This window comes from Vogesella sp. AC12 (genome assembly GCF_024437575.1).
GTDB lineage: Bacteria > Pseudomonadota > Gammaproteobacteria > Burkholderiales > Chromobacteriaceae > Vogesella > Vogesella indigofera.
On the sequence record NZ_JANFNU010000007.1, the window covers coordinates 55,116 to 112,242 of the forward strand.

General features: G+C 65.6%; 47 protein-coding genes (2 of these 47 only partly in view). 22 read left to right on the forward strand and 25 right to left on the reverse strand.

The window, feature by feature from the left end; all coding sequences use genetic code 11:
* A protein-coding gene (locus tag NOM55_RS11930; RefSeq protein WP_255908737.1) for an HD domain-containing phosphohydrolase crosses the window boundary here: on the forward strand, positions 1-43 show its end. 1,067 nt of this gene lie to the left of the window's left edge; 43 of the gene's 1,110 nt are visible here — the last part of the coding sequence; its start codon lies beyond the left edge, outside the window; its stop codon occupies positions 41-43.
* A gap of 76 nt (positions 44-119) precedes the next feature.
* Here the strand turns inward: NOM55_RS11930 and NOM55_RS11935 are convergent, their stop codons facing one another.
* From NOM55_RS11935 to NOM55_RS12000, 14 genes are all read right to left on the reverse strand, one after another.
* Positions 120-554: an SCP2 domain-containing protein gene (locus tag NOM55_RS11935; protein WP_120809763.1), complete on the reverse strand. Its 435-nt coding sequence runs from the start codon at positions 552-554 to the stop codon at positions 120-122.
* Positions 541-1,464 carry a U32 family peptidase gene (locus NOM55_RS11940; protein WP_255908738.1) on the reverse strand — a complete coding sequence of 308 codons (924 nt, stop codon included), beginning with the start codon at positions 1,462-1,464 and terminating at the stop codon, positions 541-543. The genes NOM55_RS11935 and NOM55_RS11940 overlap by 14 nt, the downstream gene beginning before the upstream one ends.
* Before the next feature lie 18 nt (positions 1,465-1,482).
* Positions 1,483-2,490 carry a peptidase U32 family protein gene (locus NOM55_RS11945; RefSeq protein WP_255908739.1) on the reverse strand — a complete coding sequence of 336 codons (1,008 nt, stop codon included), beginning with the start codon at positions 2,488-2,490 and terminating at the stop codon, positions 1,483-1,485.
* A gap of 177 nt (positions 2,491-2,667) precedes the next feature.
* Positions 2,668-2,979 carry a pyrimidine/purine nucleoside phosphorylase gene (locus NOM55_RS11950; RefSeq protein ID WP_120809766.1) on the reverse strand — a complete coding sequence of 104 codons (312 nt, stop codon included), beginning with the start codon at positions 2,977-2,979 and terminating at the stop codon, positions 2,668-2,670.
* Between the two features lie 181 nt (positions 2,980-3,160).
* The gene (locus NOM55_RS11955; protein WP_255908740.1) at positions 3,161-4,009 is read right to left on the reverse strand and encodes an SPFH domain-containing protein; all 849 of its coding nucleotides are present in this window, start codon (positions 4,007-4,009) and stop codon (positions 3,161-3,163) included.
* A 106-nt stretch (positions 4,010-4,115) separates the two neighbouring features.
* Positions 4,116-5,228 (reverse strand): PrpF domain-containing protein, encoded by a 1,113-nt coding sequence (locus NOM55_RS11960; protein WP_255908741.1) that lies wholly within the window; start codon positions 5,226-5,228, stop codon positions 4,116-4,118.
* Positions 5,225-6,460 (reverse strand): multifunctional CCA addition/repair protein, encoded by a 1,236-nt coding sequence (locus tag NOM55_RS11965; protein WP_255908742.1) that lies wholly within the window; start codon positions 6,458-6,460, stop codon positions 5,225-5,227. Before NOM55_RS11965 ends, NOM55_RS11960 begins: the two co-directional genes overlap by 4 nt.
* Positions 6,457-7,407: a complex I NDUFA9 subunit family protein gene (locus tag NOM55_RS11970; protein ID WP_255908743.1), complete on the reverse strand. Its 951-nt coding sequence runs from the start codon at positions 7,405-7,407 to the stop codon at positions 6,457-6,459. Before NOM55_RS11970 ends, NOM55_RS11965 begins: the two co-directional genes overlap by 4 nt.
* A gap of 24 nt (positions 7,408-7,431) precedes the next feature.
* Positions 7,432-9,270 (reverse strand): lytic transglycosylase domain-containing protein, encoded by a 1,839-nt coding sequence (locus NOM55_RS11975; protein ID WP_255908744.1) that lies wholly within the window; start codon positions 9,268-9,270, stop codon positions 7,432-7,434.
* 2 nt (positions 9,271-9,272) lie between these two features.
* Entirely contained in the window at positions 9,273-10,727 is a 1,455-nt protein-coding gene (locus tag NOM55_RS11980) for a TrkH family potassium uptake protein (RefSeq protein WP_202902670.1), read from the reverse strand.
* Positions 10,721-11,119 carry a VOC family protein gene (locus NOM55_RS11985; RefSeq protein WP_255908745.1) on the reverse strand — a complete coding sequence of 133 codons (399 nt, stop codon included), beginning with the start codon at positions 11,117-11,119 and terminating at the stop codon, positions 10,721-10,723. Before NOM55_RS11985 ends, NOM55_RS11980 begins: the two co-directional genes overlap by 7 nt.
* A 1-nt stretch (position 11,120) precedes the next feature.
* On the reverse strand, positions 11,121-12,491 hold the full coding sequence (trkA, locus tag NOM55_RS11990) for a Trk system potassium transporter TrkA (protein WP_255908746.1): 1,371 nt from the start codon (positions 12,489-12,491) through the stop codon (positions 11,121-11,123).
* Between the two features lie 392 nt (positions 12,492-12,883).
* Positions 12,884-13,063 carry a cbb3-type cytochrome oxidase assembly protein CcoS gene (gene ccoS / locus NOM55_RS11995; RefSeq protein WP_120809774.1) on the reverse strand — a complete coding sequence of 60 codons (180 nt, stop codon included), beginning with the start codon at positions 13,061-13,063 and terminating at the stop codon, positions 12,884-12,886.
* Entirely contained in the window at positions 13,063-15,486 is a 2,424-nt protein-coding gene (locus tag NOM55_RS12000; protein ID WP_255908747.1) for a heavy metal translocating P-type ATPase, read from the reverse strand. The genes ccoS and NOM55_RS12000 overlap by 1 nt, the downstream gene beginning before the upstream one ends.
* 48 nt (positions 15,487-15,534) lie before the next feature.
* On the opposite strand from NOM55_RS12000, the gene NOM55_RS12005 reads away from it, so the two are divergent.
* Entirely contained in the window at positions 15,535-16,527 is a 993-nt protein-coding gene (locus NOM55_RS12005) for an NAD(P)H-quinone oxidoreductase (protein WP_255908749.1), read from the forward strand.
* A 250-nt stretch (positions 16,528-16,777) separates the two neighbouring features.
* Here the strand turns inward: NOM55_RS12005 and NOM55_RS12010 are convergent, their stop codons facing one another.
* The gene (locus tag NOM55_RS12010) at positions 16,778-17,641 is read right to left on the reverse strand and encodes a hypothetical protein (protein ID WP_255908750.1); all 864 of its coding nucleotides are present in this window, start codon (positions 17,639-17,641) and stop codon (positions 16,778-16,780) included.
* A 116-nt stretch (positions 17,642-17,757) separates the two neighbouring features.
* Between NOM55_RS12010 and typA the strand changes: the two genes are divergently transcribed.
* The gene (typA, locus tag NOM55_RS12015; protein WP_047965291.1) at positions 17,758-19,575 is read left to right on the forward strand and encodes a translational GTPase TypA; all 1,818 of its coding nucleotides are present in this window, start codon (positions 17,758-17,760) and stop codon (positions 19,573-19,575) included.
* A gap of 134 nt (positions 19,576-19,709) precedes the next feature.
* Here the strand turns inward: typA and fliW are convergent, their stop codons facing one another.
* Positions 19,710-20,150: a flagellar assembly protein FliW gene (gene fliW / locus NOM55_RS12020; protein WP_255908751.1), complete on the reverse strand. Its 441-nt coding sequence runs from the start codon at positions 20,148-20,150 to the stop codon at positions 19,710-19,712.
* 98 nt (positions 20,151-20,248) lie between these two features.
* Between fliW and NOM55_RS12025 the strand changes: the two genes are divergently transcribed.
* From NOM55_RS12025 to argS, 5 genes are all read left to right on the forward strand, one after another.
* Complete coding sequence (locus NOM55_RS12025) at positions 20,249-21,085, forward strand: ferritin-like domain-containing protein (RefSeq protein WP_255908752.1); 837 nt, start codon at positions 20,249-20,251, stop codon at positions 21,083-21,085.
* Positions 21,086-21,089: 4 nt separating this feature from the next.
* Positions 21,090-21,305, forward strand: coding sequence for a hypothetical protein (locus NOM55_RS12030; protein WP_255908753.1), 216 nt, complete (start codon positions 21,090-21,092; stop codon positions 21,303-21,305).
* Between the two features lie 158 nt (positions 21,306-21,463).
* Complete coding sequence (locus tag NOM55_RS12035; RefSeq protein ID WP_255908754.1) at positions 21,464-21,883, forward strand: hypothetical protein; 420 nt, start codon at positions 21,464-21,466, stop codon at positions 21,881-21,883.
* A 21-nt stretch (positions 21,884-21,904) separates the two neighbouring features.
* On the forward strand, positions 21,905-23,254 hold the full coding sequence (gene yegQ / locus NOM55_RS12040) for a tRNA 5-hydroxyuridine modification protein YegQ (RefSeq protein WP_255908755.1): 1,350 nt from the start codon (positions 21,905-21,907) through the stop codon (positions 23,252-23,254).
* Between the two features lie 133 nt (positions 23,255-23,387).
* Positions 23,388-25,106: an arginine--tRNA ligase gene (argS, locus tag NOM55_RS12045; RefSeq protein WP_255908756.1), complete on the forward strand. Its 1,719-nt coding sequence runs from the start codon at positions 23,388-23,390 to the stop codon at positions 25,104-25,106.
* Between the two features lie 267 nt (positions 25,107-25,373).
* Here the strand turns inward: argS and NOM55_RS12050 are convergent, their stop codons facing one another.
* The 3 genes from NOM55_RS12050 to NOM55_RS12060 form a co-directional block, all read right to left on the reverse strand.
* Complete coding sequence (locus tag NOM55_RS12050) at positions 25,374-27,476, reverse strand: methyl-accepting chemotaxis protein (RefSeq protein ID WP_255908757.1); 2,103 nt, start codon at positions 27,474-27,476, stop codon at positions 25,374-25,376.
* Positions 27,477-27,698: 222 nt separating this feature from the next.
* Positions 27,699-28,364, reverse strand: coding sequence for a methyltransferase (locus NOM55_RS12055; RefSeq protein ID WP_255908758.1), 666 nt, complete (start codon positions 28,362-28,364; stop codon positions 27,699-27,701).
* 122 nt (positions 28,365-28,486) lie between these two features.
* Complete coding sequence (locus NOM55_RS12060; RefSeq protein WP_305118913.1) at positions 28,487-29,068, reverse strand: DNA-3-methyladenine glycosylase I; 582 nt, start codon at positions 29,066-29,068, stop codon at positions 28,487-28,489.
* A gap of 129 nt (positions 29,069-29,197) precedes the next feature.
* Here NOM55_RS12060 and NOM55_RS12065 point away from each other — a divergent pair, with 129 nt between their 5' ends.
* The 12 genes from NOM55_RS12065 (at position 29,198) to NOM55_RS12120 (ending at position 45,394) form a co-directional block, all read left to right on the forward strand.
* Entirely contained in the window at positions 29,198-29,776 is a 579-nt protein-coding gene (locus tag NOM55_RS12065; protein ID WP_047965300.1) for an ANTAR domain-containing response regulator, read from the forward strand.
* A gap of 351 nt (positions 29,777-30,127) precedes the next feature.
* Positions 30,128-31,396 carry a CmpA/NrtA family ABC transporter substrate-binding protein gene (locus tag NOM55_RS12070; protein ID WP_255908759.1) on the forward strand — a complete coding sequence of 423 codons (1,269 nt, stop codon included), beginning with the start codon at positions 30,128-30,130 and terminating at the stop codon, positions 31,394-31,396.
* Between the two features lie 11 nt (positions 31,397-31,407).
* Positions 31,408-32,304 carry a nitrate ABC transporter permease gene (gene ntrB, locus NOM55_RS12075; RefSeq protein WP_255908760.1) on the forward strand — a complete coding sequence of 299 codons (897 nt, stop codon included), beginning with the start codon at positions 31,408-31,410 and terminating at the stop codon, positions 32,302-32,304.
* Position 32,305: 1 nt separating this feature from the next.
* A complete protein-coding gene (locus NOM55_RS12080) occupies positions 32,306-33,097 on the forward strand; it encodes an ABC transporter ATP-binding protein (RefSeq protein ID WP_255908761.1) in 792 nt (263 codons plus the stop codon).
* Between the two features lie 379 nt (positions 33,098-33,476).
* Entirely contained in the window at positions 33,477-34,688 is a 1,212-nt protein-coding gene (locus tag NOM55_RS12085) for a NarK/NasA family nitrate transporter (RefSeq protein WP_255908762.1), read from the forward strand.
* A gap of 110 nt (positions 34,689-34,798) precedes the next feature.
* A complete protein-coding gene (locus NOM55_RS12090; protein ID WP_255908763.1) occupies positions 34,799-36,463 on the forward strand; it encodes a bifunctional protein-serine/threonine kinase/phosphatase in 1,665 nt (554 codons plus the stop codon).
* A gap of 459 nt (positions 36,464-36,922) precedes the next feature.
* Positions 36,923-39,370, forward strand: coding sequence for a nitrite reductase large subunit NirB (gene nirB, locus NOM55_RS12095; RefSeq protein ID WP_255908764.1), 2,448 nt, complete (start codon positions 36,923-36,925; stop codon positions 39,368-39,370).
* Positions 39,371-39,437: 67 nt separating this feature from the next.
* Positions 39,438-39,755, forward strand: a complete 318-nt coding sequence (gene nirD, locus NOM55_RS12100) for a nitrite reductase small subunit NirD (protein WP_047965307.1) — start codon at positions 39,438-39,440, stop codon at positions 39,753-39,755.
* A gap of 39 nt (positions 39,756-39,794) precedes the next feature.
* Positions 39,795-42,479 (forward strand): nitrate reductase, encoded by a 2,685-nt coding sequence (locus NOM55_RS12105; protein ID WP_255908765.1) that lies wholly within the window; start codon positions 39,795-39,797, stop codon positions 42,477-42,479.
* A gap of 252 nt (positions 42,480-42,731) precedes the next feature.
* The gene (cobA, locus tag NOM55_RS12110; protein WP_255908766.1) at positions 42,732-43,484 is read left to right on the forward strand and encodes a uroporphyrinogen-III C-methyltransferase; all 753 of its coding nucleotides are present in this window, start codon (positions 42,732-42,734) and stop codon (positions 43,482-43,484) included.
* Positions 43,485-43,650: 166 nt separating this feature from the next.
* Positions 43,651-44,847, forward strand: a complete 1,197-nt coding sequence (locus NOM55_RS12115; protein ID WP_255908767.1) for an amino acid aminotransferase — start codon at positions 43,651-43,653, stop codon at positions 44,845-44,847.
* Positions 44,848-45,058: 211 nt separating this feature from the next.
* Positions 45,059-45,394: a YegP family protein gene (locus NOM55_RS12120; protein WP_255908768.1), complete on the forward strand. Its 336-nt coding sequence runs from the start codon at positions 45,059-45,061 to the stop codon at positions 45,392-45,394.
* 114 nt (positions 45,395-45,508) lie between these two features.
* Here the strand turns inward: NOM55_RS12120 and NOM55_RS12125 are convergent, their stop codons facing one another.
* The 6 genes from NOM55_RS12125 to NOM55_RS12150 form a co-directional block, all read right to left on the reverse strand.
* Positions 45,509-46,702 (reverse strand): branched-chain amino acid ABC transporter substrate-binding protein, encoded by a 1,194-nt coding sequence (locus NOM55_RS12125; protein WP_255908769.1) that lies wholly within the window; start codon positions 46,700-46,702, stop codon positions 45,509-45,511.
* 280 nt (positions 46,703-46,982) lie between these two features.
* Positions 46,983-48,176 (reverse strand): branched-chain amino acid ABC transporter substrate-binding protein, encoded by a 1,194-nt coding sequence (locus tag NOM55_RS12130; protein ID WP_255908770.1) that lies wholly within the window; start codon positions 48,174-48,176, stop codon positions 46,983-46,985.
* 261 nt (positions 48,177-48,437) lie between these two features.
* Positions 48,438-49,523 (reverse strand): ferrochelatase, encoded by a 1,086-nt coding sequence (gene hemH, locus NOM55_RS12135; protein ID WP_255908772.1) that lies wholly within the window; start codon positions 49,521-49,523, stop codon positions 48,438-48,440.
* Between the two features lie 101 nt (positions 49,524-49,624).
* Positions 49,625-51,922: a DNA translocase FtsK gene (locus tag NOM55_RS12140; RefSeq protein ID WP_255908773.1), complete on the reverse strand. Its 2,298-nt coding sequence runs from the start codon at positions 51,920-51,922 to the stop codon at positions 49,625-49,627.
* Positions 51,923-52,001: 79 nt separating this feature from the next.
* Complete coding sequence (locus tag NOM55_RS12145) at positions 52,002-53,102, reverse strand: anhydro-N-acetylmuramic acid kinase (protein ID WP_255908774.1); 1,101 nt, start codon at positions 53,100-53,102, stop codon at positions 52,002-52,004.
* Between the two features lie 51 nt (positions 53,103-53,153).
* The gene (locus tag NOM55_RS12150; RefSeq protein ID WP_255908776.1) at positions 53,154-54,485 is read right to left on the reverse strand and encodes a M23 family metallopeptidase; all 1,332 of its coding nucleotides are present in this window, start codon (positions 54,483-54,485) and stop codon (positions 53,154-53,156) included.
* A 360-nt stretch (positions 54,486-54,845) separates the two neighbouring features.
* Between NOM55_RS12150 and NOM55_RS12155 the strand changes: the two genes are divergently transcribed.
* Both NOM55_RS12155 and recJ read left to right on the forward strand, forming a co-directional pair.
* Positions 54,846-55,850: a hypothetical protein gene (locus NOM55_RS12155; RefSeq protein ID WP_255908777.1), complete on the forward strand. Its 1,005-nt coding sequence runs from the start codon at positions 54,846-54,848 to the stop codon at positions 55,848-55,850.
* Positions 55,847-57,127, forward strand: partial view of a single-stranded-DNA-specific exonuclease RecJ gene (gene recJ, locus NOM55_RS12160; protein ID WP_255908778.1) — the 5' portion only. It continues 411 nt past the right edge of the window; only the first 1,281 of its 1,692 coding nucleotides appear in the window; its start codon is at positions 55,847-55,849; the stop codon falls past the right edge of the window. Before NOM55_RS12155 ends, recJ begins: the two co-directional genes overlap by 4 nt.

The window sequence follows — 57,127 nt, forward strand, 5'->3', positions numbered from 1 at the left end:
CCAGCGCATTGCCAGTGGCGAAGGGCTGTCGCACATCCGCTAGCAGTGCATGACTGACAAACGGAAAAAAGGTTGGCCGCAACGCTCACGGCGTTGCGGCCAACCTTTTGCCATCGCGGCTAGTGCTGCATGAAGCGGCGTAGCGGCGTGCTGTCCCAGTCGACGCTGTCGAGCAGGTTTTTCACGATCAGCCCCAGCTCGGTGTCGCCCTCGATGCGCAGCCGGCGCGAGAAGAACAGCGTGTCCGGGTCTTCCTCGCGCAGCATCAGCCGCAGGAAGTCGGCCAGGTTGGCGGCCAGCCGCAGGTCGGGTGCGTCGCCGCTACTGCCGGTGTGGAAGCGCTCGTCATCGGCACAGAAGGTCAGCGTCAGGCCGGCGTCGCAAATCTCCACCGCGAAGGTCTTGCCGCTGAGCAGGCTCATGTCGGCGGCCAGCACCTGCCGCTTCTGTAGCTGGTTGAGGCTGTGCACCAGCAGCCACGCCGGCGGCGTCGCCGGCAGGCGTTGCAGCCAGCGGCGGCCGAAGGGCGGCAGGGTAAAGTCAGGAACAGGCATGGTGGTCTCCCTGGTAGGCAATGCCGGCCTCGCCGCGCCAGTAGCCGTCGGCCAGCGGCATCGCGGACAGCGACTGCAGGCGGTTCGCGGCAGCGGCGGCGGTCGCCGGCTGGGTCAGCACGTCACGGAACTGCTGCACGATGGCGGCCATGTTGTCGGCCTGCGGGCTGAGACGCAGGATGTTGACGCCGCTGTGCTGCAGCGCCGGATAGTGCGCCAGCAGCGATTGCCGCGCCGCGGACTGGGTCTGGATGCCGTTGATGGCGAGGAAGGGCTGGCCATCCTGAGTGTGCATGGTCATGCCTTCCGGATGCTCCAGGCACTTGAACTGGCAGTCGTCCTTGTTAAGCCGGTAGTGGCGGGCGGTAAAGCAGCGCGCGGAGTAGGCCAGCGGCAGCCGGCCCCAGGCGAACAGCTCGGTCTGTGGCAGGTCTTCCTCGTCGCCGAGGATGTCGCGCAGCAGGCTGGCGCTGCATTCCAGCGGACAGACCCAGCGATAGGCGCCCAGTTGCTGGAACAGGCGCAGGGTGTCGCGGTTGTAGATGTTGAGGTGCGGGCCGGCGACGAACGGCAGCTGGCGTTCGTGCAGCAGGCGCACCGCGCCCAGATCGTTGGCCTCCAGTCGCACGGCACCGTGTTCGATCAGCTGGCGCAGGCGTTTGAGGTCGCTTTCGCTCTCCAGCAACACCTGGCTGGAGAGAATGATCTCCTTACCGCTGGCCGCGAGATCGTCGGCAAGGGCGATCCAGTCACGGGTGCGCAATTGCTGGCGCCGCGAACAGACCACTTCGCCCAGATAGATGATGTCCAGCGGCCAACTGGCGGCTTCGGCGTAAAAATTCATTACCTGGTCGCGATACCAGAAGTACTGCAGCGGCCCGAGCGAGAGCCTCATGGCGGAATGTGACATGACTGAAGCGTCTCCTTGTTATTTCCACGGCCGGTCGTAGGCGCCGAGGGTGACCTGCTGGCCTTCCGACACCTTGGCCAAGGCCTGTTGCCACGCCGGCTTCACGCTGAAGCGTTGCGCGCTCTGGCCGGCCTGATCCAGTGCCTCGCGCAGCGCGCGGGTGACCTGCGCGACATAGGCCGGGCTGCGCTGGCGGCCTTCGACCTTGATCGCGGCGACGCCGGCGTCCAGCAGCTGCGGCAGCATCGCTAGCACATTGAGACTGGACGGCTGTTCCAGCACGTAATCGGTATGGCCTTCGACCTCGAAGCGGCCCTTGCACAGCGTCGGGTAGCCGGCGGTTTCGCTGGTGCCGTAACGGTCGATCAGGATGTGGTTGAGGCGGGCGTCCATGCCCTGGCCGTTGTCCTCCCAGCGCACGAAGCGCGCCGGCGAACAGACGCCGTGGCTGTTCGGCGATTCGCCGGTGGCGTAGCTGGACAGCAGGCAGCGGCCTTCCACCATCACGCACAGGCTGCCGAAGCCGAACACCTCGATCTCGACACTGGTATTGGCGATCACGTGGCGCACCTGGTCCAGCGTCAGCACCCGCGGCAACACCGCGCGCTGCACGCCGAACAGCGATTGCGCCAGATTGATGGCTTCGTAGTTGGTGGCCGAGCCCTGCACCGACAGGTGCAGGCGCAGCGCCGGGTGGCGTTCGTGCGCGTAGGCGAGCAGGCCCAGGTCGGCGAGGATCACTGCGTCGACGCCCAGCGCAGCGGCCTCGTCGATGGCGGCGCGCCAGCGCAGGCTGTCGCCACCGCGGGCGTAGGTGTTGATCGCCATCAGCACCTTGCGCTTGCGATCGCGGGCGTAGCGGATGCCCTCGCTGGCACTGCGGTGGTCGAAGTTCAGCCCGGCAAAATTGCGGGCGTTGGTGTCGTTCTTGAGGCCGAGATAGACCGCGTCCGCGCCATTGTCGATGGCGGCCTTCAGCGCGGGCAGGCTGCCCGCCGGGCAGATCAGTTCGGGAAGACGTTGCATGCTGTGTTTCCGTCAGTCGGGACCGGCGCACAGTAGCAAGCGGCAAGGCGGGCAGCCTTGTCCTGGGTCAAGGGCGACCATCCGGCGGAAGCGGTCACCACCAATGGCGTAGTCAAGGTTGGCCGCAAAAAAAACAGGGCCACCGAAGTGGCCCTGGCTTCTGTGCCGAGCGACGGCTCAGCCGAAGTGGCAGACGTAGTGCACGGTGTCGCTGACCTCGATCTGGAACGAGCTTTCGCCCGGCACCTTGAACGAGTCGCCGGCCTTGTAGCTGCTGGCGCTGGTTTCGCCGGCGAGGGTGACCTTGCATTCGCCGGCCAGGATTTCCATGATTTCCGGGGCGCCGGTGCTGAACAGCAGCTTGGCCGGCAGGATCACGCCGACGGACTTGCGGCTGCCGTCCGGCATGATGATGCCGTGGCTGACGCACTTGCCGTCAAAATAAACATTGGCTTCTTTTACAACGCTGACGTTGTCGAACTGACTCATGGTTTCTCCGATTCCTTTGTCTGCAGCACGGGTGAATCCCGCTGTTTTGCGCTCTGGCATCATGCCCGCTGCCGCGGTGCAACGTCAATAAGCTTGCCGCATCGTGGCGGCGGCTGAAATGCAAAAAAGCTTGGCCGCAATATGGCGGCCAAGCTTGCTCTGCGCTGCGGACGGGTCCGGCTTAATCCAGCGGAATCTGCAGCCCGGCCTGGCTGGCCGGCGCGCGCAGGTCCATCAGCACCAGCTTGCCCTTCTCGCTGGCGTATTTCACGGTGTCGAGGCGGTTGGTTTCCAGCAGCAGGTACATGATGTCGTTCTCGCTGATGCCGCTGCCCTTGGCCTGGGCGATGGCTTCGGTCAGGCTGGCGGCCAGCACCGTGCGGGCGCGGGCGAGACCCTCGGCGCGCAGCTGCTGCGATTCGGCCTCGGCGCGGGCTTCACCGACGATCAGGATGCGCTTGGCTTCCGCCTCCTGCACCGCCGCCTCGCGCTTGCGCTCGGAGGCGATCACGCTGTTGAACGCGTGCTGCACCTCTTCCGACACCGTCGGCTGGTCGATCAGCACGCTGACGATCTCGTAACCGTAGGTGCCCATGCGCTCGGCAAGGCTGGCCTGCATCTGCTGCGCCAGCTCGTCGCGGTCCTCGTACATGTTCATCAGCGTCATCGCCGCGGTGGACGAGCGCAGGGTGTTGAGCACCCAGGTCTTGACCTGCTCCTGCGGTGACGCCAGCTGGTAGTAGGCATCGGCGGCGCGTTCCGGAATCACCCGCACCATGATCGCCACCGGCAGGGTGACGAACATGTTGTCGCGGGTCTTGACCTCGACCTGCGCCGACAGCTCCTGCACGCGCAGGTCCATGAGGCAGGCGATGCGTTGCACGCCGGGGATGATCCAGTTCAGGCCCGGGGTGAGCACACGCGAGAACTTGCCGAAGGTCTCGACGATGGCCAGCGTCTGCTGGTCGATGACGCGCAGGCCGGCGATGACGATGAGGGTGACGAGGCCGAACAGGATAAGGATAGCCATGGGGGCTCCTGATGCTAGAAGAAAGCCGCAGTATGCCAGCATGTGATGACAAAGGGCTAACGGGGCGCCATTGCGGCCAGCCTTGCGCCAGGGTTGGCCGCAACCGTCAGTACTGGCTCGGCAGGAACAGGCTGCCCTGCAGCAGCGGCCGCGCGGTGCGCGTCATCACCACCTCGTCGATGTGCCAGCCGGCCGGCGTGGACGACAGCCGCGCCTCCAGCTGCTGCTGGCCGCTGGCGTGGGCAAAGCGCAGCGCCTCGCCGCGCACCACGCCGCCGCAGGCTTCCGCCACCAGCGTGCAGTCGATCGCGGCCGCCGCCGCCAGTGCGATGGCACCGGTGCCGGTGTAGGCGTGGTGCAGCCGGCCCATCGACAGGATGCGCGCGGTCAGCGCCACGCCGGGCGCCGTGTTGGGTGACACAAAACTCACCTTCGGCGTCGCCGGCCGCTCGCGGCTGGCGGTGGCGATGTCGGCACAGAGGCCCATCGCCACCGCACCGGCGGCGCGTGCCCATTCCAGGCGCCGGTTGACCGCGGCATCGGCGATGTCGCCGCGCTCGTCACCGACCAGGCCAACATCGGCGGCACGCACGAACACGGTCGGGTTGCCGGCGTCGATCAGCGTGGCGGCCAGGCTGCTGCCGTCCGGCAGGCTCAAGCTGTCGCAGACGCGGCCGGTGGGGAACAGCCGGCCGCTGGCACCGCCGGCGGGATCGAGAAAGCGCAGCGTCAGCGGCGCGCCGGGAAAGGCGACGCCGTCGATGCGGTAGTCGCCTTCCCACACCGGCTGGCCGTCTCGCATGGCCAGCTCGGCGATGATGGTCTTGCCGATATTGGCCTGCCAGATGCGCACGCTGACGGCGCCGTCGCGCGGCGCGTGCGCCACCATGCCTTGCAGCAGCGCAAACAGCGGCACCGCGGCGCTGAGGTTGCCGCAGTTGCCGGACCAGTCGATCAGCGGCTCGGCGATCGACACGTGGCCGAACAGGTAGTCGATGTCGTGGTCGTCACGTAGCGACGGTCGCAGCAGCACTACCTTGCTGGTGGTGGAGATGCCGGTGCCGAGACCGTCGATCTGCTTGCCGTAGGGGTCGGGGCTGCCCAGCACGCGCAGCAGCAGCGCGTCGCGTGCCGCACCGGCCGGCGGCAGGTCGTCGTGGCGGAAAAACAGCCCCTTGCTGGTGCCGCCGCGCAGCAGCGTGACATCGAGCCGGCTCATGGCTGGCTTTCGGTGGGGAATAGCTGGCGCCGGCAGGCGGCGATGGCGGCGACGCGGGCGCGGTCCACCGCCTGCGGGATGTCGCGCTTGTCGGCGCAGTCGCGGGCAACGGCACCGGCATCGACCGACTGCGCCGCGGCCAGCAGCTGGCGCAGCCACTCGGCCTGCGGATAGTCGCAGGTCTCGAAGTGCAGCCGGCCGCGGGCGTCGGCGAGGCACACATCCAGCAGTTGCAGGAAGCGCTCCGGCCGTCGCAGCGCGTCGCAGTCGCGCAGCAGGCGCAGCACGGTGTCGGCGCGCAGCTCGGCGGCGCGGTGGATCTTGGTGTGGTAGAGGGTGGCCAGTCGTGCCAGGTCGCGGCAGTCGCTGGGCACCCGCAACCGCTCGCACAGCGCCAGCAGCGGCACCTCGCCGCGCGCCTCGTGACCGAGGTGGCGCGGCAGGATCTCCGCCGGGGTGCGCGCCTTGCCCAGATCGTGCATCAGCGCGGCAAAGCGCACGCTCAAAGGTTGGCCGCAGGCGGCGGTGTAGTCCAGCACCCGCATCACGTGGTCGCCGCAGTCGATTTCCGGGTGGTAGTCGGCGCGTTGCGGTACGCCGAACAACGCGTCCAGCTCCGGCAGCAGTCGCGCCAGCGCGCCGCAGTCGCGCAGCACCTGCAGCATGCGCGACGGTCTGGCCGTCATCAGCCCCTTGGCCAGCTCCTGCCATACCCGCTCCGCCACCAGCGCGTCGGCCTCGCCGGCGGCCACCATGTCATGCATCAGCTGCATGGTCTCTTCGGCGACGGCAAAGTCGAAGCGCGCGGCGAAGCGCGCCAGGCGCAGGATGCGCACCGGGTCTTCGGCGAAGGCCGGGCTGACGTGGCGCAACAGCCGCGCCTGCAGGTCGGCCTGGCCGCCGTAGGGGTCGGTCAGCGCGCCGTGTTCGTCCTCGGCGATGGCGTTGATGGTGAGGTCGCGGCGGATCAGGTCTTCTTCCAGCGTCACCTCCGGCGAGGTGTGGAACACGAAGCCGTGGTAGCCGCGCCCGCTCTTGCGTTCGGTGCGCGCCAGCGCGTATTCCTCCTGCGTTTGCGGGTGCAGGAACACCGGAAAATCCTTGCCCACCGGGCGGAAGCCGCGCGCCTGCATCATCTCCGGCGTGGCGCCGACCACCACCCAGTCGCGGTCGGCCACCGGCAGCCCCAGCAGGCGGTCGCGCACGGCACCGCCAACGATGTAGCACTTCATCGGCGGGCGGCCTGTTTGCGGTAGCGGTCGAGCTGGCGGTTGAATTCCTGTTCGCCGAGGTAGAGCGGCGCCACCGCCTCCAGCGCCGTCGGGCTGAAGCCGAGCAGCGCCGGGAACGGCTGCTGGCTGACGTTATCGACCCGCAGCGAGCGCACATTGTCGCGGCTCAGCGGCGGCTTGCCGGGCAGCAGCTCCATCAGCGTCGCCTGCAGCATGGCGAGGCCTTCCGGCAGCGCGATCAGCGTGCGCGGATGGCCGGCAAGGTTGGCCGCATAGGCCACCAGCTGGCGCAGGGTGTAGGTCTTGGGGCCGGTCAGCTCCAGCGTCTGGCCGATGCTGGCGTCCTGCTCCAGGCAGACGCGCACCGCGCGGGCGACGTCCTCGACCCATACCGGCGCGAAGCGGGTGTTGGCACCGGCCAGCGGGATGAAGGGCGCGACGGCGGCCAGACTGGCAAACAGGGTCAGGAAGCTGTCGCCGGCGCCGAAGATCACCGACGGGCGCAGGATGGTGACGTCCAGTCCGCTGTCGCGCAGCAGGCGCTCGGCCTTGCCCTTGGTCTGCTGGTAGTCGCTGGGCGCGCTTTCGCCGGCGCCCAGCGCGCTGATGTGGACGATGCGCCGGATGCCCTGGCTCTTGCAGGCGGCGATGATCTTGCCGGTCAGCTGCACGTGCGCCTTCTCGAAGTCGTTACGCGAGCCGTGCAGGATGCCGACCATGCTGATCACCGCGTCGTGGCCGGCGAGGAACTGTTCCAGCTGGCCGGCGTCATGGACGTTGGTTTCGACCAGATCCGCGCTTGGCAGGTGCAGCAGCAGGCCCTTGTGCCGCTCGCGGCGGCGGGTGGCGATGCTCAGTTGCGCACCGTAGCGGGTCAGCTCTTCGGCGATGTAGCTGCCGACGAAGCCGGCGCCGCCGATCACGGCGATTCTGTTGAATTGGTGCATGTTATCTCCCTGTCGGAACGCCGGTCAGCGTGCCGGGATGGTACCCAGTCGCGATTTCAGCGTGTTGCCGGGCTGGCGGAACGCACCGGCGTAATAGACCGCATTGGCCATCACCTTCTGAACATAGTCGCGGGTTTCGGTAAACGGAATGGTTTCCGCGTAAATGGCGCCTTCCAGCGGCATCGCCGCCTGCCAGCCGCGGGCGCGGCCGGGGCCGGCGTTATAGGCGGCGGTGGCCAGTACCGGGTGGCTGGACAGGTTGTCCAGCACGTGGCGCAGGTACCAGGTGCCGAGACGGATATTGGTGTCGACATCGTTGACCTGGTAGCTCGGCAGGCCCATCTTGCCGGCCACCCATTTCGCGGTCGCCGGCATCAGCTGCATCAGGCCGCTGGCGCCGACGCCGGAGCGGGCGACGTTAAGGAAGCGGCTTTCCTGGCGGATCAGGCCGTAAACCCAGGCTTCGTCGATTTCCAGCTGGCTGGCGTAGCGGCGGGTGGTGTCGCGGTACGGGGTCAGGAAGCGCAGGCTGAAGTCATGGGTGCGCACGGTGCGCTCGGCGGCATAGATCGCCATGTCGTAGAGGTTGCGCTCCAGCGCGATCTCGGCGGCGGCCAGCAGCTGCTCGTCGTTGCGGCCGCGCAGCGCCCAGCGCCACACGCGGCGGCCGTCTTCGCGCCATTCCGGCTTGTTGTTGCGCAGAGACAGCTCGAACAGCGCCAGCGCGTGCTGGATGTCGGGGTCGGCCAGCAGCTGGCGCTGCAGTGTCAGCGGGGTCGGGCTGCGGCTGAGCGGGGCTTCCAGCGTGGTGCCCAGTTCTTCCTTGGCCAGCAGGCCGTAGTAGTTGTGCTCGAAGCTGATCTTGATCAGCAGCGGCGTGGCCTCGTTGCCGCGGCCCAGCGCCTGCAGGCTGCGTGCGCGCCAGTACTGCCAGGCACCCTTGCCGGCCAGCGCTTCCGGCAGACGACGGCTCAGCTGTTCCAGCCGGCCCCAGTCCTGCTGGCGCAGCGCGGCGCGCAGCCACCATTCCCATTGCTCGTCGGTCAGCTGCTGCGGGTCGGCGCGCTCGAAGGCATCCAGCGCCTGCGGCATGTTCAGCCGCTGCGCGCTGCGCAGTGCCAGCTGGCCGTAGAGGAAGCCGCTTTGCGCCTTGCTGAACATCGCCTCGCTGGCGGCGGCCCGTTCCAGCGCCGCCACCGGGTTGTTCTTGCCGAGGGTCAGCAGTTGCTGCACCAGCTGTTCGGCACCGCCTGCCGTGAAGAAGCGCTCGCCAAGGTTGGCCGCCGCCGCCAGCCGCCGCGCCACGGTCAGATAGTTGCCGGCCAGCAGCAGGCGCATGCGCGCCTCGGTCTGCGCCGGGGTCAGGATGCCGCGGGCGGCCTGTTCTTCCACCAGTCGTGCGCAGCCGTCGGACAGACGCACGTTCTGCCACAGGTCCGGCGCGCTGGCCACGGTCTGGCGGCGGTTGAGGGTGGCCACGTCGAGCCAGCAGCTGCTGTCGGCGTCGCGCGCCTCGCCGGACAGCGCCGGCGCCACGCGCAGGATGCCGTCCCAGTCGCCACGCTTGCCCAGCGACTGTACCCAGTCGTTGAGCAGCCGCTCGCGCAGGAAGGCGTTGCCGCCGTTGCTGATGAAGGCACGGCTCGGGTTGTCGTCGCCGTTGTCGAGTGCCAGTCGCGCCTGCCAGTAGCCCGGCCACGCGGCGAGCGGGTCGCGGTCGCCGCTGCCATTGCCGAGGCTGGCCAGCTGCGCGCTGTCGTTGTTGCGGAAGGCTTCGCGCGCGGCCAGCAGCGTGCTGTCGCTGATGGCGTGGGCAAAGCAGGGCAGCAGGGCGAAAGCCAGCAGGGATAAGGAATGTCGCATGGTCATTTTCGCCAGAAAGTAGGGGTAAACAAAATCAGGACGCTAAACACCTCGAGGCGGCCCACCAGCATGGCCAGCGTGCACACCCAGGTTTGGAAATCGCTGAGACCGGCGTAGTTCCCGGTCGGGCCGATCTGTCCCAGCCCGGGGCCGATGTTGTTGATGCAGGCCAGGCTGGCGGTAAAGGCGGTGATGAAATCCAGCCCGCTGCCGATCAGCACGAAGGTAAACACCACCACGCTCATGAAGTAGACAAAGATGAAACCGAGCACCGAAAAGGCGACCGCTTCCGGAATCACGCGGTTGCCGATTTTCAGCGGCAGCACCGCTTTCGGGTGCAGCAGGGTGCTCATCTCGCGGTAGCCCTGCCGCGTCAGGATCAGGGTGCGGATCATCTTGATGCCGCCGCCGGTGGAACCGGAGCTGACGGTGAGGCAGGACAGGAACAGCATCCATAGTGGCACGAATATCGGCCACTGTGCGTAGTCGGTGCTGGCGTAGCCGGTATCGGTGGCCACCGAGATCAGGTTGAACGACACGTAGCGCAGCGCGGTGGTGAAGGTGTAGATCTGCTGCCACCACAGGTACAGGCTCATCGCCAGGATGCTGCCCAGCAGCAACAGCACCACGTAGCGCGCCTCGATGTCGTGCCAGTAACTTTTCAGGCTGCGGCGCTGCCAGCTGAGAAAGTGGGTGGCGAAGTTCATCGCCGCCAGGATCATGAACACGCACAGCACCGCCTCGATCTGCCAGGAGTCGAAGTGACTGATGCTGCTGTCCTTGGTGGAGAAGCCGCCCAGCGCCACCGCGGTAAAGGCGTGGCATAGCGCGTCCAGCGGCGCCATGCCGGCCAGCAGCAGGCAGGCGTAGCAGGCGAGGGTCAGCGCCGAGTACACGTACCACAGGTTCTTCGCGGTCTGGCCGATGCGCGGCGCCAGCTTGTTGTCCTTCATCGGGCCGGGGGTTTCCGCCTTGTACAGCTGCATGCCACCGATGCCCAGCAGTGGCAGCACCGCCACCGCCAGCACGATGATGCCCATGCCGCCGAGCCAGGTCAGGAAGTGGCGCCAGAAGTTGATCGACGGCGGCAGCCGGTCCAGCCCCTGCATGGTGGTGGCGCCGGTGGTGGTCAGCGCCGACATCGACTCGAAAAAGGCATTGGTCACCGTCATGCCCGGCAGGTAGAACAGCATCGGCAGGCAGGCGGTGACGGCAAAGGTGATCCACAGCAGCGTCACCAGGATGAAGCCGTCCTTCGGCTTCAGCTCGCGCTCGAAGCGGGCGGTGGCGATCCACAGCAGGAAGCCGGCGATGCCGCTGGCGGCCGCGGCGCGGACAAAGTAGGGCAGCGTGCCGTCGTCGTAATACCAGGACACCAGCGCCGGGAAGGCGAACGTGCCGGAAAACAGCATGATCAGCTTGGCCAGCACGTGGATGACGGGCAGGATTTTCAGCATGGTGACGCCATTTCGTACAGCTCCAGCGGCAGGCCGTCCGGATCGGCGATAAAGGTGAAGCGGCGGCCGGTGTATTCGTCGGTGCGCACCGTTTCGCTGGCCACGTTGGCCGCAGCCAGCGTGGCGATGACGTGGTCGAGATCGGCGACGCGGAAGGCGAGATGGCGCAGGCCGCAGGCCTCCGGATGGCTGGGGCGCGGCGGTGGCGACGGGAAGCTGAACAGCTCCAGCTGGCTGCCGTCGGGCAGTGCCAGGTTGAGCTTCCACGATTCGCGCCCGGCGCGGTAGTGCTCGCTGACGATGGGTAGCCCCAGAGTGTCGTGGTAGAAGGCGCGGCTCTGCGCGTAGTCGCGGCAGATCAGCGCCACGTGGTGGATGCCTTGCAGCAGCATGTCAGAAGAACCCCATCTTGACCTGCACCAGCTTCTCGATCTGGCGCAGCTGGCGGCGGCGCGATACGAAGATGATCAGGTGGTCTTCGCTGCACAGCACCAGGTCGTGGTGCGCCATCAGTACCTGCTGGCCGCGGATCACCGCGCTGAGGGTGCAGCCGGTTGGCATGTTGATGTCTTCCACCTTGCGGCCAACCAGGCGCGAGGTGCGTTCGTCACCGTGAATGATGACTTCGATGGCCTCGGCGGCGCCACGGCGCAGCGGGTGCACCGCCACCACATCGCCACGGCGCAGGTGCGCCAGTACCGAGCCGATGGTGGACAGGTGCGGCGAGATCACCACGTCGATGCGGTTGCCCTCCAGCAGGTCGACATAGCTGGAGCGGTTGACCAGCGCAATGACGCGGTGGGCGCCCATGCGCTTGGCCAGCAGCGTGGACATCACGTTGTCTTCGTCGTCGTTGGTCAGCGCGCAGAACACGTCCATCTCGTCGATGTTTTCGTCTTCCAGCAGCGCCTCGTCGGTGGCCTCGCCATGCAGCACCAGTGCCTTGTCCAGGTTTTCCGACAGCCACGTTGCGCGCTCGCCGCGCGCCTCGATCAGCTTGACCTCGTAGTCGTCCTGCAGCAGCCGCGCCAGGCGGTAGCCGATGTTGCCGCCGCCGGCGATCATCACCCGGCGCACCGGCTTCTCGCTGCTGCGCAGCTCGCCGAGCATGCCCGGCACGTCGGCCTTGGCGGCGATGAAGAACACCTCGTCGCCGGAGGCGATCACGGTGTTGCCATCCGGCACGATCAGCTTGTCATTGCGGTAGATGGCGCAGATGCGCGAGTCGCTGTCCGGCATGTCGTCGCGGATCTGCTTCAGCGGGCGGTCGACCAGCTTGCCGTCGCTGCCGGCGCGGGCCACCACCAGCTGGGCGAGGCCGTGGCCGAAGTCCAGCACCTGCAGCGCACGCGGGTAGGACAGCAGCTGGTACAGGTTGTTGGTGACGATCTGCTCCGGGCAAATGGCGTGATCGACCGAGAACTGCTTCAGCACCGCGTGGCGGCCCTCCACGTAATCGCTGGCGCGGATGCGCGCGATACAGGTGGGGATGTTGAACTGGGTACGGGCCAGCGCACAGGCCAGCAGGTTGGTGTCGTCGTTGCGGGTCAGCGCCAGCAACAGCTCGGCGTCTTCGGCGCCGGCATTGAGCAGCACCGACGGATGGGCGGCGTTGCCGAGCACGGTACGGATGTCGAGGCGGTTCTGCAGCAGCTTGAGCAGGTTGGCGTCCTGATCGACCACGGTGACATCGTTGCCTTCGTTGGTCAGGCTTTCCGCCACGCTGGCGCCAACTTGTCCTCCTCCCAGAATCAGGATTCTCATCCGTGTCGTGTCCTTGCTGGCCGCGCTGGCGGCGTTACTCGTATTGATTGGCTATGACGGGCAACGCCATTGGCATTGCTGCGTAAGGCCGGCCATTTTAGCGGCTGCCTGCCGCCTTGTGCCGCGGCAGAGTGATTGAAAAACATAATCGCCAGTTTGGCGACAATTAATTGGCCGAATGGTGGGGCGCTGCGCACAATGGCGGCAAGCCGATGGTCGCCGTGACGCGGTGGCGATCGGGGGTTGTGACCGTGCCGGCTGCGTGCCCTGCAACGGTGCGGTTTTCGAGGGGGAGCTTGCTCCCCCGTTTTTTTGCCACGCCGCGCGGCGGCAGGACAGAAAAGCACGACGCCACGCCGAAGCCTCGGCGTGGCGTCAGGGTGAGACGGTGCTCAGCGTGCGGCTGGCGGGGTGCCGGCGTCGTCGCTGGTGTCGTCGTCGTCCATCAGGATGCGGTGCGCCGGGCCTTCCAGATCGTCAAACTGGCCGGAGCGGGTCGACCACCAGAACAGCACGCCGATAAAAAACACCAGCACGATGCTCATCGGTATCAGCAAATACAGGCTTTCCATCATTTATCCCGTTTGATCAGGCGCAGGGCGTTGCCCACCACCAGTAAGGAGCTGAGCGCCATGCCGAGGCTGGCCAGCCACGGCGTGATCCAGCCGGCGATGGCCAGCGGCAGCGCCAGCAGATTATACAGCGCCGCCCACCACAGGTTCTGGCGGATGATGTGCATGGTGCGCTGCGCCAGTGCCAGCGTCGCCGGCAGCCGTCCCAGCTCGTCGTGGATCAGGATCAGGTCGCCACTGGCGCGAGCGACATCGGTGCCGCCGCCCATCGCCAGCGACACGTCGGCGCGCGCCAGCACCGGCGCGTCGTTGACGCCGTCACCGATCATCAGCACGCGGCGACCCTGTTGCTGCAGCTGGCTGACGTAGGCCAGCTTGTCTTCCGGCGTGGCCGCGGCGCGGGCGTGATCCAGGCCAAGGTTGGCCGCAAGGTGTTCGACCGCCGGTGCGGCGTCGCCGGACAGCAGGTGCAGGGTCAGGCCGCGGCGCTGCAGCTGCTGCACCACGGCGGCGGCCTCGGCGCGCGGCTGGTCGCCGATGGCGAACAGGGCGACGATCTCGTCGTCGTGGCCCAGCGCGATGCAGGTTGCCGCCGCCGGCCAGTCGGCCGGGATGGTTGGTGAACGACTGCTGATGAATTCCGGCCGCCCCAGACGCCAGGCGGTGTCCTGCAGGCGGGCGCTGATGCCCTGGCCGGGAGTGTTGACCACGTCACCGAGCGCCGGCAGTGGCGCCTCATTGGCGGCCAGCAGTGCCCGCGCGATCGGGTGCTCGGAGCCGGATTCCATCGCCGCCGCCAGTGCCAGCGCCGCGCTGTTGTCGAGCGCGCCGAAGGTCTGCAGTTGCAATAGCTGCATGCGGCCGTGGGTGAGGGTGCCGGTCTTGTCGAACACCACGTCGGTAATCTTGCTCAGCGTCTCCAGCGCATGGCCGCGGGCGGTGAGCACGCCCAGCTGCGCCAGGTGGCCGGTGGCGGCGGTGAGTGCCGCCGGCGTTGCCAGCGATAGCGCGCAGGGGCAGGAGATCACCAGCACCGCGACGGTGATCCACAGCGCGCGTGCCGGCTCGTACCAGTACCAGCAGGCAAAGGTGGCCAGCGCCACCAGCAGCAGCGCGGCGACAAACACGCTGGCGAAGCGGTCGGCCAGTAGCGCCAGCCGCGGTTTTTCCGCCAGTGCCTGGTCCAGCAGCCGCACGATGCCGGCCAGGCGGGTGCCCTGGCCGATGCGGTTGACCTCGATCACCAGCGGGCTGGCGCTGTTGACGCTGCCGGCGACCACTTCCTCGCCGCTGCGGCGCGCGACTGGCAGGCTCTCGCCGCTGAGCAGCGATTCGTCGATGCTGGACTGGCCGTCGCGGATGATGCCGTCGGCGGGGATGGTTTCGCCGGGCTTGACCAGCAGCAGGTCGCCCAGCGCAAGGTTGGCCGCAGCCACCTCGCTGCTGTCGCGCGAGGCCGGCCAGTTGTCGAGGCGGTGGGCGAACGCCGGCAGCAGTTTGACCAGCCGTTCGGTCGCCTCGCCGGTCTTGCGTCGCGCCATGCCTTCCAGGTAGCGCCCGCCCAGCAGCAGGAACACGAACATCGATACCGAGTCGAAGTAGATACCGTGTTCGATGCGGTTGATCAGCGCCCAGAAGCTGGCGAAAAAGGCGGTGAGAATGCCGATGGTGACCGGGGTGTCCATGCCGGCGCGGCGTGTTTTCATGTCGCGCCAAGTGGCGCGGTAGAACGGAATGGCGGAGTAGATCACCACCGGCACGGTCAGCACGAAGCTGGCCCAGTGCAGCAGCCACAGGTATTGCGCCTCGATCTCGCCGTCCGGCGCCATGTACACCGGTACCGCGTACATCATCACCTGCATCATCGACAGCCCGGCGACCCACAAGCGGTTCAGCGCCTGCTTGCGCTCTTTCTGGTGCAGCGCTTCCTGGCGCGAGGCGTCGTAGGGATGGGCGCGGTAGCCGATGGCGGCGATGGCCTCCAGGATGGCGGACAGTTGCAGCCGGCTGTTGTCCCAGCGTACGCGGGCGCGGTGGGTGGCGTAGTTGATGTCCACCGTCAGCACGCCGGGCAGGCGGCGCAGTTGCTGCTCGTTGAGCCAGACGCAGGCGGCGCAGGTAATGCCTTCCAGCATCAGCGCCGCTTCACGGACGTTTTCGCTTTCGAGGTGGACAAAGCTTTTCTGCAGTTCGTCGTTATCGTACAGCTGCATCTGTTGCAGCAGCTCGGCCGGCAGCGCCTCGGCCGGGCGGCCGCCTTCGGTGCGGTGCTGGTAGTAGTCGTCCAGTCCGGCATCGATAATGGTCTGCGCCACGGCCTGGCAGCCGGCGCAGCAGGTGTGCTGCTGGAGTTGACGGTAACGGACGGGGTAGTCGGCATCGGCGGGGACGGGAAGCCCGCAGTGGAAACAGGGTGCGCTCATGGCGTGCTATTGTAATGCAAGTGCACATGCTTAGCTTGCGGAGGGTCAATGATGTCTATGCAGGCCGTGATTCAACAGGCCCCGGGCGGGGTGGAAACGCTGGAACTGGCGTTGATCGAAAAACCGCAGCCGCAGCCGGGCCAGCTGCGGGTCAGGGTGTTGGCCGCCGGCGTGAACCGGGCGGATCTGGTGCAGCGCGAAGGGCATTATCCGCCGCCGCCGGGCGCGTCGCCGCTGCTGGGGCTGGAGGTGGCCGGCATTGTCGATGCCGTCAACGGCCCGTCGCGCTTTCAGCAGGGCGATGCCGTGTTCGGGTTGGTGGCGGGCGGCGGTTATGCCGAGTACGCGCTGCTGGACAGCGCGGTGGCGATTCCGAAGCCGGACTGGCTGAGCTGGGTTGAGGCCGCCAGCCTGCCGGAGGCGTGGATGACGGCGTGGCTGAACTTGGTCGAACTGGCCGAGCTGCAGGAGGGCGAGCGGGCGCTGATACACGCCGGCGCCAGCGGTGTCGGCGCGGCGGCGATCCAGCTGGCAGGTTTGCTCGGCGCCGAGGTGGTGGCCAGCGCCGGTAGCGAGGAGAAGCGCTGTTACTGCCAGTTGCTGGGCGCGATGCTGACCATCGACAGCCGCCAGCCGGGCTTTGCGGCCAACCTCAAGGCCGCGGGCGGTGTCGACGTGATCCTCGATCCGGTGGGCGCGGCGCTGTTTGCCGACAATCTGGCCAGCCTGCGCGCCGACGGCCGGCTGCTGCTGATCGGGGTGATGGGCGGCAGCAAGGGCGAGATCAATCTGGCGCAGCTACTAATGAAGCGCTTGCGGGTACAAGGCTCGACCTTGCGCACCCAGCCGCTGGCGCGGCGCGCGCAGCTGGCGCAGGCGCTGGAAACGCAGGTGCTGCCGGCGCTACAGTCCGGTCGCGCCTGCGTGACGCTGGACAGCAGCTATCCGCTGGCGGCGGTGGCCGAGGCGCACCAGTATCTGGCCGACAACCGCAACCTCGGCAAGGTGGTGCTGACGCTGTTCCCTGTCACGGCGGCGTAATCTGGCGCCTCTATGATGCAGTGCATCAGCAAACGGTGTTCACTTTCTGCTGAATGGATAGGGGTGGGGGCAATCTTTGGATGGATTGCCCCGTTTTTTTTTGCTTGGAACGTGTTCACGATCTCGCGAGCTAGAGCGAGACAAGGCGAAAACGGCTGAGGAAGCGGGGTTGACATGGGGTCAATGAGCATTCCGAAGGCGTACTCACCGTGTAACGTTTCACGAAGCGCAGCAGGTCGTGAACAGGTTCTCAGTCCTGCGCCGGTGCCAGCGCCTCAATCAGCGCCACTTCCTGGGTGTAGCTCAGTTGTTGCAGCTGGCGCAGCAGCGCGGCGCCATCGACGCCGTGCTTGCGGTCCAGTTCGTCCTGCAGCAGCCGGTTTTCCACCGCCAGCCACAGGCCGCGGCAGGATTCGGCGGATTCGAAGGTCACGCCGCGCAACACCTCGGCGATGAGCATCAGTTCCTCGTCGCTGAACTGGCGCGACAACAGCGCCTGCTCGCGGCGGACGATCTCGGCGTAGCGCTCGCACATCTGCTGAATGCGGGCGTCCAGTGGTGGTTCGGCCGCGTGCTGCTCCAGCGCTTCGGCGTTGAACCAGGCGGCGGCGTCGAGGGTGACGGCCTCGGCGGCTTCCTGCCAGCTGTCGCGCAGCGCGGCGGCAAAGCGGACATCGTCGGCAAAGCTCAGCTCGGGCCAGTCCATCAGCGGCGGCTGTTCGTGTTGCAGCAGGGCGTCGTTGGCCAGCAGTTCGCCATCCTCGCTGCAGCGGACTTCGGCGCGCCAGCTGCCGGCTTCGCCGGTGGCGAGGTTGTCGACCAGCACTTCCAGGTAGGGCAGTGCCAGCGCCTGACCCTCGTCGGCGGTGACCAGGCGGATGGCAATGTCGAACAGGACGCGTTTTTCCAGACGCAGCAGCTGCAGCCCCTGGTCGTGGCGCAGCAGGCTGTAGTGATCGCCGTGGTCATAGACGGCGATGTCGTGCGGGTTGCGCGCGGCGCGATGCAGCGTGGCGCCCAGTTCCGGGGCCAGCTGGTTGATGTCCAGCGTCTCGCTCGCAAAACGCTGCTGCTTGCCGGCATGAGTGTGCCAAAGCGCATTCCAGTCGTACATTGTGTTGTTCTCCTGATGAAACGTCGCCAGTGTACCGAAATAAAGCCACCCCAGGCGGTGAACTGCAACCCTGTTTGTGCTATTATTCGCGCGACTTTCTAAAACTACGTGTTCCCATGACCCGACAAATTCGTAACATCGCCATTATCGCCCACGTTGACCACGGTAAGACCACGCTGGTTGACCAGTTGCTGCGTCAATCCGGTACTTTCCGTGAAAACCAGCAAGTTGACGAACGTGTAATGGACTCCAACGATCTTGAAAAAGAGCGTGGCATTACCATTCTGTCCAAAAACACCGCCGTCGAGTACGAAGGTGTGCACATCAACATCGTTGACACCCCTGGTCACGCCGACTTCGGTGGTGAAGTAGAGCGCGTTCTGGGCATGGTGGATGGCGTACTGCTGCTGGTGGATGCCGTTGAAGGCCCGATGCCGCAAACCCGTTTCGTGACCAAGAAGGCACTGGCCCTGGGCCTGCGTCCTATCGTGGTGATCAACAAGGTAGACCGTCCGGGCGCCCGTCCGGACTGGGTGGTAGACCAGACTTTCGACCTGTTCGACAAGCTGGGTGCCAACGACGAACAGATGGACTTCCCGGTGATCTACGCTTCCGGCCTGAACGGCTTTGCCAAGCTGGAGCTGGAAGAAGAGTCCGATAACATGCGTCCGCTGTTCGAGACCGTGCTCAAGCACGTACCGACTCCGGCCGGTGATGCCGACGCCCCGCTGCAGTTCCAGATCTCCGCACTGGACTACTCGACCTACACCGGTCGCATGGGTATCGGCCGCGTGCTGAACGGCCGCATCAAGCCGGGCCAGCAAGTTGTCGTAATGAACCACGAAGACCAGGTTGCTGCCGGTCGTATCAACCAGGTGCTGGGCTATCGTGGCCTGGAACGTGTACCGGTTGAAAGCGCCGAAGCTGGCGACATCATCATCATCTCCGGTATCGAAGACATCGGTATCGGCGTGACCATCTGCGACAAGGACCAGCCAGTTGGCCTGCCGGTGCTGGGTGTGGACGAGCCGACCCTGACCATGGACTTCATGGTGAACTCCTCGCCACTGGCCGGTACCGAAGGCAAGTTCGTGACCTCGCGCCAGATTCGCGACCGTCTGACCAAAGAGCTGCTGACCAACGTGGCACTGCGTGTTGAAGACACCGAAGACTCCGACGTATTCCGCGTATCCGGTCGTGGCGAACTGCACCTGACCATCCTGCTGGAAACCATGCGTCGTGAAGGCTTTGAAATCGCCGTGGCCAAGCCGCGCGTGGTGTACAAGGACATCAACGGCGAGAAGTGCGAGCCGTACGAAAACCTGACCATCGACCTGGAAGACAACCACCAGGGCGGCGTGATGGAAGAAATCGGTCGTCGCCGTGGCGAACTGACCAACATGGAATCGGACGGCATGGGCCGTACCCGTCTGGAATACCATATTCCGGCACGTGGCCTGATCGGCTTCCAGTCCGACTTCATGACCATGACCCGCGGTACCGGCCTGATGAGCCACGTGTTTGACGACTACGCACCGGTGAAGCCGGACATGCCAGGTCGTCACAACGGCGTGCTGATCTCGCAGGAAAACGGCGACGCCGTGGCCTACGCACTGTGGAAGCTGGAAGACCGCGGCCGCATGTTCGTGTCGCCAGGCGACAAGCTGTACGAAGGCATGATCATCGGCATTCACAGCCGCGACAACGATCTGGTGGTGAACCCGGTCAAGGGCAAGCAGCTGACCAACGTGCGTGCCTCCGGTACCGACGAAGCCGTGCGCCTGACTACCCCGATCAAGATGACTCTGGAATCGGCTGTGGAATTCATCGACGACGACGAGCTGGTGGAAATCACGCCGAAGTCGATCCGTATCCGCAAGCGTTTCCTGAACGAATCCGATCGTCGCCGCATGAACAAGGCTGCCGCCAACTAAATGGCTGGCCGGAACCGGTAACGGTTCCAGCTAAAACCGCCCGACAGGCCAGGCCTGTCGGGCGGTTTTTCATGGCGGCGGGTACAAGGTTGGCCGCAAGCGTTGCGGCCAACCTTGTCCTGTTGCGATCTGACTCAGCGGTTGTGGAACACGATGTCGCAGGCGAGACCGGTTTTCTGCAGTGCTTTCTGCGTTGCCAGATTGATGATCAGCGGGTTGCGGACATTGGCGCGCAGCTGCGACAGCGCCGGGTTGGCTTCGTCGCTCGGCAGCTCGCGGTAGATGGTCAGCAGGATGGCGGCGTCTTCCTGGCGGCTCAGCGCCAGCGCCGCGACTTCGTCCTGGCTCAGTTCGATCTCGTAGCGGATGCCGAGTTTCTGCGGGTCGGTCACGCTGAACAGCACATCGGGATTGTCCAGCGACTGCATCCAGAACACGCTGGGGTTGTTGCTGTCGGCTTCGTGGAACAGCTTGAAGCGGGTGCAGTTCTCGAAGGCGGGCAGGCCGGCCTCGAAAGTGATGATGGTGTTTTCATCGACTTCGACCTGGCCGAGCAGGCTGGAATTGAACAGCATGGTGCGTCTCCTCATGACATCGTGAACCGGCATTATGCAATAGCTATGGGTGTTGTTGGCTGACAAATGTCAGCCGGCAACGGGTAAAATGCCGCGCCATGACTTCCTCTCTCTATCCTGCCGTTTATCAGGCGCTGTGCAGCAGCGATATCGACGCCAAGCCGCAGCTCGCCAGCCTGTGTCATCAGCAGTGGCTGGCCGGCCAGCTGCCGCGCGCGGCGGACGCGCTGCCCTTGCCGCATCCGCTGCCGGCGCCGGGGCGCCCGGCGCGGCCGCAGCTGGTGTCGCCGTTCGAGGTGCCGCGCCAGGGACTGGGCAGTATCGCCGGCCGTGCCGGCCTGATTCACGCCATCGCCCATATCGAATTCAATGCCATCAATCTGGCGCTGGATGCGGTCTGGCGCTTTCGCGACATGCCGGACACCTTTGTCGAAGACTGGCTGCGGGTGGCGGCGGAAGAGGCGAAGCACTTCAACATGCTGCGCGAGCGGCTGCAGCAGCTGGGCTTCGACTACGGCGATTTTGTCGGCCACAACAGCCTGTGGCAGATGGCGGTGGACACCGATCACGACGTGATGGTGCGTATGGCGCTGGTGCCGCGGGTACTGGAGGCGCGCGGCCTCGATGCGGTGCCGCCGATCCAGAAAAAGCTGGCGGCGCTGGGTGATAGCGCGACGGTGGCGATCCTCGACCAGATCTTCGAGGACGAGATCGGCCACGTGCAGATCGGCAACTACTGGTTCACCACACTGTGCGACGCGCGCGGCATCGAACCGCTGGCCTGCTTCCGCCAGTTGCTGATCGACTACGAAGTCGATAACCTGCGCGGTGCTTACAATTGGGAGGCGCGCCGGGCGGCGGGCTTCAGTGAATTCGAACTGGCGATGCTGGAAGACTTTGCCGTTACCCGGCGGCGCCTTTCAGCCGGAGCGTAATGCCATGCTGCAACAACTGTTTCGTCACCTGTGCGCACGACGGCCGCTGGCCATCGGTTGCATGATCATCGGCAGCCTGCTGTTCGTGCTGGCTTCTGCGCTGCAACAAGCGGCGGCCGGCAATGTGCCGCTGCTGCTGCTGTCCATCGTGCTGATGGTGCTGGGCGTGGCCGGCCAGATGCTGGGCCTTCTGGCGCTGATGCGTGGTGGAAAACGCTAAAAATGCTACAAAAAACAGTAACTTGATGTCGCTGTTGTGCACTGTGGCCGGCTTGACGCTGCGCAGGGCGGCGCGCATAATCGCAGCGCAACAAAAAATTCATCAAAAGGCTCCGTCGCGGGGCCTTTTGCTTTGGCTTGACTCCGGGACAATCAAACATGGATGCACAGGCGTTTCTGCTGCAGCTGGAAAGCAATACCCTGCCAGCGGCCGAGTTCAATCATCGCGCGCACCTGCTGGCGGCGTGGTCGTACCGCCAGTTTTATCCGGCGCGCGAGGCGGCGGCCCGCTGCGCGCGCGCGTTGTCGCGCTACGCGATGGCACAGGGTGCGGCGGAGAAGTACCACCACACGCTGACTATGGCCAGCCTGACGCTGGTCTACGACCGTCTCGACGCGATGCCGGAGTGCCTGGGCAACTGGCAGGATTTTGTTGCGGCCAACCCCGACCTGCTCGATGGCCTGCCGGCGCTGCTGCGGCAGCACTATTCCGAACACAAACTCAACGACGACATCGCGCGCCGGGCTTTTGTCGAGCCCGACCTCGCGCCGCTGCCGATGTCCTGTCTGTTGCACTGAACCACTGAAGAAGCCTCCCCGATGAAAGCTCCCGAGCTGCTACTGCCTGCCGGCACGCTGGACAAGATGCGTGCCGCCTACGATTTTGGTGCCGATGCGGTGTACGCCGGCCAGCCGCGCTACAGCCTGCGCGCGCGCAACAACGACTTCAAGCTGGAAGAGCTGCGCATAGGCATCGAAGAAGCGCACGCCCGCGGCAAGAAGCTGTTCGTGGCCAGCAACATCCTTCCGCACAACAGCAAGATCAAGACCTACATGTCGGACATGGAACCGGTGATCGAGATGAAGCCGGACGCGCTGATCATGGCCGACCCCGGCCTGATCATGATGGTGCGCGAACGTTGGCCGCACGTGCCCATCCATCTGTCGGTGCAGGCCAATACCACCAACTACATGGGCGTGAAGTTCTGGCAGAAGATGGGCGTGGAACGCATCATCCTGTCGCGCGAGCTGAGTCTCGACGAAATCGCCGAGATCCGCCAGCAGTGCCCGGACATGGAGCTGGAAGTGTTCGTGCACGGCGCGCTGTGCATTGCCTACTCCGGCCGCTGCCTGCTGTCCGGCTACTTCAACCACCGCGACCCGAACCAGGGCACCTGTACCAACGCCTGCCGCTGGGACTACAAGGTGCACGACACCCAGGGTGACGACGCCGGTGACGTGAAACCGCAGAAGATCGACTTCGACTTCGGCAAGGCGCTGGAAGAGGCCAACCAGAACTTCTCCGCCTGTGGCGGGCAGGAGCGCCATCCGCTGGCCGACAAGACCTATCTGATCGAGGAAGCCAACCGCCCCGGCGAGATGATGCCGATCATCGAGGACGAGCACGGCACCTACATCATGAACTCCAAGGACCTGCGCGCCGTCGAGCAGGTGGAGAAGCTGGTCAAGATCGGCGTGGATTCGCTGAAGATCGAAGGCCGCACCAAGAGCCTGTACTACGTGGCGCGCACCGCGCAGACCTACCGCCGCGCCATCGACGACGCCGTGGCCGGCCGCCCGTTCGACTACAGCCTGCTGGCCGAGCTGGAAGGCCTGGCCAACCGCGGTTATACGCCTGGCTTCCTCGAGCGTCACCAGACACAGGAACACCAAAACTACCTGTCCGGTCACTCCATCGCCAAGCAGAGCCAGTACGTCGGCGACGTGATGGAAGTGGACGCCGACGGCTGGGCGCTGATCGACGTGAAAAACCGCTTTGCCGTCGGCGACCGCGTGGAAATCATCCACCCGAGCGGCAACCGCACCGTGGAGCTCACCGCGATGACCCGCAACGGCGAAGCCGCCAGCGTGGCACCGGGCAATGGCGTGAAGGTGAAAATCCCCGGCATGGCCGGCATGGAAAAAGCGTTGCTGGCGCGCCTGTTCTGAGCCGTGCCCCCTCCGCTGCGGCCAACCTTTGTGGTGCAAAGGTTGGCCGCAGCCACGGTTAGCCCGTACAATTTGTGCATTGCATCCCAGCCGGGCGCCCCTTGCGTCCGGCCTTTGATTTTTCAGGACCGATATGACCATTCAGCAACTGATCAATGACCGTGTGGTGGCCGCGCTGGCCGCCGTCGGCGTCGAGGGCGCCAATGCTGCCATCCAGACCGCCTCCAAGCCGGAATTCGGCGACTATCAGGCCAACGGCGTGATGGGCGCGGCCAAGGCGCTGAAGACCAACCCGCGCGCGCTGGCGGAGCAGGTGGTGGCCAAGCTGGACCTGGCCGGTATCGCCAGCAAGATCGAGATCGCCGGTCCCGGCTTCATCAACATCCACCTCGATCCGGCCTTTGTCGCCGCACGCCTGCAAACCGCGCTGCACGACGACGCGCTGGGCATCAGCAAGCCGGCGCCGCAAAAGGTGATGGTCGAGTACTCCTCGGTCAACCTGGCCAAGGAAATGCACATCGGCCACCTGCGCGGCGGCATCATCGGCGATGCGCTGGTGCGGGTGAACAGCTTCATCGGTCATGACGTCATTCGCCAGAACCACGTCGGCGACTGGGGCACCCAGTTCGGCATGCTGGTGGCGCACATGGTGGAATCGCGCGCCGCTGGCGAGGCGGAGCTGGAGCTGAAAGACCTGGACGTGTTCTACAAACACTCCAAGAAACGCTTCGACGAAGACCCTGCCTTCGCCGACCTGGCGCGCGACTACGTGGTGCGCCTGCAGTCGGGCGACGCCGAGGTGCTGGCGCTGTGGCAGCAGTTCGTCAAGCTGTCGCTGGCACACTGCAATGCCATCTACCGCAAGCTGGGCCTGCTGCTGACCGACGACGACGTGCGCGGCGAGAGCTTCTACAACGACGACCTGCCGGTGCTGGTGGAAGAGCTGCGCCAGCAGGGGCTGCTGACCGAGAGCCAGGGCGCGCAGGTGGTGTTCCTCGACGAGTTCAAGAACAAGGAAGGCGAGCCGGCGGCCTACATCGTGCAGAAGCAGGGCGGTGGCTATCTGTACGCCACCACCGATCTGGGCGCGATCCGTTTCCGTACCCGCCAGCTGGGGCTGGATCGCTGCCTGTACGTGGTCGATTCGCGCCAGAGCCTGCACTTCCAGCAGCTGTTCACCACCGCGCGCAAGGCCGGTTTCCTGCGCGCCGACGCGCAGTTCGAGCACATCGGCCACGGCACCATCATGGGCCCGGACGGCAAGCCGCTGAAAACCCGCTCCGGCGACAGCGTGAAGCTGGTCGACCTGCTGGACGAGGCCATCGAGCGCGCCTACCTGCTGGTAAGCGGCAAGAGCCCGGAGATGGCGGAAAGCGAACGCCGTCAGATCGCCGAGGCCGTCGGCATCGGCGCGCTGAAGTACGCCGACCTGTCCAAGAGCCGCAACACCGACTACATCTTCGACTGGGACGCGATGCTCAGCTTCGAGGGCAATACCGCGCCTTACCTGCAGTACGCCTACACCCGAGTGCAAAGCGTGCTGCGCAAGGCCGAGGACTACAACCCGGCGGCCGGCATCGTCATTAGCGAAGCAGCGGAGAAGCAGCTGGCGGTAGCGCTGTCGCAGTTCGAGGACGTGCTGTCCACCGTGGCCGAAGGCAGCCAGCCGCACCATCTGTGTAGCTACCTGTACAACGTGGCGACGCTGTTCTCGCGCTTCTACGAAGCCTGCCCGATCCTGAAGAGCGAGGGCGAGGTGCGCCACAGCCGGCTGCAGCTGGCGGCGCTGACCGGCAAGACGCTGAAAACCGGCCTCGGTCTGCTCGGCATCGCGGTGCTGGAAGCGATGTAAGGGCTGTATTGGCCAAGGTTGGCCGCAAGGCCGGCCGTGCGCCACGCCAGCCCATGAAAAAACCCGCCAACTGGCGGGTTTTTTCATGGCGCCCGCTGGTGGCGGGGCTGCCGGGGCCAGGCTGGCGCGCGATCGCTTGTCGCGGCCAACCTTGCGGATATTGTGCTCGCTGCCGGTGTGATGGGCCGGCTGGCGCTGGCTGCATGACCGATCGGGTCGGCAGCCGTTACGGGTGGCCGGGTGGGGCCTGCCGCGTTGCCGGTGTGTTCAGGCGACCTTGAACTGCTGCATCAGCGCGGCCAGGCGCTGGCTGGCGGCGGCGGTCTGTTCGGCACTGTGCTCGCTTTGCAGCAGCACGCTGCTGATGTTCTGCGTGGCGCTGTCGACGTGCTGCACCTTGTCACCATAACCGCGGCTGGCACTGGCGATGCCGTCGATGGCGGAGATCAGGGTAGCGATCAGCTGCTGTGCATCGCCATTGTCGTGGGCGGCGTCCTCGGCCAGTTTCAGGCCGTCTTCCATCTTGCTCATGCCGCTGCCCATGCTGCTGACGGCGCCGGCCGCCTGCTGCTGGATGCCGCTGATCATGCCGCCGATCTGCAGCGTGGCGCTGGCGGTGCGATCGGCCAGCTTGCGCACCTCGTCGGCGACCACGGCGAAGCCGCGGCCGGATTCGCCGGCCCGCGCCGCCTCGATCGCCGCGTTCAGCGCCAGCAGGTTGGTCTGGTCGGCAATGTCGCGGATCACCGCCACGATCTCGCCGATTTCGCTGGCACTGGTCTGCAGCTGTTGCAGGGTCTGCGACGAGCCGAGCACCGATTCGCGGATGCCTTGCGAGCGCTCGCGAATCAGCGCCACCTGCTGCGTACTGCCCCGCGCCAGCGCTTCCATGCGCTGCAGGATGCTGGCGGCGCTGTCGCTGGCGTGGTCGATCTGCTGCTGTTGCTGCCCCAGCAGCGGGCGCATCTCCGCCATGCGCTCGACCACGCCCATCACGCTGTCGCGGGTGTCGTGGCGGCTGCCCTGCAGCTGCTGGTTGGCGATGCCGATCTCGTGCGAGGCGTGCACCACCTGGCGGATGGTGCCTTCCAGCTTGTCGATGAAGCTGTTGAACCAGCTGGCCAGCGTCGACAGCTCGTCCGGCTTGCGGCTGTCCAGATCCAGACGCTGGCGCAGGTCGCCGCCGCCCTCGGCGATGCTGCGGATGGCGCGGATCAGCGAGGTGACGCGCCCGGTCAGCTGCTTGGCGCCGAGGTGGTAGAACGCCAGCACCCCCAGCGCCTGCGCCACCCAGAACACCGGCAGCGACAGCGCCGCCGGCAGCCCGGCAAAGTGGTCGATGCCCCAGCCGGCGAGGCCGGCGGGAATGGCGGTCAGCAGGTACAGCCGCGTCAGGCGGTAGCCCAGCGGCCGGCTGCGGTACACCTCTTCCAGATCGGCCTCGCACATCATGCCCCAGGTGTCGTCGCTGCCGGGCAGCTGGAAGGTGACGCCGCGGCCGACCACCGGGATGTAGCGGTAGTCGGCGTAGCCGGGATAGCCGACGAAGGTGTTTTCGCCGCAGCGGATGGTTTCGCGCACGCCGGGGTGCAGCTGGCCGCTGGATGGGTCGTTGAAGCGCAGCTCCAGTTCGGTGTGCTTCTGCACCCGCACGCTGCCGAACGGGGTGGCGACGCCGTCCTTCAGGTTGTCGCCGAGGCTGAAGGTCTTGTCCTCGAAGCGCGAACGCGACAGCGCGGTGCCCGGCACCACGCCGGGATCGAACACCGGTCTGGCCATGAACAGGTAGTTGTCGCCGGAGTCGCGGAAGATGTGCCCGGCCTCGCGCTGGATCAGGTCGCCGAGCACGTCGTTGGGCACCCGCCCGCACAGGCCGCGGCTGCCGTTGTCCAGCGGCAGGTAGAACATCAGCGTCACTTCGTCGTGAAAGCGCGAGGTGGACGGCCCCAGCTGTTCGGTGACGGGGTCGTTGTAGGGGCCGTGCAGGAAACGCTGGCGCAAGCCGCGCTGCAACGCCGCCTGCTGCGACAGACGTTGGCCGCAACGTGACGTGGCGGTGGACGCCAGCACCACGCCGGCGGCGTCGACGATGAACAGCTCGGAAAAGTCCGGCGCCAGCTGCTTGCGGCGTGCCAGCAGCGCCTGCGGCTGCGCGCTGCTGCGGCACTGTTGCGCCAGTGTCTCCAGCTGCGCCCACTGCTCGCTGGCCCAGCGCTGCAGGATGTCGACGCGGTTGGCGGCCAGGCTGCCGAAAATCTGCGCCATCGCGTCGTGGCGGTGGTGGTTGAGCAGGCAGCTCCAGCGCATGGCCAGCTTGCCGGTGCCGCCGAACCACGGCAGCCAGTGTTGTTCTTTGCGACTCAGGGACATGGTAGGACTTGGTGCAGTCATGGCGATCCTGTCAGCGGAGGGGGATGCCGTGTTGCAGCAAGAATCAGGCCATTATTTCGATAAATAATGCTGCGCCGGCCGCGCCGCCATGGTGCAGCGCGATGAGTGGGAACGTGCCGCTGCGCCGAACTGGTGCGCCGCTGCCGCCTGCGGCCAACGTTCTGCGGCCAACGTTCTGCGGCCAACGTTGGCCGCAGGCGTTCAGCTGTCGATGCGGCCGCGGGTGTAGGTCAGGAAGTGGCCCTTGTAGGCCTCGCCGCTGTTCTGCCGCCGCGCCGCCGCGCGCTCGCTGAAGCGGTAGCCGCGCGCCTGCATCGCGCGGGTGAACGCATTCTTGTTGCCGCGGCCGGGATCGAGCACGATCACCTCGGCGTTGTCGGCGCAGTGGCGGTCGAGAAAGCCGGCCAGCTGCGACGGCAGCTCGCGGTCGTAGAGCAGGTCGCTGCCGATGATCAGGTCGAACTTGCCCAGCGCCGGATTGGCGGTGGCCCAGTTGCCGTTCTGGTATGGCACCACCGGCAGGCCGCAGCGCAGCGCGTTGTGCTGCAGGAAGCTGTCGGTCAGCGGGTGGCAGTCGCTGGCGGTGATGTTGCCGCCGCGCTGCTGCAGCACCAGGCTGGCCAGCCCCAGACCGCAGCCGACCTCCAGGATGCGCTTGCCGCGGATGTTCTTGCTGAGCATGGCGTCGGCCATGATGCGTGCCGACGGCCACACCAGCCCGAACAGCGGCCACGCCGCTTCCGGAATGCCGGCCGCGGCGGCGGCGCCGTCGGGATCGTGGTACTGGTTGCCATCCAGCAGCGAGCGGATGGGATAGCGGGTGTCTCCGATGAGCACGGATTCGAATTTGACCTGATAGCCGGGCATGGGCACTTTCGGGCGATAGAGGGATCGGCACTGATCAACTTATCGCGCCAGGTGCGCAGCAACAGGAAGAAGAGTCTGGGTCGGGCTGCCGGCGGCGTCGCGGCCGCCGGGGTGTTCGGGTGTTACACGCCGTGCTGGCGGTGTTGCGGGTGCTGCGGGCAGTTGCAGAGATGGTCGTTGACCACGCCGGTGGCCTGCAGGAAGGCGTAGATCACGGTGCTGCCGACAAAATTCATGCCTTCCTTTTTCAGCGCCTTGCTGATGCGGTCGGACAATTCGGTGCTGGCCGGGCATTCGCCCAGGCTGGCCCACTGGTTTTGCAGCGGCTGGCCATCGACATGATCCCACAACCAGCGTGCAAAGCTGCCATGTTTTTGCTGCATTGCAAGAAAAACGCGGGCGTTGCGAATCGCGCTGTTGATCTTCAGCCGGTTGCGCACGATGCCGGCATCCTGCAGCAGCCGCTCGACGTCGGCCTCGTCCATCGCCGCCACCCGTTGCGGGTCGAAGTGGTGGAAGGCGCGGCGGTAGTTGTCGCGCTTTCTCAGGATGGTGATCCACGACAGCCCGGCCTGGGCGCCTTCCAGCACCAGCATCTCGAACAGCTTGCGGTCGTCGTGTACCGGCTGCCCCCATTCGGTGTCGTGGTAGGCGATGTACAGCGGGTCGTCGCTGCACCAGCCGCAGCGTTGCAGGGTGGTCATGGTGGCGGGTTCCTGTGTTTACCGTTCATGACGACATTGTAATGGCGATCTGCTGCCAGCGTGCTGTCAGCACATGGCATGGCAATTGCTGCGCTCCAGTGCAATAACAAATTAAAAGGGAGACCCAAGGTGCTGACAGTCATGCTGGTGAAGGACGGTTCCGGCAAGGCCGCGTCGTTGCGGACGCTGCTGGAGCAGGCTGGCGTGCGCGTGGTGGCCGAAGTGGAGGCGAACCTGCATCTGGCCGACGTGCTGGCGGCGGCGCGTCCGGACGTGGTGCTGATCGACAGCGATGCACCATCGCGCGACATGCTGGAGCAGGTGTGCGTGATGGGCGCGCAGAGCGAGCGGCCGGTGGTGATGTTCACCGACGACGGCAGCCGCGACACCATCCGCGCCGCGCTCAGCGCCGGCGTCGCCGCCTATGTGGTCGGCGACGTGGAAAGCAGCCGTATCCAGCCGCTGCTGGAGGTGGCGATCGAGCGCCACCAGATCGACGTGTCGCGCCGCGCCGAGCTGGCCGACGCGCAACGGCAGCTGGCCGACCGCAAGGTGGTGGAAAAGGCCAAGGGCCTGCTGATGGAGATGAAGGGGCTGGACGAGGCCACCGCCTACAAGCAGCTGCGCGAGCGGGCGATGAAGCAGCAGAAGAAGCTGTCCGAGGTGGCGCAGGAGATCATCAGCCTGGCGGAGTGGCTGAAAAGCTGAATCCGCCGCTGTCGTGCAAGGTTGGCCGCAACAGGCATGCTGTTGCGGCCTTTTGCTTTCTGGCGGCGCCACTCGTGGTGCACGCCGGTACCGAGCTGGTGCCGCACGGTGCTGTTGCAGTGCAAAATAATTGCCGAAAAATAAAAAAGCCATTAAAAACAAGGTATTGATGTCTGGCACGACCCTTGCTAAATGAATGGCGAGACGCAAATACGCGTCACAAAGCAGGAAGGTGCCAACGGCGGCGCAGGCCTGGTAACACGGACAACGGCGTCCGTTGCCCTTTCTGATGAAGGGGTGACGGGCGCTTTTTCTTTTGCACTTGCAGTCCACTCACTCTGGGAGCAGCACATGGAAAAGCGTCACGAACTCGATCTCCACCCGCATGCGGCGGGCAACGAACGCCGCGACTTCCTCAAGGGAGCCTTGTCACTGATGGCCTCAACCGCCTTGCCTGCCGGCTTTGCCACCTCCGCCTTTGCCGCGGCCACCGGCAAACCCGAAAAGACCGAAGTCAAAGTCGGTTTCATCCCGCTGACCGACTGCGCCTCGGTGATCGTGGCGTCCAAGCTGGGCTTCGACAAGAAGTACGGCATCACCATCGTGCCGTCGAAAGAGGCCAGCTGGGCCGCGGTGCGTGACAAGCTGGTCAACGGCGAGCTGGACGCCTCGCACGCGCTGTACGGCATGGTCTACGGCGTGCACCTCGGCATCGGCGGCCCGAAGAAGGACATGGCGGTGCTGATGACGCTGAACCAGAACGGGCAGGGCATCACGCTCTCCAACCAGCTGAAGGAGAAGGGCGCCACCAGCGGCCCGGCGCTGGCCAAGCTGATCAAGGCCGAGCCGCGCGAGTACACCTTCGCGCAGACCTTCCCCACCGGCACCCACGCCATGTGGCTGTACTACTGGCTGGCGGCGCACGGCGTCAACCCGCTGTCGGACGTGAAAACCATCGTGGTGCCGCCGCCGCAGATGGTGGCCAATATGCGCGTCGACAATATGGACGGCTACTGTGTCGGCGAACCGTGGAACGCGCGCGCCATCGCCGACGGCATCGGCTTCTCGGTGGCCACCACGCAGCAGATCTGGCCGGATCACCCGGAAAAGGTGCTCGGCACCACCGGCGAGTGGGTGAAGAAGTACCCCAACACCGCGCGCGCGCTGGTGGCGGCGTTGCTGGACGCCTCGCGCTACATCGACGAGGTGAAGAACCGCGCCAGCGTCGCCAAACTGATTGCCGAGAAGGCCTACGTCAATGCGCCGGAGGCGGTGATCGCCGGCCGCTTTGCCGGCGCCTACGAGGACGGCCTCGGCAAGAAGTGGCAGGACCCGAAACTGATGAAGTTCTTCGACGGCGGCAAGGTCAACTTCCCGTATCTGTCCGACGGCATGTGGTTCCTGACCCAGCACAAGCGCTGGGGCTTGCTGAAGACCGATCCCGACTACCTGGCGGTGGCGAAACAGATCAACCAGATCGCCATCTACAAGGACGCGGCGGCGATGGCCAGGGTGGCTCTGCCGGCCAGCGACATGCGTGCCAGCAAGCTGATTGACGGCGTGGTGTGGGATGGCAAGAACCCGGCCGCCTACGCCGCCGGCTTCAAGATCAAGGCCTGAGGAGCGACATCATGAGTGCTGCAGAAACTTTCTCGCCAACGTTGGCCGCAAGCCAGCCCGCCACCGTGCGCAGCGCCCGCCCGCGCAAGCGCAAGACCCTGCTCGCCGCGGCGCCGCCATCGCTGCAACCGCTGGTGCGCTTCATCCGCTGGCTGGTGCCGCCGCTGCTGGGGCTGATCGCCTTCGTGCTGCTGTGGTCGCTGGTGTCGCAGCTCAGCCGCGGCAGCCTGCCGGGGCCGGTCAGCACCTGGGCGTCGGCCACCGAGCTGTTCGCCGATCCCTTCTACCAGAACGGCCCCAACGACCAGGGCATAGGCTGGAACATCCTGATGTCGCTGGGCCGCGTCGGCGTCGGCTTCGGCCTTGCCGCCGTGGTCGGCATTCCGCTGGGCTTCATGATCGGCCGCTTCGGTTTCCTGGCGCGGATGACGGCGCCGGTGATCAGCCTGCTGCGCCCGGTGTCGCCGCTGGCGTGGCTGCCGATCGGCCTCTTGGTGTTCAAGGCCGCCAGCCCGGCGTCGATCTGGGTGATCTTCATCTCCAGCATCTGGCCGATGATCCTCAATACCGCCGCCGGCGTGCGCGCGGTGCCGCAGGATTACCTCAACGTGGCGCGCGTGCTGCGGCTGTCGGAGTGGAAGGTGTTCAGCGTCATCCTGCTGCCGGCGGTGCTGCCGCACATGCTCACCGGCGTGCGCCTCGCGATCGGTACCGCGTGGCTGGTGATCGTGGCGGCGGAGATGCTCACCGGCGGTGTGGGGCTGGGCTTCTGGGTGTGGGACGAATGGAACAACCTGAATGTGGAGCACATCCTGATCGCCATCTTCGTGGTCGGTCTGGTGGGGCTGGCGCTGGAACAGGCACTGGTATGGCTGGCGAAGAAGGCCAGCTTCGGACAGGGAGAGTGACATGGAACGCTTCGTCGAGCTGGAAAACGTGCAAAAGCACTTCGATACCAAGAAAGGCCGCTTCGTCGCGCTGCAGGACATCAATCTCACCATCCGCCAGGGCGAGGTGGTGTCGCTGATCGGCCACTCCGGCTGCGGCAAGTCCACGGTGCTCAACATCATCGCCGGGTTGCTGGAGCCGTCCGACGGCATCGCGCTGTGCAACGGCCGCGAGATCGACGGCCCCGGCCCCGAGCGCGCGGTGGTGTTCCAGAACCACAGCCTGCTGCCGTGGCTGTCCTGCTACGGCAACATCCTGCTGGCGGTGGAGCGGGTGTTCGGCGCCAAGGAGGGCAAGGCGCAGCTGGCGGCGCGCACCGACGCCGCACTGGCGCTGGTGGGGCTGAGCCACGCCCGCGACAAGCACCCGCACGAGATCTCCGGCGGCATGAAGCAGCGTGTCGGCATCGCCCGCGCACTGGCGATGGAGCCGAAAGTGCTGCTGATGGATGAGCCGTTCGGCGCGCTGGACGCGCTGACCCGCGCCAACCTGCAGGACGAGATGGTGAAGATTGTCGATGCCACCGGCAGCACCGTGGTGATGGTGACTCACGACGTGGACGAGGCGGTGCTGCTGTCCGACCGCATCGTGATGATGACCAACGGCCCGGCGGCCACCGTCGGCGAGATACTGGAAGTGCAGCTGCCACGGCCGCGCAACCGGCTGGCGCTGGCGGGCGACGCCGACTATCACCGCTATCGCGGTGCGGTGCTGGATTTCCTGTACCAGAAACACCGCAAAGAGGCAGCCTGAGCGGCAACGGCAGGCTGCATCCCCTGACGTGGCGACACGTTGTTGACACCGGGCCGCTGGCCCGGTTTTTTCATGGGGCCTGCGATCAGTCGCCTGCTTTTGGTGCTGCTGTGCACCATCGGCAGGCGCAGGCGGCGGCAAAGGTGGCGATTGGGCGGCCAAAATGCGCTATCTGGCTGGCACGGCACTTGCTCAGATAACGCTGCAGATGATTGTCCCGGTTGCCAATGGCGGCGATGCGGGCTTGGACAAAGAGGTCCGTTGCGCGTGGTGCGATACCGCGGGCAACGGGCCTCTTTGCTTTTTTGCGGCACGGACCGCCGCGGCGCCACCGGCGCGCCGCCTGATCGATCACGGACATCTTTCAAGGAACAAGACAATGAGCAAGGACTTCTGGAAGGCAGGCCATACCCCGACACTGCTGGTGTCGTTCCTCTATTTCGACCTCAGCTTCATGGTGTGGTACATCCTCGGGCCGCTGGCGATCCAGATCGCCGAGGCCCTGCAGCTGTCGGCGCAGCAGCGCGGGCTGATGGTGGCGACGCCGATCCTGGCCGGCGCCCTGTTGCGCTTCGGCATGGGCCTGCTGGTGGACCGCTTCTCGCCAAAATTCGCAGGCATCCTCGGCCAGGTGGTGGTGATGCTGGCGCTGGGCTTTGCCTGGCTGCACGGCATCCAGTCGCTGTCGCAGGCGTTGTTGCTGGGGGTGTTCCTCGGCGTCGCCGGCGCCGCCTTCGCGGTGTCGCTGCCGCTGGCGTCGCAGTGGTATCCGCCCGAGCACCAGGGCAAGGCGATGGGCATCGCCGGTGCCGGCAACTCCGGCACCGTGTTTGCCGCGCTGCTGGCGCCAACGTTGGCCGCACTCTATGGTTGGGAAAACGTGTTCGGCCTCGCGGTGCTGCCGCTCTCCGTGGTGTTCGTGCTGTTCTACCTGTTCGCCAAGAATGCGCCGCAGCGCCCCAAGCCCAAGGCGATGGCCGACTACCTGCGCGTGCTGGGCGACAAGGACAGCTGGTGGTTCATGTTCTTCTACTGCGTGACCTTCGGCGGCTTTGCCGGCCTCGCCAGCGCGCTGCCGGGCTACTTCCATGACCAGTACGGGCTCAACGCCGTCACCGCCGGCTACTACACCGCCGCCTGCGTATTCGCCGGCTCGCTGATGCGGCCGCTGGGTGGCGCGCTGGCCGACCGTATCGGCGGCATCCGCACCCTGCTGGTGATGTACACCGCGGCGGCGCTGCTGATCGCGGTGGTCGGCTTCAACCTGCCGCAGGTCAACGTGGCGCTGGCGCTGTTTGTCGGCGCGATGCTGGCACTGGGCAGCGGCAACGGCGCGGTGTTCCAGCTGGTGCCGCAGCGCTTCCGCAAGGAAATCGGGGTGATGACCGGCCTGATCGGCATGGCCGGCGGCATTGGCGGCTTCCTGCTCGCCGCCGGCCTCGGCCTCGTCAAGCAGCACACCGGCAACTACCAGCTCGGGCTGTGGCTGTTCGCCAGCCTCGGCGTGGTGGCGTGGATCGGCCTGCACGGCGTGAAACTGCGCTGGCGCACCACCTGGGGTGCTAGCAACGTGACCGCGGCGCGGGTATAAGCGGCAAGCACTGGCCATCAGCGGGTCGGGATCACGGATCCCGCCCCGTTACGCCGTGCTGGAACAGGGCATCATCTTTAAGCGGGCATTATTTCTAGCAGGGAAGCACCATGAGCTTGCAACTTGCCGTCGGCCACGCCAGCGACGCCGGTCGCCGTGAACGCAACGAGGACGCGCTGGGCTGGAGCGTGCCGCAGGACGGGCTCTTGACCAGCAAGGGCGCGCTGTTCGCGCTGGCCGATGGCGTCTCCGGTTGTGCCGACGGCCGCCTGGCGGCGCAGTCCACCATCCGCGCGGTGTGCGCCGACTACTACGCCACGCCGGAAACGTGGGCGGTGTCGTCGGCGCTGGACCGGCTGCTGGCGGCGCACAACCGCTGGCTGCGCGCGCAGGGCAAGCCGCTGGTGGCGGCATTGTCGGCACTGGTGTTGCGCGGCCACCGCTACACCGTCGCCCACGTCGGCGACTGCCGCGTTTACCTCCTGCGGGAAGGCCGGCTGACGCAGCTGACCGTCGACCACGTGTGGGAGGAGGCGTCGCTGTCGCACGTGCTCAAGCGCGGCATGGGGCTGGACGAGCACGTGATGCCGGATTTCTGCGACGGCGATCTGCACGCCGGCGACGTGTTCGCGCTGCTGTGCGACGGCGTGTGGCAGGCACTGGGCGACAAGCGCATCGACGAGATCCTGCACCTGCATCTGGATGTGCAGCGTGCCGCCAGCGTGCTGTGCGAAGCGGCACTGGCCGCCGGTGCGCAGGACAACCTGTCGGCGCTGGTGCTGCGGGTGGAGGCGCTGCCGCAGGGCGCACTGGCCGACGAGCTGGCGCGCGGCACCAGCCTGCCGCTGCCGCCGAAGCTGCGCGACGGCCAGCCGTTTGAAGGGCTGACAGTGGTGGCCAGCCTGCACGCCTCGCCCGGCGGGCTGGCCTATCGCGTCGCCGACGCCGCCGGCCGGCACTGGGTGCTGAAGACGCTGCCGCCGCTGCTGGCCGGCGATCCGGGCGCGGAGCAGGCGCTGCTGGTGGAGGAGTGGCTGCAGAAACGCATCAGCTCGCCGTATTTTGCCGAGGTCGCCACCGGCGTCGAACGCCAGCACCTGTACTACCTGCAGCGCTGGCACGACGGCGAAACGCTGGCCGCACGGCTGGCGCAGCAGCGTTTCGGCATCAGCGAGGTGGTCGCCATCGGCCTCGCGCTGTGCCGGGCGATGTCGGCGCTGCACCGCCTGGGCATCGTGCACCGCGACATCAAGCCGGACAACGTGCACCTGGGCCGTGACGGCCAGCTGCGGCTGCTGGATCTCGGCGTCGCCTACTGCGCCGGGCTGACGCCGGAGCACGACGGCCCCGGTCCCGGCACCGCCAGCTACATGGCGCCGGAGCGTTTCGCCGGCGGCAAGGCGAGCAGCAGCAGCGACCTGTACGCCGCCGGCGTCACCCTGTACCAGCTGCTGACCGGCCGCTATCCCTACGGCGAGATCGAGGCGTTCCAGACGCCTCATTTCGACGCGCCGCAGCCGGCCTCGCGCCAGCGCCCGGACGTGCCGCTGTGGCTGGACAATCTGCTGCTGAAGGCGGTGGCACGCGAGCCGGGGCAGCGTTTCGAAACCGCCGAGGAAATGCTGCTGGCGCTGGAGCGCGGCGACAGCGTGCCGCAACGCCAGCTGCGGCGCGTGCCGTGGGCGGAGCGGGCGCCGCTGCGGCTGTGGCGCACGCTGGCGCTGGTTTCGCTGCTGGCGAACCTGGTGTTGCTGTATGCGCTGCTGCTGCGCTGAGAACCTGTTTACGATCTGCTGTGATTGATCTGAACGGGGCGCTACCGCGTTAAAAACGCCTTCGGAATGCTTGTTTATCTGGATAAACGCCGCATCCTCAGCCGTTTTCGCCTTGTTTCGCGTGAGCGCGCAAGATCGCAAACAGGTTCTGAATTGACCGTGGCTGCCTGTTTTTGGTGCTGCCATGCACCATAGACAGGCAGGCCAAGGCATAACAGGTCAAGGTTGGCCGCAATAAAGGGGTTTGCAGGCTGGCACGGCTTTTGCATTAAGACAGGCACAATCAGATTGTCCGGGTCGCCAATGGCGGTGACCGGGACAGGGACAATGAGGTCCGTTCGGCGTGGCGCAAGTCACACCGGCGGACCTTTTTTCGTTTCGGCACCGCTACGGCAATGACGACGGGCGGCGCAGGCAGGACACCGCGCAATGCGTCGCAAATCAGACAAAGGAAACACCATGAAGAAGCTCAAATTGGTAATGGTCGGCAACGGCATGGCCGGGGTGCGCACGCTGGAAGAGCTGCTCAAGCTGACCCCGGAGCTGTACGACATCACCGTGTTCGGTGCCGAACCGTACGCCAACTACAACCGCATCCTGCTGTCGCCGGTGCTGACCGGCGAGCAGACGCTGCCGGAGATCATGCTCAACGATGTCGACTGGTATGCCGAGCACGGCATCACCCTGCATCTGGGCAAGGAAGTGGTGGAGATCGACCGCGGCCGCCGCATCGTGCGCGCCGCCGACGGCACCGAGGCCGAATACGACCGCCTGCTGCTGGCCACCGGCTCCAACCCGTTCATCCTGCCGGTGCCGGGCAAGGAGCTGGACGGCGTGGTCACCTTCCGTGACATCCACGACGTCAACACCATGATCGATGCCGCGGCCAACCATCAGCACGCGGTGGTGATCGGCGGTGGCCTGCTGGGGCTGGAAGCGGCCAACGGCCTGGCCGCACGCGGCATGAAGGTGACCGTGGTGCACCTCGGCGAATGGCTGCTCGACCGCCAGCTGGATCGCACCGCCGCCGCCATGCTGCAGGACACGCTGCAGGAACGCGGCCTGACCTTCCTGCTGCAGAAGCAGACCGCCGAGCTGGTGGCCGGCAGCAGCGGCCGCGTCGCCAGCGTGCGCTTCAAGGACGGCGAGGAAGTGCCGGCCGATCTGGTGGTGATGGCGGTCGGCATCCGCCCCAACTTCAGCCTGGCGGAACAGAGCGGCATCTACTGCGACCGCGGCATCGTGGTCAACGACTTCATGCAGACCTTCGACCCGCGCGTCTATGCGGTGGGCGAGTGCGTCAGCCACCGCGGCGTCAGCTACGGCCTGGTGGCGCCGCTGTTCGACATGGCGAAAGTGGTGGCCAACCATCTGGCCAACTTCGGCATCGCCCGCTACGTGCCGGCGGCGACCAGCACCAAGCTGAAGGTGACCGGGGTGGACCTGTTCTCCGCCGGCAACTTCATGGGCGGCGACGGTCATGAGGAAATCACGCTGTCCGATCCGGTCGGCGGCATCTACAAGAAGCTGATCGTCAAGGACGACAAGCTGGTCGGTGCCTGCCTGTACGGCGACACCGCCGATGGCGGCTGGTACTTTCGCCTGATCCGCGAAGGCCACGCCATCCACGAAATGCGCGAACAGCTGATGCTGGGCGAGGGTGCCATCGGCGACGTCGGCCACGCCGGCCAGAACCGCGCGATGGGCATGAGCGACGACGCCGAAGTGTGCGGCTGCAACGGCGTGTGCAAGGGCAGCATCGTCAAGGCGATCCAGGAAAAGGGCCTGTTCACCGTCGACGAGGTGAAAAAGCACACCAAGGCGGCCAGCTCCTGCGGCTCCTGCACCGGCCTCGTGGAGCAGATTCTGATCAACTGCGTCGGCGGCGCCGCCGACGTGAAGCCGAAATCGGAAAAGGCGATCTGTGGCTGTACCGATCTCAACCACGGCCAGGTACGGCAGGCGATCCGCGAGCAGCACCTGACCTCGCTGGCGGACACCTTCACCGCGCTGGACTGGCGCTCGATGGACGGCTGCAGCAGCTGCCGTCCGGCCATCAACTACTACCTGATCTCCAGCTGGCCGGGCGAGGCGAAGGACGATCCGCAGTCGCGATTTGTGAATGAACGGGTACACGCCAACATCCAGAAGGACGGCACCTACTCGGTGATCCCGCGGATGTGGGGCGGCGTCACCAACCCGTCCGAGCTGCGCCGCATCGCCGATGTTGCCGACAAGTACGACATTCCGATGGTGAAAGTCACCGGCGGCCAGCGTATCGACCTGCTGGGGGTGAAGAAGGAAGACCTGCCGAAAGTGTGGGCCGACCTGGACATGCCGTCCGGCCACGCCTACGGCAAGAGCCTGCGCACGGTGAAAACCTGTGTCGGCAGCGAGTTCTGCCGCTTCGGCACCCAGGATTCGACGCAGATGGGCATCGATCTGGAACACGACCTGTTCGGCATGTGGAGCCCGGCCAAGGTCAAGCTGGCGGTGTCCGGCTGCCCGCGCAACTGCTCCGAGGCCGGCATCAAGGACGTGGGCATCATCGGCGTCGATTCCGGCTGGGAGCTGTACATCGGCGGCAACGGCGGCATCAAGACCGAGGTGGCCGAGTTCCTGTGCAAGGTGAAAACGCACGACGAGGTGATGGTGTACAGCGGCGCCTTCCTGCAGCTGTACCGCGAGGAGGCGTTCTATCTGGAGCGCACCGTGCACTACCTGCACCGAGTCGGCATGGAGTACATCAAGCAGCGGGTGCTGGCCGACGAGGTTGGCCGCAACGAGCTGTACGCGCGGCTGAAGTTCGCGCTGACCTTCGAGCAGGACCCGTGGGCGGAGCGCACCAAGGGTGGCGTCGCCCGTCACGAGTTTGAAGCGCTGAGCATCGAAACGGTTACCGCCTGAACCGGCGACTTGTCCATCGGCCACGGCAGCCCCGCGCCGTCGTGGCCACCACCAAAAGGATCACATCATGAGCCGCAACTGGAAAACCATCTGCCAGCTGAACGACATCCCGGCGCAGGGCGCCCGCGTGCTGAAGCGTGACGACGGCGACGACATCGCCATCTTTCGCACCATCGACGACCAGGTGTTCGCGCTGGTCGACAAGTGCCCGCACAAGGGCGGGCCGCTGTCGCAGGGCATCGTCTCCGGTCGCACCGTGACCTGCCCGCTGCACAACTGGAATATCGATCTGGCCACCGGCCAGGCCTGCGCGCCGGACGAGGGCTGTAGCGGCCACATCCCGGTGAAGCTGGAAGCGGGCGCCATTTTTCTGGCGCTGGACTGAGCATTGCATCAACAAGGTTGGCCGCAAGGAGACTAGAACATGACTGAAACAACGGGACACCACCACACCGTCTCCTCCATCTGCTGCTATTGCGGCACCGGCTGCGGCGTCGAGATCACCACCGACGGCAGCCGCGTGCTGGCGGTGACCGGCGACGGCGCCCACCCGGCCAACTTCGGCCGCCTGTGCAGCAAGGGCCGCACGCTCGGCGACACCACCGGCCGGCCATCGGCACGGCTGTTGCGGCCAACCTTGCGGATGTCCAAGGATGAGCCGGCGCAGGAAGTCAGCTGGGATAGCGCGCTGGAGGCGGTCAGCGGCAAGCTGGCCGACACCATCCGCCAGCACGGCCCGGACGCGGTCGGCTTTTACCTGTCCGGCCAGCTGCTGACCGAGGACTACTACCTGTTCAACAAGCTGGCGCGCGGCCTGGTTGGCACCAACAACGTCGATACCAACTCGCGGCTGTGCATGTCCAGCGCCGTCACCGGCTACAAGCTGACGCTGGGCGCCGACGCACCGCCGGCCTGCTACGACGACTTCGATCACGCCGAGTGCGTGCTGATCGCCGGCTCCAACATGGCCTTTGCCCACCCGGTGCTGTTCCGTCGCCTGGAAGATGCCAAGGCCGCCAACCCGGCGATGAAGATCATCGTCGTCGATCCGCGCCGTACCGATACCGCCAGCATCGCCGACCTGTACCTGCCGGTGCTGCCTGGCACCGACGTGGCGCTGTTTCACGGCATGCTCAATGTGATGATCTGGGAAGAGCTGATCGACCGCGACTACATCGCGCAGCACACCGAAGGCTTTGCCGTACTGAAGCAGCGGCTGCAGGAATTCACCCCGCGTGCCGCCGCCGAGCTGTGCGGCATCAGCGAGCAGGATCTGGTCACCGCCGCACGCTGGTTTGCCCAAAGCGCGGCGACGCTGTCCTGTTACACCATGGGCCTGAACCAGTACAGCAACGGCAGCGACAAGAACGCGGCGCTGATCCACCTGCATCTGGCCACCGGCCACATCGGCCGTCCCGGCTGCGGCCCGTTTTCGCTGACCGGCCAGCCCAACGCGATGGGCGGGCGCGAGGTCGGTGGCCTTGCCACCGCCTTGCCCGGCCACCGCGAGCCGGGCAATGCCGCGCACCGCGCCGAAGTGGCCGCGCTGTGGGGCGTGCCGGCGCTGCCGGCCACGCCGGGGCTGGCGGCGGTGGAGCTGTTCGAGGCCGCCGCCGAGGGCAAGATCAAGGTGCTGTGGATCGTGTGCACCAACCCGGCGCAGTCGATGCCGGAGCAGGCGCTGGTGCGCGCCGCGCTGGAAAAGGTGGACTGCGTGATCGTGCAGGAGGCGTTCAACAGCAGCGAGACGCTGGCCTACGCCGACATCGTGCTGCCGGCCGCTACCTGGCCGGAGAAGGACGGCACCGTCACCAACAGCGAGCGCCGCATCAGCCGCGTGCGCGCCGCGCTGCCGGCACCGGGGCAGGCGCGCGAAGACTGGCGCATCGCCGACGACGTGGCGCAAAGGTTGGCCGCAAGCATCGCGCCGGAGCGGCTGCCGGCGTTCGGCTTTGTCGATGCCGCCGCGGTATTCGCCGAGCACGCCACCACCACCGCCGGCCGTGATCTGGATTACAGCGCGCTCAGCTACGAGCTGCTGGAGCAGCGCGGGCCGCAGCAGTGGCCGTTCCGCGACGGCCACGGCACCGCCCGGCTGTACGGCGACGGCGTGTTCGCCACCGCCAGCGGTAAGGCACAGTTTGTCGATGTCGCCTGGCGCACGGTCAGCGACAAGGTGTCGGCGCACTTCCCACTGCGCCTGACCACTGGCCGCCTGCGCGACCACTGGCACACCATGAGCCGCACCGCGCTGGTGCCGGCACTGACCCGTCACGTGGAAGAGCCGCAGCTGGCGATGCACCCGCGCGACCTGCAGCGCCAGCGCCTGAACAGCGGCGACCTGGTCAAGGTGCGCAACAAGCGCGGCGCGATCTACCTGCCGGTGGTGGCCGACGACAAGCTGCGCCCCGGCGTGGCTTTCATCCCGATGCACTGGGGCGGCGCCGCACTGGGCGGGCAGGGTATCAACGCGCTGACCACCCGCGTAGGCGATCCGCTGTCGCGGCAGCCGGAGCTGAAGCACGCCGCGGTGGCGGTGGAAGCGGCCAAGCTGCCGTGGCGCGCCACGCTGCTGCTGAAGGGCGACGCGCTGGCGGCACGGGCGCGGCTGGACGCGTTGCGCGCGCTGTTCCCGTACGCGGTGGCGGTGCCGGTGATGCTCGGCGGCGTGGAAGCGCTGCGGCTGCGGCTGGCCGCCAGCGCGGCACCGGACGCCGCCGTGCTGCAACAGCTGGCCAGCGTGCTGGAGCCGGCCGGCAGCCTGTCGGCGGCGCTGGACGACCCGGCGCGCGGCATCCTGCGGCGGGTGTGGCTGCAGGCGAAACAGCCGCTGGGCTTCGTGCTGGCCGGCGATGTGCGCGCCGACGAGGCACTGAGCAGCTGGCTGGACGGCGGCGCGGCACCGGACAGCCTGTCGGCGCTGCTGACCGGGCAGGCGCGCGGCACGGCGCGTTCGCGCGTGGTGTGCTCCTGCGAAGGCGTGCGCGAGGACGCGATCTGCGCCGGCATTGCCAGGGGGCTGGACGTGGACGGGCTCAAGCGCGAGCTGCGCTGCGGCACCGGCTGTGGCTCCTGCGTGCCCGAGCTGGTGCGCATGGTGGCGGTGTAATCCCGCTGGTTTTGCGATATTTAGTTATAAAACATCGTTCTAATCGAACTTTTTGTTTCAGGTATGGTGGCCGGCAGGGTTAGGAACGTATTCACGATCTCGCGAGCCAAAGTCAGACAAGGCGGGATTGGCCAAAAAAGCGCAGTTGACACGAAGTCAATGAGCATTTTTTGGCCAATCCCAACGCAGGATCACGAAGGCGCAGCAGATTGTGATCAGGTTCTAACAGGCCGCACACGCAAAGGAAATCTCATGAACGGCAAGGTATGGTTAATCGGCGCAGGTCCCGGCGATGCGGAGTTGCTGACCCTGAAGGCGCTGCGCGTGCTGCAGTCCTGTGACACCTGGCTGGTGGATGATCTGGTCGGCCGCGACATTCTCGATTTCGCCCGCCCAGGCACCCGCATCGTGCACGTCGGCAAGCGCGGCGGCTGCAAGTCGACACCGCAAGCCTTCATCCTGCGGCTGATGGCGCGTTACGCGCGCCAGGGCAAGACCGTGGCGCGGGTGAAGGGCGGCGACCCGTTCATCTTCGGCCGCGGCGGCGAGGAGTGGGCGTGGCTGGCGGAGCGCGGCGTGGACGTGGAGGCGGTCGGCGGCATCACCGCCGGTCTTGCCGTCGGCCCGGCGCTGGGTCTGCCGCTGACACACCGCAGCGTCGCCCGCGGCGTGGCGCTGGTTACCGCGCACACCGTGGACGGCTCGCGCCCGGACTGGCAGGCACTGGCTGCCTCGCAATTGACCGTGGTCTGCTACATGGGCATGAGCGATGTCGAGGCGCTGGCCGGCGAGCTGATGGCCGCCGGCTATGCCGCCAACCTGCCGGTGGCGGTGGTGCATCGCGCCGGTTGTGCCGAGCAGCGCCACATTGTCACCCGCTTGCAAACGTTGGCCGCCGATGTGGCGCGCAGCGGCCTGGCCAGCCCGGCGGTGATCGTGCTGGGCGAGGTGGCGGCACTGGCGCAGGTAACGGTGGCCGAGCAGGCGTGGCCCATCGCGGTGTAAGACCCTGGCGGGTGGCTGGCAATTTAGTGGCCTGAAAATGATATTTGCGGCAATGTTGCTGCAGATTTGGCGGCTTGTCGGTGTCGATGCTGTGAAAAAGCAGGCTTTATGTTAGGTTTATGGCTTGTTTGCCACCCGATCCAGACAAGAGAGAAACAGGAAAACTATGTTCCAGCATGTCGAAGCCTACGCCGGCGACCCGATCCTGACCCTGGTTGAAACCTTCAACAAGGACACCCGCAATCCGAAAGTCAACCTCGGCATCGGCCTGTACTACGACGAGGAAGGCCGCATTCCGCTGCTGCCGTCGGTGCAGAAGGCCGAAGCCGCGCGCGTGGCCAGTGCCGGTGCACGCTCCTACCAGCCGATGGAAGGCGCCGCCAACTACCGCACCGCAGTGCAGCAGTTGCTGTGGGGCGCCGGCCACGAGGCGGTAACCGCCGGCCGCATCGCCACCATCCAGACCATCGGCGGCTCCGGCGCGCTGAAGATCGGCGGCGACCTGCTCAAGCGCTACTTCCCGGACAGCGAAGTGTGGGTCAGCGCGCCGACCTGGGACAACCACCGCGCCATGTTCGAAGGTGCCGGTTTCGTGGTGCACGACTACCCGTACTACGACGCCGCCACCGGCGGGGTGAAGTTCGACGAGATGATCGCCTGCTTCAAGGGTTTGCCGGCCAAGACCATCGTGCTGCTGCACCCGTGCTGCCACAACCCGACCGGCGTCGATCTCTCCAATGCGCAGTGGGAGCAGGTAATCGAGGTGGTGAAGCAGCGTGACCTGCTGCCGTTCATGGACATCGCCTACCAGGGCTTCGGCGACAGCCTGGAGGATGACGTATTCGCCATCCGCGCGATGACCGCCGCCGGCGTCAGCTTCTTTGTCAGCAACTCCTTCTCCAAGAACCTGTCGTTCTACGGCGAGCGCTGCGGCGGCCTGTCGGTGGTGTGCCACGATGCCGAAGAAGCCGGCCGCGTGCTGGGCCAGCTGAAGGCCACCGTGCGCCGCAACTATTCCAGCCCGCCGACCCACGGCGGCCAGGTGACCGCCATGGTGATGACCGAGCCGGCACTGCGTACCGAGTGGGAAGGCGAAGTGACCGAGATGCGCGAGCGCATCAAGGCGATGCGGCAGAAGCTGTACGCGGTGCTGTCGGCCAAGGTGCCGGGCCGCGATTTCAGCTACTTCATCAAGCAGCGTGGCATGTTCAGCTACACCGGGCTGACACCGGAGCAGGTGGATCGCCTGCGCGAAGAGTTCGCGGTGTATCTGGTGCGCTCCGGTCGCATGTGCGTGGCCGGTCTCAACAGCCGCAACGTGGAATACGTTGCCGATGCGATGGCGGAAGTACTGAAAGCCTGATTGCGGCCAACCCTGGCTTGCCAAAACGCCCCGTGTGGTCACGGGGCGTTTTTTATGGCGTGTCTTTTTTCATGGCATGCCTCGGGCTTGGTACTGGCGTGCCGGCTCTGCTAAGCTGTTTGGCATGGACTGCCGCCGGGCGGAGGTACGCAGGGCGGTAGTCGCTGTTTGTCTTGGGGTGTTTGTCAACGTCACAACAAGGAGTCGTCACATGGCAGGTTGGTTCGAATTGAGCAAAAGCAGCGACGGGCAGTTCCGTTTTGTGCTGAAGGCGGGCAATGCGGAAACCATTCTCAGTAGCGAGCTGTACCACACCCGCGCCGCCGCGGAGAACGGTATCGCCTCGGTGCAGGCCAACAGTCCGCTGGAGGAGCGCTACGAGCGCAAGACCGCGACCAACGGCAAGGCGTTTTTCAACCTCAAGGCCGGCAATCACCAGGTCATCGGCAGCAGCCAGATGTACAGCAGCGAGGCGGCACGCGATAACGGCATCGACAGCGTCAAGACCAACGGTACCTCAACCACGATCAAGGATCTGACCGGCTAAAGCGCGGACAAGGGATGCCGGACGTTTCCGGTGCCGCTGCGCCGACGCTGATTTGGTCACAAAAAACGCCGTTCCCGCCACAGCGGGAACGGCGTTGTTGCGTCACGCTCAGGCTTATTGCGCGGCGGAAGCGTCGCTGGCCGGCTTGGCCACACCGGCCCACTTGCCGCCTTCCAGGCGGTACAGGGTCACGGTGCCGTTCTTTATGTCGCCGTTGCTTTCAAAGGCGATGGGGCCGGTCACGCCCTGCAGCGAGGTCTTGCCGACTTCGGCCAGGTATTTCTTCGGGTCGGCGGAGTTGGCGCGTTTCATCGCATCGATCACTACGCGGGTCGCGTCGTAGGTGTACGGCGCGTAGGCCTGGATTTCACCGTTGAAGCGCGCCTTGTACTTGGTGTTGAACGCGGTGTAGCCCGGCATCAGCTCTTTCGAGGCGCCGGCGCTGGAAGCGTAAGCGCCTTCGCCATCCTTGCCCGCCAGCTTGGCGAACTCGGCGGTGTTGACCCCGTCGGCACCCATGAATGCCGCGGTGATGCCCAGCTTGCGCATCTGCTTCACCAGCGGGCCGGCCTGTGCGTCCATGCCGCCGTAGAAGATCAGTTCCGGCTTCTCGCCCTTGATCGAGGTCAGGATCGCCATGAAGTCGGTGGCGCTGTTGGTGGTGTATTCGCGCTTGACGATCGTGCCGCCGGCCGCTTCGGTGGCCTTGGCAAAGTCGTCGGCCAGACCCTGACCGTAGGTGGTGCGGTCGTCGATGACGGCGATGCGTTTCGACTTCAGCTCGGTTACCGCGTACTTGGCCAGCGCCTGACCCTGTTGCAGGTCATTGGCGATGATGCGGAAGGTATTGTTGTAGCCTTGCTCGGTGAATTTCGGGCTGGTCACCGAACCGGCGATCATGGTGATGCCGGCATCGTTGTACAGGCGCGAGGCCGGGATGGCGGCGCCGGAGGTCAGGTGGCCGATCACGGCGGCAACGCCGGCGTCGACAAAGCGCTGCGCAACCTGGGTGGCGACTTTCGGGTCGGCCTGGTCATCTTCGGAGATCACTTCAAAACGGACCGGCTTGCCGTCCAGGGTCAGCTTTTCCGCGTTGGCTTCTTCGGCAGCCAGCTGTACGCCATTGTCGGCGTCACGGCCCCAGTGTGCGAACGGGCCGGTCAGCGGGTTGGCGGAGCCGATCTTGACCACGTGTTCCTGCGCGGCAGCGGGGGCGCTGGCGGCGGCGTCTTGCTGTGGTTCGGCATTGTTGCAGGCGGCCAGCGTCAGTGCGGCCGCGGCGATAGCGGAGAGGCGATATGGATTCATGGTGAAAACGTGTCCCTGTTCCTCATAGCGGGAACATTGTGTTTGTAAAATGCAGGTGGTTTTATGGTCAGCCGAACCGGGCCCGGTTCGGGCGCCTGTTGTCGTGACATTGTGTCCGGACCGCGCGGGGTGGTGGCAGTCGTGGAGACAAAGGGAAGCGGCGACTGGATACAATCGACGTGTTGCAATGATCTTAAATGCTGCATTGCGATATGGCAAGCATAAAAAATGGCGCCCGTCAGGGCGCCATTTTCACGTACAACAAGCTTGTCAGGTCAGCTTACTTGGCTGGGCCGCCAACAGTGGAAACCACTTCCCACTTGCCGCCTTTAACCTGGTAAACGGTGACTGCGCCGTTCTTGATATCGCCTTTTTCGTCAAAGGAGATCTCGCCGGTCACACCGGTCATCTGGGTCTTGCCCACTTCCGGCAGGTAGACCTTAGGATCGGTCGAACCGGCACGTTTCATGGAGTCAACCAGGACTTTCACGGCATCGTACTCGTAAGGAGCATAGATCTGTACGTCGGTGTTGAACTTGGCTTTGAACTTGTCGTTGAATGCCGCGAAACCTGGCATCTTGTCGCGTGGCACGCCGCAGCTGGAGGAGTACTGACCTTCAGATGCTTCGCCAGCCAGTTTGATGAACTCCGGAGTCTGCCAGCCGTCGCCGCCCATCAGCTTGGCCTTGATGCCCAGACGCTGCATCTGCTTGGCCAGTGGTGCTGCCTGTGCGTCCATGCCGCCGTAGAAGATCACGTCAGGCTGAGTCGATTTGATCGAGGTCAGGATGGCGTTAAAGTCGGTGGCGGTGTTGGTGGTGAACTCGCGCTTGGAGATCGCGCCACCTTTGGCTTTAACTGCTTTTTCGAATTCGTCAGCCAGACCCTGGCCGTAAGCGGTACGGTCGTCGATGATGGCGACTTTTTTCGCTTTCAGGTTGTCTACGGCAAACTCACCCAGTGCCTTGCCTTGCTGTACGTCGTTGGCAATCACACGGAAGGTGGTCTTGTAACCTTGCTTGGTGTAGTCAGGGTTGGTCGCGGAAGGGGAGATCTGCGGGATGCCGGCATCGGAGTAGATCTTGGATGCTGGGATGGTGGTGCCGGAGTTCAGGTGACCAACCACGCCGACAACCTGGGCATCAACCAGACGCTGAGCAACCTGGGTACCGATTTTCGGGTCAGCCTGGTCATCTTCGGAGACCAGTTCAAACTTGACTTTCTTGCCACCGATCTCGACGCCTTCGGCGTTCAGGTCTTCAATGGCCAGACGCGCGCCAAATTCGTTGTCTTTGCCCAGGTGAGCAATCGGACCGGTCATTGGCGATACTTGACCGATTTTGACTACCACGTCACCGCCGGCATCGGCCGCGGCAGCGGAAGCATCAGCAGCTGGTTGTTCTTCTTTGTTGCCGCAGGCAGTCAGTGCGATGGCGGCTGCTGCAAAGAGGCTAAGGCGTGCGAATTTATTCATCTTGTGTTTCCCCTGATCTTAGTCATGTGACTTGTAAGATCCGCTCAGTTCTTTTGGAAAGAGCAGATGCGGACTGATTATGCGTAGCACCCTATGCAGTGTCAACGAAGTTTGATTTCACCAGTTTGGAGATTGTCGGACACGTCAAAGGTTATGACATATTTGCTGCACTGCATTGGTCAGATTGCCAGGCGGATAAAGTATAAAATGAACAATGGCGCACCATTTTGGTGCGCCATTGGGGTGAAAAAATCGCTTTTGCTAGCCGTTTGCGCCTGAATCTTGCGCACGCTGAAAACGCAGCACCGGATCATCCGGTGTTGTTATCCAGCCACCAAGATGCTGCTGTACCAGTGCTGTCAGTGCATTCAGCCAGTTTGGATCTTCGTTGAGGCAGGAAATATAGCGGTATTCGCCACCGCCGTTGGTCAGGAAAATCTCCTTGCCTTCCATGGCGATCTCTTCCAGTGTCTCCAGGCAGTCGCCGACAAAGCCGGGGCACATCACGTCCAGTTTTTGCGTGCCGGCCTTGGCCAGTGCCGTCAGCGTGTCGACGGTATAGGGCTTGAGCCACTCCGCCTTGCCGAAGCGGCTCTGGAATGCCACCACATACTGTTCCTTGCTCAGCTGCAGCCGCTCCGCCAGCAGGCGGCCGGTTTTCAGGCATTCACAGTGATAAGGGTCGCCCTTGTCCAGCGTGAAACGCGGCACCCCGTGGAAGGACATCAGCAGCTTGTCGCCACGGCCGTTTGCCTGCCAGTGCGCCTCCACCTGTCGCGCCAGCGCCTCGATATAAGGTGGGAAATCGTGAAAATGGCGCACGGTGCGGATTTCCGGCATGTTGCGCATGCGCAGCAGGCTGCGGAACACCTCGTCCAACGCGGTCGCCACCGAAGAGCCGGCGTATTGCGGATACAGCGGCACCACCAGCAAGCGCTCGACACCCTGCTCACGCATGCCGCGCAGCACGCTGCCGACCGACGGATTGCCGTAGCGCATCGCGAAGTCGACCGCCACATGCTCCAGTCCGGCGGCCGCCAGCTGTTCGGCCAGCAGTCTGGTCTGGTTGCGGGTGTGGACCAGCAGTGGCGAACCCTCGCTGCTCCAGATGCTGGCGTACTTCTCGGCGCTCTTGCGCGGGCGCAGGTTGAGAATGATGCCGTTGAGGATCAGCCACCACAGCGCTTTCGGGATTTCGATCACGCGCTGGTCGGACAGGAACTGCTTGAGGTAGGGGCGCAGGGCCTTGGCGGTCGGCGCCTCGGGGGTGCCGAGGTTGATCAGCAGCACGCCGGTCTTGGGGGTGTAGCTGTGGCGGAAAGCCGGTTCTGCGAGCGGTGCGGCCATGTTTTGTCCAGTACAAATAATAAGGGTGAAGCTTACCTTGCGGGCCTGAAAAAGCAATGGCCGCATTGCTGCGGCCAACCTTGTGCCACGAATGGCGCGGCTTATTCCTCTCGCGCCGGCACCAGCACACTGCGGTTGCCGTTGGTTTCCATCGCCGAGACGATGCCGCTGGCTTCCATCTGTTCGATCAGGCGCGCGGCGCGGTTGTAGCCGATGCGCAGGTGGCGCTGTACCGACGAAATCGACGCCTTGCGCGTTTTCAGCACGATGGCGACGGCATCGTCGTACAGTGGGTCGGCTTCCGTGTCATTGCTGCCGGAGAGACCATCACCGCCGTCGCCAGCCTCGGTTTCGGTGCCGCCGGTGAGGATGCCTTCGATGTAGTCCGGCTCGCCGGTGGTCTTGAGGAATTCCACCACCTGGTGCACTTCGTCGTCGGCGACAAAGGCGCCGTGCACGCGCAGCGGGTAGCCGGTGCCCGGCGGCAGGTACAGCATGTCGCCCTGTCCCAGCAGCGTCTCGGCGCCCATCTGGTCGAGGATGGTGCGGCTGTCGATCTTGCTGGACACCTGGAACGCGATCCGCGTCGGGATGTTGGCCTTGATCAGGCCGGTGATCACGTCCACCGACGGCCGCTGCGTGGCGAGGATCAAGTGGATGCCGGCGGCACGTGCCTTTTGTGCCAGACGGGCGATCAGTTCCTCGATCTTCTTGCCGGCCACCATCATCAGGTCGGCCAGTTCGTCGATCACCACCACGATCATCGGCATGGTCTCCAGCGGCTCCGGCGTTTCCGGCGTCAGGCTGAACGGGTTGGGCAGCTTCTCGCCGGCCTTTTCCGCGTCGCGGATCTTCTGGTTGTAGCCGGCGAGGTTGCGCACGCCGAGCTTGGACATCAGCCGGTAGCGTTTTTCCATCTCGCCGACACACCAGTTCAGCGCGTTGGCCGCCTGTTTCATGTCGGTGACCACCGGCGCCAGTAGGTGCGGGATGCCTTCGTACACCGACAGTTCCAGCATCTTCGGATCGACCATGATCAGGCGCGCCTCCTTCGGCGTCGCCTTGTACAGCACCGACAGGATCATCGCGTTGATGGCCACCGATTTGCCGGAGCCGGTGGTGCCGGCCACCAGCACGTGTGGCATCTTGGCAAGGTCGGCGGATACCGGCTGGCCGGCAATGTCCTTGCCCAGCGCCATCGCCAGCCGCGAGCTCATGTTCTGGTAGCTGTCGGAGCCGACGATCTCCGACAGGCGCACGATCTGGCGCTTCGGGTTGGGCAGTTCCAGGCCCATATAGGTCTTGCCGGGGATGGTTTCCACCACCCGGATCGACACCAGGGAGAGAGCGCGCGCTAGGTCACGCATCAGGTTGACGATCTGTGCGCCCTTGACGCCGATGGCCGGCTCGATCTCGTAACGGGTGATCACCGGGCCGGGGTAGGCGGCGACCACTTTCACGTCGACGCCAAAATCGGCCAGTTTGCGTTCGATCAGGCGCGATGTGTATTCCACCGTTTCGGCGGAGACCGGCTCGCCCTGTTCCTTCGGTGCGGCCAACAGCGGCAGGCCGGGCAGGGTGTCGTCGCCAGGCGCGGCAAACAGCGACTGCTGTACCGGCTTGGTCACCTTGGGCGACAGTGGGATGTCCAGTACCGGGGACTCGATGCGCACCGGCGGCTTGTCCTCGATCTTCTTCTTCTCGGTGACGACTTTTTCTTCGCGCTGCAGCGCGATTTCGCGGCCGATCTCACGGTCCTGTCGCGCCTGCCACGCTTGCCAGGCCTTCAGCATGCCGTCCTCGATGGCGGCGCCGATGCGCTCCATCAGGTTCAGCCACGACACGCCGGTAAACAGCGAGAAACCGATGGCGCCGCTCACCAGCAACAGCAGGCCGCCGCCGGTCAGGCCGAATACGCGCGCGGCGACATCGCCGAGGAACTGGCCAAACAGGCCACCGGCGACCAGTGGCAGGTTCAGCGTTTCGTCACGCCAGATCAGCGCTTCGAGGCTGGCGGAGCAAAGAATGAACAGCAGGAAACCGAACGAGGCCGCCCACGCCATCGGCCCGGGGCGGCGGATGCCGTCACCCAGCTGGCGATAGCCCCAGGCGATGGCGGCGAGGCAGAACGCCACGCTCAGCCACGCCGAGTAGCCGAACAGGTACAACAGGATGTCGGACAGCCAGGCGCCAAAGGCGCCGCCGTAGTTGCGCACCTGCGCATCGGCCGAGCTGTGCGACCAGGAGGAATCGGCAGGAGAGAAAGACGCCAGCGTCAGAACGAGGTAAACGGCGGTCACGGCCATCAGCAACCACCACGCTTCGCGCAGCAGGCTGGAGAGCCGTGGCGGCAGCGGGTCGGTGTTGCGGACAACGGCTTTACGCTTGAAGAGGCGCATTGAATATTCTGTTTGATTAGGGTGGTGGCTGATTATATCGGCAAACCGCACAAAAGCCGCGCGCCGGCGCGTGAATTTGTCAGGCCGGATACAGTGCCCCCAGCACGCGCCGGCCGCTGGCACCGGTCACCGCCGGCAGGTTGGCGCCCTGGCGCCGGCTGAAGCAATAGCCCAGCCAGGCAAAGGCGGTGGCTTCCACCTGCTGCAGCGGCAGCCCCAGCTCGTCGGTCAGGTGCCAGCCGACCTGCGGCCAACGTTGCTGCAGCCGCTGGCGCAGATCGCGGTTGCGTGCGCCGCCGCCGCACAGGTAGACCGCGCTGACGGCGGGCAGGAACTGCTGCGCGGCGTTGACGATGCTGTGCGCCACCAGCTCGGCCAGGGTGGCCTGCACATCGGCCGGGCGCAGCGGCTCGCCCAGCGCGTGCAGCTGGGCTTGCAGCCAGGCCAAGTCGAACAGGTCGCGGCCGGTGCTCTTTGGTGGCGGCGCGTCAAAGTAGGCGGTGGCCAGCAGCTGTTGCAGCAGGCGCGGATGCACGCTACCGGAGGCCGACCACGCGCCGTCGGCGTCATAAGGTTGGCCGCAATGCAGCTTGATCCAGGCGTCGAGCAGCATGTTGCCGGGGCCGCTGTCGAAACCGGACACCATGCCGTCGCTGCCGAGGTAGGTCAGGTTGGCGATGCCGCCGATGTTGACGATCAGGCGGCTCACGCTCGCGTCATGAAAGGCATGGGCGTGGAAGGCGGGCACCAGTGGTGCACCCTGGCCGCCGGCGGCGACATCGCGGCTGCGCAAGTCGCCGATCACGTCGATGCCGGTCAGTTCGGCCAGCAGTGCGAGGTTGCCAAGCTGCAGCGTGTAGCCGCGCTCCGGTGCGTGGCGGATGGTCTGGCCGTGGCAGGCGATGGCGCTCACGGCGCTGGCGTCGAGCTGGCAATTGGCCAGTAGCTGCTGCACCACTTGCGCGTAGCGCTGCGCCAGCTGGTTGGCCAGCTGTGCGCTGCGGTCCAGCTCGTTGTGTGCCGGGGTCTGCAGCGCAAGGATGTCCTCGCGCAGCGCCGCCGGATAGTCGACGAAGGCCTCGCCGCAGACGCGGAAGCGCGGGCCGGAAAAATCAACCAGTACCGCATCCACGCCGTCGAGGCTGGTGCCGGACATCAAACCGATAAAGTACGCAGACATGAAAAAACCCTGACAGTGGTGCTGTCAGGGTTGCGGATTGCACGGGGGCGTTTACTCCAGCTGGGCAACGCTGACCGGAATCTCCCTGAGCAGCTTCAAATTAGCCGCCAGCTTAACGCTCTGCTGGCGGAAGGCCAAGCGTTGTTGCGTGCTCAGCCCCGGCACTGGCAGGGCGTTGGTCGACGGATCTACCGCTTGGCCGTTGACGCGCACTTCCATGTGCAGGTGCGGGCCGGTGGAGCGACCGGTGCTGCCGACATAGCCGATCACCTGGCCGGTGGACACCTTGCTGCCGCGTGTCAGTTTCGGCTCGAAACGGCTCATGTGCGCATACAGCGTCGACAGCTTGGCGTTGTGCTTGATGATCACCACGTTGCCGTAGCCGCTCTGGCTGGCGATGGTGTCGATCACGCCGTCGGAGGTGGCCATGATCGGCGTGCCGCTGCCGGCGGCGTAGTCGATACCCTCGTGCATGCGCAGGCTGCGCAGCACCGGGTGGAAGCGCATGCCGAAGCCGGAGCTGATGCGGGCATTGCTGACCGGCTGGTTGCTGAAGCCCTTGCGCAGCGACTGGCCGGCGGCATCGTAGTAGGCACCGGATTCGCTGTCATGGGCGAAGTAGAACGCCTGCCAGGTCTTGCCGCCGGACTGGACCTCGGCGGCCAGCACGTTGCCGTTGGCAATCGGCGAACCCTTGTACAGCAGTGTTTCGTAGACCAGGTTGACACGGTCGCCCGGTTGCAGGCGGGTGGTGTCCAGCTGGTCGGAGAAGATCTCGCCCAGCTGGGTGCGCACCTCGACCGGCACGCCGGCCTGGGCCAGTGCGCCGCTGAGGCTGGTGCGAATCTCGACGGAGCGTACCGCCTGGATCACCTCGGTGCGTGGTGGCTCGGCGCTGGCCTGCCACTGATCGCCCTGTTTTTCGATCACGACCAGCACTTTTTCGCCGTTTTCGTCATCGTTGAGGAAGCGCAGGCCGAACAGTTCGCCCTGGTCGTTGATCTGTACCGACAGCGTGGCGCCGGCGCGCAGTTTCAGCACGTCGCGCGACACCGGCGCGGTATGGATGAAGCGATTGGCTTCGTCGCTGCCGACGCCGAGGCGGTTCAGCACGCGGGCAATGGTGTCGCCGCGCTGGATGCGCTCTTCGCGCCAGTAGCGCGAGCCGTCGGACTCGCCGCCCGGCAGAGCCGGCAGTGCCAGCGACTGGCTGACTTCGCGCACTTCAAGTGGCGCCTGTTGTGCCGCGCCCGGGGCGACGGCAACGGCGGTCAGTACGCCGAGAAAGGGCAGGGTGGCCACGCCGATCAGCCAGCTGAAGCGATGTTTCATCAGGCGCTGGAGGCCTTGTTGACGGAATTGCAGCAGTGTCTGGTAGTTCATGGATCTCTTCGTCTTGTATGGCCCGGATGGTGTCCGGGACAAGCACGTTTATCGAACAAGCTGCTTAATCAACAGCTATTGATAAAAATACAAAGGAGGCAGGTTAGCAAAAAAATGTCCACAGGCAAACAAATAATGTTTAAGAATCAACAAACTAGTCCCATGTCATCGTCAGATTTACGACAGGTCCCAGCTTTGCTGCGCGCAGAAAAAGCGGGGCCGCCTGCAAAGACTGTTTTGCCCCTAAATAAGTTCAAGCCCCGCGGCAATTGGTCAGCGCCGGCTGCAAACCGCTACAATGCCGGCCTGTGCCGATGACCGCTTGTCATCGCATGTCACCCACCCGACGCTACACCCGCCATGAAATACACCCTGTTTGTTCCCGGCCTGACCTGGCTGGACAGTGACGCCGGCCCCGAGTTGTGCAAGGACCTGGCGCTGCCGGCGCTGTCGACGCTACTGGGTCGCGGCCAGTGGCGCAGCGAGCCGCTGAGCGCCAGCGAGATGCTGTGCCGCACCTTCGGTCTGCCGCAGCCGGCGCTTGCGGCCAACCTTGCCCACGCCGCCGGCCTGCCACCGGCGGTCAGCTGGCTGATTGCCGATCCGGTCAACCTGCGCGTCGATCGCGACCGCGCGCTGCTGGGCGACATCGGCATCATGAATCTCTCGCAGGACGAGGCCGCGGCGCTGCTAGCCAGCCTGAACGCCTTTTTCGCCGAGGACGGCCTGGTGTTCCATGCGCCGACACCGGCGCGCTGGTTCGTCGCCTTGCCGCAAGCCAGCGGCGCCGAGTTTTCGGCGTTGCCGGATGTAGTCGGCGAAGACATCAATCATCACCTGCCCAAGGGCGCAAACGGCATGCGCTGGAGCCGCTTTCTCAACGAGCTGCAGATGTTGCTGTACACCCACCCGGTCAACGAAGCGCGCGAGGCGCGCGGCGAGCCGACGGTGAACAGTCTGTGGTTCTGGGGCGAGGCCAGCCAGCCGCAGCCGCTGGCCAGTGCCTATCCGGCGGTGCACAGCCATGACCCGCTGTGGCAGCAGCTGGCACAGCAGGCCGGTGTCGTCGGCGCCAGCCCGAGCTACGCCTTCACGCTGGCGGAGGGCGCCGGCGATGTATTGCTCCACCTCGACGCGGCCGAGGGCGCGGCGCAGTTCCGCGACGTGTGGGGCTGGCGCGAGGGGCTGCTGCAGCTGGAGCGCGACTGGTTCGCGCCAACGTTGGCCGCACTGCAGCAGGGCCGGCTCAGTGAAGTGCAGCTGTGCTGCCACGGCAGCGCCGGCCTGCACAGCCGCACCACGCGGCTGGATCTCTGGAAACTGTGGCGCCGTCCGTTGCCACTTAGCAAACTGTATCCGCAATGACCCGTATCGTTACCCGCCAAGTCCCGGCCGACCCCGCCCGGCAACTGCACCAGCAAGGCATTGCGCCGTTGATGGCGCGGCTGTACGCCGCCCGTGGTATCGCCGACGCCGCCGAAGTGGATTACGGCCTCAAGGGGCTGCTGCCGTATCACAGCCTGAAAAACATCCAGCCGATGGCCGCGCGACTGGCCGATGCCATCGCCGCCCGGCAGCGCTTGCTGGTGGTTGCCGACTACGACGCCGACGGGGCTACCGCCTGCGCGGTGGCCGTCAAGGGACTGGCGGCGCTGGGGGCGGTGATCGACTTCATCGTGCCCAACCGCTTCGAGTACGGTTACGGCCTGACGCCGGAAATCGTCGAGCTGGCGGCGCAGAGCCGGCCGGACATCATCGTCACCGTCGATAACGGCATCGCCAGCGTTGCCGGTGTCGAGGCCGCCAACGCGCGCGGCATCGAGGTGCTGGTCACCGATCACCACCTGCCCGGCGACACCTTGCCCGCGGCGCTGATCGTCAACCCGAACCAGCCCGGCTGCGAGTTTCCGTCCAAGAATCTGGCCGGCGTCGGGGTGATGTTCTACGTGCTGATGGCGCTGCGCGCCGAGCTGCGTGCCCGTGGCGCCTTCCGGCAGCAGCCGGAGCCGAACCTGGGCGAGCTGCTGGACCTGGTGGCGCTGGGGACCGTGGCCGACGTGGTGAAGCTGGATCGCAACAACCGCATCCTGGTCGACAACGGCCTGCGCCGCATGCGTGCCGGGCGCATGGCGCCGGGCATCGCTGCACTGTTTCGTGTCGCCGGCCGCGCCGCGCACAAGGCCAACGCCTTCGACCTCGGTTTCACCGTCGGGCCGCGGCTGAACGCCGCCGGGCGGCTGGACGACATGAGCCTCGGCATCGCCTGCCTGCTGGCCGGCGACGAAACGCAGGCGCTGACGCTGGCGCAGGAACTGGACAAACTCAACCGCGAGCGGCGCAGCATCGAGCACGGCATGCAGGACGAGGCGCTGGCGGTGCTGTCCGGCATCGACGCCGAACAGCGTTATACCTTGTCACTGTATCGCGACGACTGGCACCAGGGCGTGGTCGGCATCGTCGCCTCGCGGCTGAAGGAAAAATATCACCGGCCGGCCATCGTGTTCGCGCCGGGCGACGAGGGCGAGATCAAGGGCTCCGGCCGTTCCATCCCCGGCTTCCACCTGCGCGACGCGCTGGACCTGGTGTACAAGCGCCACCCGCAGCTGATCCTCAAGTTCGGCGGCCACGCGATGGCGGCGGGG

Coding starts and splice junctions, on each gene's coding strand:
- NOM55_RS11950 (WP_120809766.1), bottom strand. CDS start 2,979: ATGAGTCAGTTCGACAACGTCAGCGTTGTAAAAGAAGCCAATGTTTAT.
- nirB (WP_255908764.1), top strand. CDS start 36,923: ATGAAGAAGCTCAAATTGGTAATGGTCGGCAACGGCATGGCCGGGGTG.
- NOM55_RS12025 (WP_255908752.1), top strand. CDS start 20,249: ATGACTTCCTCTCTCTATCCTGCCGTTTATCAGGCGCTGTGCAGCAGC.
- ccoS (WP_120809774.1), bottom strand. CDS start 13,063: ATGGAAAGCCTGTATTTGCTGATACCGATGAGCATCGTGCTGGTGTTT.
- NOM55_RS12155 (WP_255908777.1), top strand. CDS start 54,846: ATGAAATACACCCTGTTTGTTCCCGGCCTGACCTGGCTGGACAGTGAC.
- yegQ (WP_255908755.1), top strand. CDS start 21,905: ATGAAAGCTCCCGAGCTGCTACTGCCTGCCGGCACGCTGGACAAGATG.
- NOM55_RS12000 (WP_255908747.1), bottom strand. CDS start 15,486: ATGAGCGCACCCTGTTTCCACTGCGGGCTTCCCGTCCCCGCCGATGCC.
- NOM55_RS12050 (WP_255908757.1), bottom strand. CDS start 27,476: ATGTCCCTGAGTCGCAAAGAACAACACTGGCTGCCGTGGTTCGGCGGC.
- NOM55_RS12105 (WP_255908765.1), top strand. CDS start 39,795: ATGACTGAAACAACGGGACACCACCACACCGTCTCCTCCATCTGCTGC.
- NOM55_RS12060 (WP_305118913.1), bottom strand. CDS start 29,068: ATGACCACCCTGCAACGCTGCGGCTGGTGCAGCGACGACCCGCTGTAC.
- NOM55_RS12145 (WP_255908774.1), bottom strand. CDS start 53,102: ATGTCTGCGTACTTTATCGGTTTGATGTCCGGCACCAGCCTCGACGGC.
- fliW (WP_255908751.1), bottom strand. CDS start 20,150: ATGCTGTTCAATTCCAGCCTGCTCGGCCAGGTCGAAGTCGATGAAAAC.
- NOM55_RS12125 (WP_255908769.1), bottom strand. CDS start 46,702: ATGAATCCATATCGCCTCTCCGCTATCGCCGCGGCCGCACTGACGCTG.
- NOM55_RS11980 (WP_202902670.1), bottom strand. CDS start 10,727: ATGCTGAAAATCCTGCCCGTCATCCACGTGCTGGCCAAGCTGATCATG.
- trkA (WP_255908746.1), bottom strand. CDS start 12,491: ATGAGAATCCTGATTCTGGGAGGAGGACAAGTTGGCGCCAGCGTGGCG.
- NOM55_RS11985 (WP_255908745.1), bottom strand. CDS start 11,119: ATGCTGCTGCAAGGCATCCACCACGTGGCGCTGATCTGCCGCGACTAC.
- NOM55_RS12010 (WP_255908750.1), bottom strand. CDS start 17,641: ATGTACGACTGGAATGCGCTTTGGCACACTCATGCCGGCAAGCAGCAG.
- NOM55_RS12035 (WP_255908754.1), top strand. CDS start 21,464: ATGGATGCACAGGCGTTTCTGCTGCAGCTGGAAAGCAATACCCTGCCA.
- NOM55_RS11935 (WP_120809763.1), bottom strand. CDS start 554: ATGCCTGTTCCTGACTTTACCCTGCCGCCCTTCGGCCGCCGCTGGCTG.
- NOM55_RS12150 (WP_255908776.1), bottom strand. CDS start 54,485: ATGAACTACCAGACACTGCTGCAATTCCGTCAACAAGGCCTCCAGCGC.
- NOM55_RS12130 (WP_255908770.1), bottom strand. CDS start 48,176: ATGAATAAATTCGCACGCCTTAGCCTCTTTGCAGCAGCCGCCATCGCA.
- NOM55_RS11945 (WP_255908739.1), bottom strand. CDS start 2,490: ATGCAACGTCTTCCCGAACTGATCTGCCCGGCGGGCAGCCTGCCCGCG.
- NOM55_RS12030 (WP_255908753.1), top strand. CDS start 21,090: ATGCTGCAACAACTGTTTCGTCACCTGTGCGCACGACGGCCGCTGGCC.
- NOM55_RS12005 (WP_255908749.1), top strand. CDS start 15,535: ATGATGTCTATGCAGGCCGTGATTCAACAGGCCCCGGGCGGGGTGGAA.
- NOM55_RS12120 (WP_255908768.1), top strand. CDS start 45,059: ATGGCAGGTTGGTTCGAATTGAGCAAAAGCAGCGACGGGCAGTTCCGT.
- typA (WP_047965291.1), top strand. CDS start 17,758: ATGACCCGACAAATTCGTAACATCGCCATTATCGCCCACGTTGACCAC.
- NOM55_RS11970 (WP_255908743.1), bottom strand. CDS start 7,407: ATGCACCAATTCAACAGAATCGCCGTGATCGGCGGCGCCGGCTTCGTC.
- nirD (WP_047965307.1), top strand. CDS start 39,438: ATGAGCCGCAACTGGAAAACCATCTGCCAGCTGAACGACATCCCGGCG.
- NOM55_RS11960 (WP_255908741.1), bottom strand. CDS start 5,228: ATGAGCCGGCTCGATGTCACGCTGCTGCGCGGCGGCACCAGCAAGGGG.
- NOM55_RS12055 (WP_255908758.1), bottom strand. CDS start 28,364: ATGCCCGGCTATCAGGTCAAATTCGAATCCGTGCTCATCGGAGACACC.
- NOM55_RS12115 (WP_255908767.1), top strand. CDS start 43,651: ATGTTCCAGCATGTCGAAGCCTACGCCGGCGACCCGATCCTGACCCTG.
- NOM55_RS11940 (WP_255908738.1), bottom strand. CDS start 1,464: ATGTCACATTCCGCCATGAGGCTCTCGCTCGGGCCGCTGCAGTACTTC.
- NOM55_RS12140 (WP_255908773.1), bottom strand. CDS start 51,922: ATGCGCCTCTTCAAGCGTAAAGCCGTTGTCCGCAACACCGACCCGCTG.
- NOM55_RS12080 (WP_255908761.1), top strand. CDS start 32,306: ATGGAACGCTTCGTCGAGCTGGAAAACGTGCAAAAGCACTTCGATACC.
- NOM55_RS12090 (WP_255908763.1), top strand. CDS start 34,799: ATGAGCTTGCAACTTGCCGTCGGCCACGCCAGCGACGCCGGTCGCCGT.
- hemH (WP_255908772.1), bottom strand. CDS start 49,523: ATGGCCGCACCGCTCGCAGAACCGGCTTTCCGCCACAGCTACACCCCC.
- cobA (WP_255908766.1), top strand. CDS start 42,732: ATGAACGGCAAGGTATGGTTAATCGGCGCAGGTCCCGGCGATGCGGAG.
- NOM55_RS11975 (WP_255908744.1), bottom strand. CDS start 9,270: ATGCGACATTCCTTATCCCTGCTGGCTTTCGCCCTGCTGCCCTGCTTT.
- NOM55_RS12070 (WP_255908759.1), top strand. CDS start 30,128: ATGGAAAAGCGTCACGAACTCGATCTCCACCCGCATGCGGCGGGCAAC.
- ntrB (WP_255908760.1), top strand. CDS start 31,408: ATGAGTGCTGCAGAAACTTTCTCGCCAACGTTGGCCGCAAGCCAGCCC.
- NOM55_RS11965 (WP_255908742.1), bottom strand. CDS start 6,460: ATGAAGTGCTACATCGTTGGCGGTGCCGTGCGCGACCGCCTGCTGGGG.
- NOM55_RS12085 (WP_255908762.1), top strand. CDS start 33,477: ATGAGCAAGGACTTCTGGAAGGCAGGCCATACCCCGACACTGCTGGTG.
- argS (WP_255908756.1), top strand. CDS start 23,388: ATGACCATTCAGCAACTGATCAATGACCGTGTGGTGGCCGCGCTGGCC.
- NOM55_RS11955 (WP_255908740.1), bottom strand. CDS start 4,009: ATGGCTATCCTTATCCTGTTCGGCCTCGTCACCCTCATCGTCATCGCC.